We start from the raw sequence: 51,465 nt of genomic DNA, 5'->3' as shown, positions 1-51,465 counted from the left end.
AGTGCGTCTCTTTGCAATTTTTTTTAAAATCGTGTCAACGACTTTGTCGACCAAATATAGCGCAAATGAACGAAAATATAAGTAAAATGAACACAGCTAATGAATTAGAAAAACGACTATAGGTAGTTGTTAACTCTGTTTTGCGCGCAGAGATATCTAAAACGGTAACCGGCCAGCGATCATTTTCAAAATTTAATACCGCTGCTGGTGCTTCGCGACCAAACGCATCGACCAGTCCGGATTTGCCAAGATTGGCCACCCGTACCAGCGGTTTTCCGGATTCTATGGCCCGAAAGCTCGCCTGAGCGAAATGTTGATCGGGTCCAATCGCGCCGCCAAACCAACTATCGATAGAAATGTTGATAAGAAAATCGGCCTCGGAAGAATTTTTTATAACCAGTTGTGGAAATAGCGCTTCATAGCAAATCAGAGGCAGTATCTTTTCACCGTTCGGAAGTTCGATCGGCTGAGCAGGTGTACCAGGGGTGTATCCGGCCGTTGCCATGCGCTGAAGTGCGCCTGGAAGTATACCACTGATAGAATGTCCAAAAGGTATGAAATCAGCCGCAGCAAGCTCGCCAAACGGCACAAGACGCGATTTGTCGTAAATTGCATAGGCTCCACGCAAGCGACTATTCTTCGTCAATACTGCAAGACTATTATACCAATTGGGGGTTTGACCTGCATATCGGTCGATTCTCGGCGTTCCGGTGATCAGTATTCTTTCACCCAAACGGGCTGAAACGGCGTCCAGGGCATTGGGATCCTGGAGCAAAGTGATGGGAACAGCCGCCTCCGGCCAGACGACAATACGGGGTTCATCCGGAAAATCGTCACCCATGGCATCGAGATAGGTGATCAGAATATCGCGGGCAGCTTCCATCTGGGCGGTCGGGTCCTGAGGGTACTTGTCCGTCTGGGGCACGCCGACATCAACCAGGCGCATGGCAACCACATCATCGCCCATGGGGGTGGTCAGACGTGCTGATCCCCAGCCCCAGCTGAGACTGAAAAAGATGGCTGCAGCAAAAATCGGCAGAACGCGTCCTGTGACAAAATTCTCGCGCCGGAAATCAGCCAGTGCGGCGGGCGCAGTGGCCAGAAAGAGTGTGAGAACGGACAGGCCCCATACGCCGACGACGGACGCAAGCTGGGAAATGGCCGAGCCAGGCGCCCAGATCGTACCGGGCAGATTCCACGGAAAGCCGCCAAACAGATGACCTCTCAGCCATTCTGTCAGAGAAAGAGCGACGACCAGCGCAAAAATCCGGGCCGGCTTCCGGCTCCAGACATGCGCGGCGAGAAAACTTGCCAGTCCGAAAAACAGGCCGAGACCGGCTGGCATAAGGATGAGCGGCATCCAGATGAAATAGATGTGCTTTTCCGGCTCGACGAGGAAGGGAGATGCCAGCCAGTGCATGCTGGCCAGTGTGAAGCCCACACCGAAGAACCAGCCGCGTGCAAAAGCGGCTTTGCGCCATTTCTTCTGAATTCGGGCGCCATCGATCAGCCAGACAAGCAGGGTGATGGCGAGCACATAGACAGGCCAGACCTGGAACGGGGCGAAGGCAAAGAGCGTCAGAACCCCGCAAACAAGGGCGAGCATGGAGGCCCGCAACGGTGAAAGGCGGGCGATCGCATTATGAAGAGCGCCGATTGTGAGGCTGTCTGTCTTTGGCAAGAGGCAAATCCGGGTTCAGATCAGAGTGAGAAAAAACTGATATTACCCTGCATCGCCGAAGACGCATTAACTATCAACAGGACAGCGTAAGCGAATGCGTTTTATTCGCCGCGTGTCAGCCTCCAGAATTTCCATATCGACGCCATTTGGATGACGAACGATCTCACCGCGTTGCGGGATTCGGCCGACAATCGCGAAGACGACACCGCCGAGGGTGTCAATTTCGTCTTCATATTCCGGCAGTGACATGTCGAAGCCGGATTCTTCGGTGAAGTCCGGAATCTCGGCGCGTGCATCGACATCCCAGATGCCCCGCCCGCGCGCGGTGATGTAAGGGACTTCCTCGTCGTGTTCGTCTTCAATCTCACCGACAATCTGCTCGACGAGGTCTTCGAGCGAAACGAGACCATCCGTGCCACCATATTCATCGACGACGAGCGCCAGATGCATACGGGTCGACTGCATTTTCAAAAGCAGGTCCGGCAGGCGCATACTCGGCGGAACATAAAGGAGATCCCGGCGCATGCCTGTCAGCGGGCGCTCGACATTGGTTTCTTCGCCATTGGCCTGAGCGGCCAGCACGGTGACGAGGTCCTTGATATGGACAAGACCGACCGGATCATCGAGCGTCTCGCGATAAATCGGCAGACGCGAGTGCGTTGTTTCTGCGAACAGGCGGGTCAGGCCAGGCAGATCGGTTTCCTCATCAATCGCGATAATCTCAGCGCGAGGGATCATCACGTCCTCGACACGCATGCGTTCGAATTCGTTGATCCGCAGCCGGATTTCAGCTGGAGACGGTGTGGCAGTCAGTTCAGAGTTTTCTGAGTCTGACGTCGGGTTGGCGCCTTTGTTGAATGCAGAAGATATTCTCTGGAATAAACTCTGCCCCGATGAGGCGTCGGACGTATCCACCGCTATGAAACCTTTCCTGTATCGCTGCCGAGAAAGTATGGATTGGAAATCCCAAGCTCGGCAAGAATTCTGACTTCAAGACCTTCCATTTCGTCGGCCTCGTCGTCCACTTGGTGATCATAACCCAAAAGATGAAGATATCCGTGAACCAGAAGGTGAGAAAAATGGTCCTTCGGGTCTTTTTTCATCTTTTCCGCGTCGCGGGTCATCACGCCCATGCTGATGGCGATGTCGCCGAGAAAACCTGGTTCGGCAAATTCATCGGACGGGAAGGACAGGACATCTGTCGGTTTGTCCTTGTCCCGCCATTGCCGGTTCAGCTCATGGATTTCGTCATCTCCGGTCAGAAGCAAGTCAATCTGACCGCCCTGCCCTGTCTCGCCGCTGGCGGTTGTCAGCACGTTCGAAACGAATGCATCGAGATCATTCTGCCAGCTTTCCCACGCCGGGTCAGCGATCCGAATATCCGCGATTAGCTCATCCGCCATCGCCAAGGCCATCCTCTCGGGGTGCGTTTTCATGGCGATCATAAGCATCGATGATCCGCGCAACGAGATCGTGGCGAACAACATCGGACCCGGTCAGACGCATTTGAGCGACGCCCGGAACAGAACGCAGAATGTTCAGGGCATGAGCAAGCCCGGATGGCTGCTTTGTCGGCAAGTCGACCTGGCTCGGGTCACCCGTGACGACCATGCGTGAATTCCGGCCAAGGCGGGTCAGCACCATTTTCATCTGGGGAATGCTGGCGTTCTGGGCCTCATCAATGATGACAAAAGCATTCTTCAGGGTCCGGCCACGCATGAAAGCGAGGGGTGCGACTTCGATTTCGCCGCGCAGGCGGCGTCGTTCCAGCTGATCCTGGCCGAAGAGTTCCCGCATGGAATCCCAGATCGGCAGCATATAGGGATCAACCTTCTCTTCCAGATCACCTGGCAGGAAGCCGAGCTTCTCGCCAGCTTCAACAGCAGGGCGCGCAACGATCAGACGTTCGCGCTTGCCGGTCACCAGCTCGGATGCGCCGATGGCAACGGCCAGAAAGGTTTTACCCGTTCCGGCTGGGCCAACGCCGAAAACCAGGCCATTTCGTTCATCGCGCAATGCGCCCAGATATGCATTTTGACCTGCCGTCTGCGCCTGAATCTGCGTTTTCAGGCCTTTGATCGGACCTGCTGCCGGGTGACTGACGGCCAACGCGCGATTGATTGCGCCATCAAATTCCAGATCGCTTGGTTCTGTGCCTGATTGTAGACGGGACATGTAAGCCGACAGCGCAGCTTCTGCGAGAGATACGCCTTGCGCCGCGCCAAACAGCATGATGTTGCCGCCCTGGCTGTCTGCCCGCAGAGCATAATCTTCAAAGCGTTGTTCAAGCCGCTCGAGATTCTTGTGATGTGGACCACAAATCGTATGCAGCAGGTCAGCGTCATTCACCGCAAAAATGCGGCTTACAGGGGATTGTGGGGATTGAGGTCTCAGACTCAAATAACTGTCTCCGGAACATCGGCAAGCTGTCCGCCGACCGAGTTCAGCGTCGCTTTTTCGATGCGTACATTCACGATCTGACCGGTCAGGTCTTCGTCGCATTCAAAGTGGGTCGCTTGTAGATAGGGTGTGCGTCCCGCCATTTGACCCTCATTACGCGCTTTTCCTGTCACAAGAACCGGAAGCACTTTTCCGACCTGGCTCTGATTGAACGCGGTCTGCTGTTCCCGGATGAGCGCCTGCAGGCGTTGAAGCCGTTCGTCTTTCACCTCTTCGGGAACCTGCGCGAACATATCTGCCGCTGGCGTGCCCGGACGTCGGGAATATTTGAAGGAATAAGCCGCGGCATAATCAATCCGTTCCACAATTTTCATTGTGTCTTCGAAATCCGCATCGCTTTCACCTGGAAAACCGACAATGAAATCGGACGTGATCGCGATATCCGGACGAACAGCGCGGATACGATCGATGATATCGATATAGTGCTCGGCTGTGTGGCCGCGGTTCATGGCTTTCAGAATATTGTCCGAACCGGCCTGCACCGGCAGGTGCAGATATGGCATCAGCTTCGGCGTGTCACCAAAGGCTGCAATCAGATCATCATCCATGTCGCGCGGGTGAGACGTGGTGAACCGGATGCGTTCCAGACCATCAATCTTTGCCAGATGACGGATGAGCTGAGCAAGATTCCAGTCGTCACCGCCTTCGAGCACCGGCGCAGGACCGTGAAAGGCATTCACATTCTGTCCAAGCAGATTGATCTCGCGTACGCCCTGACGAATGAGTGATCGGGCTTCGGCAACGATCGCGTCGACCGGGCGAGAGAACTCTGCGCCGCGTGTATAAGGTACGACGCAGAACGAACAGAACTTGTCGCAACCTTCCTGAACAGACAGAAACGCTGTTGGGCCATCTGCCTGACGATCGGATGGCAGGGCATCGAATTTTTCTTCGACTTCAAATTCGGTTTCCAGACGCTCTTTCGCGGCGCGGTGCACGCGCGCGATCATTTCCGGAAGCTTGTGATAGGCCTGCGGGCCCAGAACGAGATCCACAGCGGGCTGGCGACGCATGATTTCTTCGCCTTCGGCCTGAGCGACACATCCGGTCACGCCGATCAGCATTTTCCCGCCGGATGATTGTTTCATGCGCTTGAGCTGACCCAGCTCGGAGAAGACCTTCTCCGTGGCTTTTTCGCGAATGTGGCACGTGTTCAGAAGGACCAGATCCGCATCATCGGGTGCATCAACGCTCGTATAGCCAAGCGGCGCCAGCACATCTTTCATCCGTTCGGAGTCATAGACGTTCATCTGGCAGCCATATGTTTTGATAAATAGGCGTTTCTGGGTCGTATGGGTCATGAGCGGGCTTATGCCTGAAAATCGGAAATTGAGCTAGAGCCGCTGCGCATTGTCGGGGGCAACTGGCTCATATGGTCTTCGCGTCAGCCAAACCGTGATGGCCGACAGCATGAGACGCCCCATATCCTATAAGGAGGGGGTGTCGCGCAACCGATTTTTACAATTGTGAAGAGTCGACGCTGCAGATGGCGTACGGCCAGGACGTTGTGGAAAGGAAAATCAGATCGCTGATTTACTTCTCATCGTCTGCGAGCGGGACGCCATAAAGCTCGAGGCGGTGATCCACCAGCCGGTAACCAAGCTTGCGGGCAATCTCAACCTGTAGGCGCTCAATCTCTTCGTTCACGAATTCGATGACATCACCGGAGCGAACGTCGATCAGATGGTCGTGGTGATCATCGGAAGCTTCTTCAAAGCGTGAGCGTCCGTCGCGAAAATCATGGCGCTCAATAATGCCGGATTCTTCGAAAAGCTTGACCGTGCGATACACGGTTGCGAGCGAAATATTGCGGTCAATGGCGGCGGCCCGGCGGTGCAGTTCCTCTGCATCCGGGTGATCATCGGCATCCGACAACACGCGTGCAATCACGCGGCGTTGCTCGGTCAGACGCAGACCATGTTCCTGGCAAAGTTTTTCAATCCGGCTCATGATGATAACCCTAGCAATTGACTCAGTTTATGGAACGAACCGGCCGAAAGGTCCAGAACCGTTACACGCATAAATTTATCGACATCAGTCGAGCGTCGACGCGCGCTGCATGTTTCCGTGAATAATAGCCAGGGCGCGTGCCGTCCACACCAAAACCAAGAGACTGGTAAAGCGAAATCGCGGCGTCATTGTCAGCAGCGACCTCCAGCAGCATGCGTTGAAAGCCAGCCTGCCTTGCATGGGCCATGGCCTCCATCATCAGAAACCGCGCCATGCCTTGCCCGCGCGCATCGGGATGAACCGCGATGGTTGCCAGCTCCACATCGTCCACAGCAGGCAGCAGGATCAGAAACGCGGACCAGACATCACCGGTCTGTATGCCCAGACAGATCGATGCGTCCTGATCAATCGTCGCCCGGATGGCATCTGCCGACCAGGCTTCTTCAAGGCTCATCGCATGAATATCAGCGATGGCTTCCGCGTCTTCGCGGTTTAGATTACTGACCTGAAACATTGATCTTTTTGGCTGGAATAGCATCCGGCTCGCGGGCATAGACCGGTTTGGCGTTGGGTAGCGTGCCGTTTGGCAGAGCGATGGCGTAGCGGGCAACGGCCTCGGCCCCGGTCGAAACCTCAATCCAGTCTGAAACCATGGTCAGGTGGCTGCGTGTATGGTCGGCTTTTGCGGCCTCGCAGAGGAAAGCAAAAGCCGGGTTTTCTTCTGCGAATGATTGCAGCTGATCAAGGCCGACTTCTTCCGGCACCGGAAAATCATCCATTGCAAAGCCCTGCACCCAGAAGGTTAGGTCCGGAAGGCGTTGTTTTGCCGGGATGACGGCAATTGCGGGCCGGGTGCCGGATTGTGCGGCTAGCGCTTCAAGGCTGGTGACGCCGACGGCCTGCAAGTCATTGGCGAGCGCCAGACCTCTGGCAAAGGCGACGCCGACGCGTATGCCGGTAAAGCTGCCGGGTCCTGTGCAAACGGCGATGCGGTCCAGATCCGTCACAGACATGCCCGCTTCCTTGAGCACCGCCTGCGTGAGGACCGGCAAAGCCTGATCATGGCCGCGTTTCATGGGCTGACTTGCCGCGCCAATGCAGGCGTCGCCGCGCAGAATGGCAACATCGCAGCTTGCGCCGGCTGTATGAATGGCAAGACAGATCATGTGATCAGAGTATCTGACAAGCTGTCTCGAAATCCAGTCTTGGCGAGCGCTCGAACAGGCCGGTTTCGTCACCAAAGCCAAGATTACAGAGGAAATTTGTCGTCCATAACTCGGTTTCCGGTGTGTCGAGGAAAAATTCCTTATCGACACCCGCGCGATCAAAGCCGGACATGGGCCCGCAATCGAGTCCCATCATGCGCGCGGCCATCATGAAGTAGGCGCCTTGCAGCGTTCCATTCCGAAAGGCTGTTTCCGCGCGCAGCATCGGGTCCTTGAACCAGTCTTTTGCGCCGGGATTGTGGGGAAAGAGCTCCGGGATTTTTTCCGGAAAATTGAGATCATGCGCGATGATCACCGTCCAGGGGGCGGCTTTTGTCTTCTCGCGATTGGTTTCCGAAACCAGTGGCAGAAGACGTTCCTTCGCCTCAGCTGAATGAATGAAGACAAATCGCGCCGGGCTCGTATTCGCGCTGGTCGGGCCGAATTTCGCCAGATCATAGGTCTGCCGGATCAGCGTGTCCGGAATGTCCTCGGCGCGCCAGGCATTGTGGGAGCGGGCTTTGCGGAAAATCTGATCCTGAGCGATCTCAGACAGAGGTGGCGCCATGGCCCGCTATCCTTTTTCTTTTCGGCTTCGCGACGCCTAAAGCGCAGCTTCGACGCCTGTAACTTCCGGAACATAGTGGCGGAGCATGTTCTCAATGCCCTGCTTCAGCGTCATCGTTGAGGATGGGCAGCCCGCACAGGCCCCGCGCATATGCAGGGTGACGAGACCCGTTTCGGGATCGAAACGATCAAAAACAATATCGCCGCCGTCCTGCGCAACGGCCGGACGAACGCGTGTTTCGATCAGCTCTTTGATCTCTTCAACGATTTCGGCAGCATCGCCTTCATAGACGATTTCGTCTCCGAGGGACGACGCTCCGGCAGTCATGCCAGCGTCCAGCACCGGCAGACCTGCTGTGTAATGGTCCATGATCGCTGCGAGCGTCATGGGTTTGACGTGTTTCCAGTCCGCATCGCCGGATTTGGTGATGGAAATGAAGTCCGCGCCAAGAAAAACGCGTGCGACGCCGTTCACCTGAAACAGATTGCGTGCCAGCAGCGAGTCGGTTGCCTCGCTCTCGCCGGCATAATCGCGTGTCCCGGCTTCCAGAACCGTCTGGCCCGGAAGAAATTTCAGGGTTTCCGGATTGGGTGTCGCTTCGGTCTGAATAAACATGTGTGTGGCTCCTTGAGTCGTCACATGGCGCGCAAAGGCCGGAAAATCAATGCCTGACCATCTGGCTCGGATATTCCGATCCTGATGTATCAGGCATCCAAAGGACTAGCCGAGTGGTTTGACCGGCACGTCAATGGTTTTGACCACCGGTTCGCCGTCTACGCTGATCACGAGCGTCAGGGACACAAGGTCGCCATCCGCCAATGTGGAATCAACGCCAAAGAGCATGAGGTGATTGCCCATAGGGCGCAGTTCCAGCACGCCATTTGCCGGGATCTCGAACAGATCGGCTTTGCGCATCGCCATCATGCCATTTTCATGAGTGTGCGTATGCAGTTCGGCGGTTTCAGCGGCTGGTGTCGATGCATCAATGAGGAATGCCATCGTATCAGCAGAGGATGTGAGGGTGAAATACGCTGCGGTTTTGTCGCTGCCGGCAAGCGGCATGCGGATATAGGCATCCTCAATCGCGAAGGCGCTGGCCATGTCGCTGTTGGTGGCGCTTGTTTCTGCAGGCGTCGTTGTTGCGGCGCCTGTTGGCGGCGGGCTTTCCCCGCCACATGCTGCGAGCGCCAGAAGCGCCATTCCCGTCATCAGGCTACGATACATGTGTATGCCCTTTCTTCTCTGGTTTGGTGCCTCTGGCAGGCTAACGACTTATCCGGCTTTCCAAAACCCGATAATGTCGCGGACTTCTTCCATGACCGGTTCTGCGATCGCCGTGGCGCGTTCCGCGCCCTTGGCGAGTACCGCGTCAATGTCACCGGGGGCTGCCAGCCACTCATTGTATTTCTGCGTGACGGGCGCGAGGCTTTCCACGACGACTTCCGACAAAGCCGGTTTGAAGACGCCAAAGCCCTGCCCTGCAAATCGCGCAAGCACAGCCTCGCTGGTTTCACCGGACAGCGCCGCATAAATGCCAACAAGATTCTCGGCTTCGGGGCGCGTTTTCAGCTCGTCCAGCGTTTCCGGCAAAGGTTCCGGATCGGTTTTTGCCTTTTTGATCTTGCGCGCCATGGTGTCGGCATCGTCTGTCAGATTGATCCGCGAAAGATCAGACGGGTCAGACTTCGACATTTTCTTCGAACCGTCTTTCAGGCTCATAATGCGTGCGCCCGGTCCCTGAATCAGGGGTTCTGGCTGCGGGAAGAAGCCGGGACGGTCATATTCGCGGTTAAAGCGCTCAGCGATATCGCGAGAGAGTTCCAGATGCTGCTTCTGGTCTTCACCGACAGGCACGTGCGTTGCCTTATAGGCGAGAATGTCTGCCGCCTGGAGCACAGGATAATCGAACAGGCCAACGCTGGCGCGTTCCTTGTCCTTGCCAGCCTTTTCCTTGAACTGCGTCATGCGTTCCAGCCAGCCCATGCGTGCCACACAGTTGAAATACCATGTCAGTTCTGTGTGGGCGCGGACGGAAGACTGCGCAAACACCACGGATTTGTCAGGATCGATTCCGGCGGCCAGAAAGGCGGCGGCGATCTGGCGGGTCTGATTGATCAGAGCGCCCGGTTCCTGAGGCATGGTGATGGCGTGCAGGTCGACCACACTAAACACACAATCATGGCTTTCCTGCAGGGCAACGAACTTGATCAGAGCGCCAAGATAATTGCCAAGGTGCAGGTTTCCTGTTGGCTGAATGCCAGAAAAGACCCGTTCCGGGCCGCTATAGGATGCAGTTTCTTGTGTCATGGCGATCCTCTACTCGACCGCGCGCCGTCGGACTAGTCCCTTAATTTCGCCGAGACGAATTGCCCCGGTCAAAATGGCGGCGACAGCATAGATGGCCATGCCGAGCAAAATGACGAGCATGGTGACAAAAATCCGGCTGTCGATCGTGATGGCGCGGATCGTATCGACATGCTGCAGCAGAAAGAGCAGGGCACCTGCCATAAGGCCGCTCGCAATCAGGCTTCGCAAAAGGCGCGAGAGCAATTTTGCACCCGGACGATACCAGCCTTTTCGGAGCATCCCGCCAAACAGCAGGATGGCATTCACCCAGGCAGCGACACTGGTGGCGATGGCAAGGCCGGGAAAGCCTGGACGACCGACTGAGGACAGCCAGAAGAAGAGCCCGGCGCCGAGCACCGTATTGATCGCCACAGATGTCAGCGCATAGGCCATCGGCGTCTTGGTGTCTTCATGCGCAAAATAGGCTGGCGCAAACACCTTGATCAGCACAAAGGCCGGCACGCCCCAAGCATAATGGAAAAGGGCCAGCGCTGAATACTCGGCATCGATCAGTTCAAAGGCGCCGCGCGCGAAAAAGCCTTCGATCAGGAAGACCGGGGCTGCCAGCAGGGCGGCTGCGGCAGGGAAGGTGAGGGCGAGCGCAAGACCGATCCCTTCATCCATGGTGGCGCGGCTTCGATCTATGTCTGCCGCGCGGGCGGCGCGTGACAAGGCGGGCAAAATGGCGACACCCACCGCAACGCCGACCAGACCCAGCGGCAATTGATAGAGCCGGTCAGCATAATAGAGCCAGGATTTGGCGCCGACTTCAAAACTGGCGAGGGACTGGCTGACAATGATGTTGATCTGGGTGCCGCTCGCCGCGATCGTGCCGGGAATTGCGAGGGCAAAGACGCGCCTGACGCCCGGCGTTATGCGGGGCCAGCCGATGAGAGACAGATTGACCTTCTGACGTCGCACACCCCAGGCAAGCAGCAGCATTTGCAGCAAGCCGGCAATCAGTGTTGCGACGGATGCCGCCTGCGCCGTAACAACCGGTGAGACGCTGACAAATGCCGATGCGATCAGGCAGATATTGAGAAGGGTCGGAGCGGCCGCTGACAGAAGAAATCGACCCGCTGAGTTCAGAACACCCGATAAGAGCGCTGCAATCGACATGCAGGTCAGATACGGCATGGTGATCCGCGTCAGAAGGATGGCGAGTTCGAAGTTTTCCCGGTCATCGGCCTGGCCGCCATGCACAAGCAGCAGGAGCCAGGGCATGGCAAGCTGCGCCAGAATGGTCAGACCAGCGGTGATCGCAAACAGGACACGCATGGCCTCGCTTGCGACTTTGGCCGCCGCTTCTTCGCCTTCGGCCTCCAGCGTCCGTGCATAGGTCGGAACAAAGGCGGAGGCGAATGCCCCCTCGGCGAAGATCCGGCGAAACAGATTGGGAAACATCAGAGCCGTCGCCCAGGCATCGCCAATGGGACCAGCACCAATGCGCGCCGCCAGCAGAACATCGCGAAGGAAGCCCAGTGCCCGGCTGACAAGGGTCAGACTCGATTGCACGAGCGTGTTTCTGATCAGGCTCACCTAGACTTGTCTCCCCCAAGACCCGAAGGCTTAGAAACTTTCCGCAGACCGCGCCTGCGCAAGCACTCTGGCTGGCGTTCTTGGTGCGAGATCGGAATCCCGGCTCAGAATCTCGAGAAGATCCGTCGCGAGGCTTTCGGTCAGGTCGCCATCCGTCAGTTTCGTGCCGTCGTGTGACTGCACGTAAAAAGTGTCATGAATACGTTCGCCATATGCTCCGGCATGGGCCGAATTCAGACGGATGTCGCGTTTTGCAATCGCATTCGCAATATCGAACAGCAGGCCAGGTCGCTCTTTGCCGGTGATCTCCAGAATGGTGTAATCTGCAGAGCCCTGATTGTCGAAAATGATGTCCGGATCGACCACAAACACCGCTTCGCGACCGGCGCGGAACGGTTTTGCGAGTTTGGTCGGCACATGTCCCTTTTCGATGGCGTCTGCGACTTTGGCAGACAGGCGGTCGAGCCGTGATTTTTCACCAAAGGCAAATGCGCGGCCTTCATCATCCTGAAGCACGAAGAGGTCGATAACCCCGCCCGCTTTACCGGTGAAGATCTGCGCGGTTGCGATTGTGGCGCCTTCATCCGTGATGGCGCCAACGATATCGGCAAACAGCTTTTCGCGGTCCTTCGCGGCAATGAAGAGCTCAACGGCACCGGAATCAGGACTGACACGGCAGGTCACGACCATTTCGCCCTGTGCGTCGCGAAGTTCATCGACATGCCAGTCCAGCTGAACGTCTGGCTGAGAGGTCCAGTAAGCTGAATCCATTTGTTGCAGGCGTGGCGGCAGATCGCCCTTGCGTGCGACCAGCGCGTTGCGTGTTTCCGCAGCCCGTTGGTCAAGATCGACGGCGACTTCCTGCTCTTTGACGTGATCGCTTTCCAGCGCAGCGGCTGTCGCCGTGTAAAGCTCTCGCAGCAGCTGGCCCTTCCAGCCATTCCAGACATCTGGCCCGACAGCGCGGATATCGGCAACGGTCAGAATGAGCAACAATTGCAGGCGTTCGAGTGTGCCAACACGTTCAGCAAACTGGGAAATCGTACGCGGATCGGAAATATCGCGCTTTTGTGCGCAGTCAGACATCTCCAGATGGTTGCCGACGAGCCAGGCAATCAGATCTGCTTCGGCTTCATCCAGGCCGAGGCGTCTGGATGCGCGTTTGGCGGTGATTGCGCCTTCGACCTGCTGATCGCCAAGACCCTTGCCGGTGTCGTGAAGCAGCATGGCGAGGTATAGCGCGCGTTTGTGTTTGATTTGCGGGAACAGCTCGCAGCCAAGCGGGAAAATATCGCATTTGTCGCCGCGTTCCATTTCGGCAATCGCTTCGACAGCCTGCAGGGTGTGCTCATCCACGGTGAAGTGATGATACATGTTGAACTGGGTCTGTGAGACGATTTCACCGAATTCCGGCACCATCTGTCCCAGAAGATCGGCTTCATTCATCATGCGCAGAACCGGTCCTGGATCTTTTGTATCCAGCAGCAGATGCAGGAACATCTCGCGGGCTTCCGGGGATTCGCGATGCTTGGACGAGAAATAGCTGCGCGACCGGGTGACCGCAGACAGTGCGTAGGGGTGAATGTCGATCTGGTGCTTTTCGGCCAGAACGAACAGGCGCAGCATTTCGACCGGGTTCAGAAAGAAGAAAGCCTGATCCTCGATTGAAAGACGCCCGGAGACGACCTTGAAGCCCGGCTGATCAATTCTAAGCTCGTTTTTCAGGCCGAAAAAGTCGAGCAGTCCGCCAGCCTTGGACTTTTGCTGATCGGCTTCAAGCTTGGCACAGAGGATGCGGGTCAGGGCACCGACGGCTTTTGTTTCCAGGAAGTATTGCTTCATGAAGCGTTCAACGCCCAGACGTGAGCCTTCGTCTTCAAAGCCCATGCGCTTGGCGATTTCCGGCTGAAGATCGAAGCTGAGCCGTTCTTCCGGGCGTCCAGTCAGATAGTGGATGTGGCAACGCACAGCCCAGAGGAACATGCCAGCCTTGCGGAAAATGCGGGCTTCTTCTTCGGTGAAGACCTCCCGGTGAGACAGAATATCTTCCAGCGTATCGCCGCCATAGGTGTGACGGACCAGCCAGAACAGGGTCTGGAGATCACGCAGACCGCCTTTGCCTTCCTTGACATTCGGCTCCACGACATAGCGGGTGTCGCCCTGTTTTTTATGGCGTTTATCACGCTCGTTCAGCTTGGCTGCGATGAATTGAGAGGCGCGCCCCTGCACCAGATCTGAATGATACCGATCGAACAGGTTTTTCGCGATGCTTTCATCACCGGCCAGATAGCGCGCGTCCAGCAGGGCTGTCTCGGTGTTCAGGTCTTCTTTGGCGAGGCGAATGCATTCGTCCACAGTACGGAAGGCATGGCCGACTTTCAGGCCCATATCCCAGAGCATATAGAGCATGTACTCAATGACGCTCTCCGCCCATGGCGTTTCCTTGTAATTGCGCAGGAAAAGCAGGTCGATATCGGAAGAAGGCGCCAGCACATTGCGGCCATAGCCGCCCACCGCGAGCACGGCGAGACGCTCACCGGATGTGAGATTGCGCTCGCCAAAAACGTAATTCGTCGTGAAATCGAACAGGGTGGAAATGACTTCATTCTGAACCGCAGCGAGCAGGCGCGCGGTATCCAGACCGTCAGCGCCTTCATTCAGGCGCTCCTGTGCAATCATGCGACCTCGGAACAGGGCGCCATGCATCAGATCCATGGCGCGGCTGCGCATCGCCTTCTGGTCCTGCATGTGATCCATCGCGGCAGCCTGCAGCTGAACCCGGAGCTTTCGCGTATCCATGACGGATTCGATGTTCCAGGGTTTCAGCTTCGCACGCTTTGCGGGCTTGGACGTGGGATCTTCGGAGGTCGCAGGAGCTAGATCAGTCATGGCGCATTGATACCGACTTTGTGGTTGAGCGTCACCTCTTCTCTCAAACCAGCCCTTTCAGTTGGTAAATAAGGTCGAGCGCTTCTTTAGGACTTAACTCGTCCGGTTCGATTTCGCTGAGCAGATCCACCGCCGGAGCGCTGGTTGGCTTGTCCGCCTTTTCAGGGGCCGGGCCGGCACCCGCTTCGTCTTCTGAAAAGCTGAAAAGTGGCATGTCGTCGGTGACCGTATGGTCGCTCTTGTCCGCTTCCAGTTCGTCCAGAACCCGTTTTGCGCGCAGGACCGCCGCTTTTGGCAGTCCGGCCAGTCTTGCGACCTGCACACCATAGGATTTATCGGCCGGACCTTCCTGAATTTCATGCAGGAAAATCAGGTCACCTCGCCATTCGCGGGCCTTGAGTGAAAGATTGCCGGCAAAGGGCAAGCGTGCGGCGAGCTGGGTGAGCTCATGATAGTGCGTCGCGAACAGGCCGCGACAGCGGATCACGTCATGCAGATATTCGACGCAGGACCAGGCAATCGCCAGGCCATCATAGGTAGACGTGCCACGACCAACTTCATCGAGAATGACCAGGGCGCGATCACTCGCCTGATTGAGAATGCTCGCGGTTTCCAGCATCTCCACCATGAATGTGGATTTGCCACGCGCCAGATCGTCTGATGCGCCAACGCGGGAAAAGACGCGATCAACAATGCCCAGACTCATCCGGCGGGCCGGTACGAACCAGCCTGACTGAGCAAGAATGACCAGAAGGGCTGTCTGGCGCAGAAAGGTCGATTTACCCGCCATGTTGGGGCCGGTAATGACCTGCAGGCGCGGGTCTTTTCCGCTTTCATCGCCCAGGCTGACATGATTGCTGACAAAACCATGTCCTTCCTTTCGAAGGGCAGCTTCGACCACCGGGTGGCGTCCGGCTTCAACCTCGAGGCGCTTGTCGGCGAAAAGTTCCGGTCGGCAGGCCTCATTGTTGATGGCCCAGTGGGCGCCTGCGCAGGCAACATCAAGGGCAGATATGGCGTGGGTCAGGTCGCGCAGACCTTCGGAATGCTCGAGCACCGCATGGATCAGAGCTTCGAACAGACGAAGTTCCAGCAGTTTGGATTCGCTCGTTGCGCCTTCAATCTCGCGCGCAATCTCGACAAGTTCGTCAGATGTATATCGCGTGGCGTTGGCAAGGCCCTGACGGCGGTGGAAGAGGCTGGCCTGTTCACCTTTCTCCAGGTCGTCAACAAAGCGCGCCGGGATCTCGACATAATAACCGAGCATATTGTTGAATTTGATCTTCAGCTGCGAAATGCCGGTGTCAGCCTGATATCGCTGCTCCATGGCTGCGATGATTTTCTTGCTGTCATCACGGAGTGTGCGCAGGCGGTCGAGCTCCTCGCTGGCACCGCTGCGGATCATCCCGCCGTCATTGGCCAGAAGGGGCGGCTCATCGACCAGCATGCTGCTCAGATGACCCTGCAATGGACCAAGCCCGTTTGAAATTGCCTGATCAATGGCGGCGTGAATATCTGAGACCAGGGCAGCGCCTTGCAGGCCGGGATCGTCCAGTTCCGGCAGAATGGTCTGGCTCACCCCAATGCCGCGGGCAATGGCCTGCAGATCGCGCGGACTGGCACGGTTCAGGCGAAGTCGTGCGCGGGCGCGATCAAGATCCGGCATGGCCGATAAGGCAGACCGGATATCATCGCGCTGATGGTCGAACTCCATCAGTGTCTGAATGGCGTCGAGGCGCATATTAATCCGCGCCACGTCTGTCAGGGGACGGGAAAGCTGCTCATTCAGCAGACGCGCGCCACTGGCCGTGCGGGTGCAGTCGATGGCATCGAGCAGTGATCCTTTGCGGCTTCCTGCCTGGGTGCGCTCGATTTCCAGCGCGTGGCGCGTGGTTTCGTCGACAATCAGATTGCCGGAAAGCGATTCACGACGCGGGAAATCCAGCTCCGGCGGAATTCCGGCCTGTGTCAGCTCGATATAGCTGAGCAAAAGCCCCATCACGCCAAATTCGAGCGACGTGAATTGTCCCAGCCCCTCAACGGATGACAGGTGAAAGGCGCCCTTCAGCGAGTCACGACCGCCCTGTGGGCTAGCCTGGCGTGTCACATGCGGCGTTAGCGGCGCGGACATGGGCTTGAGCTGCGCAAGGATGTCGCTCTCCCCATCTGCGCCCTGCAGATAGACAATCTCTTTCGGCTGAAAGCTTGCGATCAGCGATGACAGGCGCGCAAGGCGATCACTCACAACACTGAAGCGGCCGGTCGAAATATCGGCAAAGGCGAGGGCGATCTCACCGGATGCGGGGTCATGAAGGACCGCCGCCAGCAGGTTTTCAGCGCGCGCGTCGAGCAGGGTATCCTCGGTCAGCGTGCCCGGTGTCACGATCCGGACGACCTCGCGATTGACGATCGCCTTATAGCCTCGCTTCTTCGCTTCTGCCGGTGTTTCGGTCTGTTCGCAGACGGCAACACGGTGTCCAGCCCGGATCAGGCGCGCCAGATAGGGTTCGGCAGAATGGTGCGGCACGCCCGCCATCGGGATCTTTTCACCCTGATGTTGACCGCGATGCGTGAGGGTTATGTCCAGCACATCTGCCGCGTGTATCGCATCTTCGAAAAAAAGCTCGTAGAAGTCGCCCATGCGAAAGAAAAGGAGCGCATCAGGATGTTGCGCCTTGATCTGGAGATATTGCGCCATAAAAGGCGTAGCTGATTTGGCTGATGTGTCAGTCATGTTTTAGTTGACAGGAATAAGATACCGGACAAGGCGTAAGTCGCTTAAAATTTGGTGTTTTGAGTTGTTACACGAACGCTGCCGCTCTACGCTAGTGTGAGTATGCCTGCCGCGTTATAGGGGAACGCTATCCAATGAGTACAGATCGTCCAGCTTTCACCGATGAAGAAGCTTTAGCTTTCCACAAATATCCGACACCGGGAAAGCTCTCCGTCATCGCAACAAAGCCAATGGCCACACAACGCGACCTCTCGCTGGCTTATTCTCCGGGTGTTGCGGTCCCTGTACTCGCCATCGCCGAAGATGAAGACCTTGCTTATGACTACACGTCAAAAGGCAATATGGTCGCTGTGATCTCGAACGGTACGGCGATCCTCGGCCTTGGTGACCTTGGCCCGATGGCGTCCAAGCCGGTCATGGAAGGTAAGTCGGTTCTCTTCAAACGCTTTGCAGACGTCGATTCCATCGACGTTGAGGTGACGACGAAGGAAATCGAAGAGTTCATCACCACGGTGCGCAATATCGGCCCGAGCTTCGGTGGCATCAATCTGGAGGACATCAAGTCTCCGGAATGTTTCATCATTGAAAGCCGCCTGCGCGAAGAACTCGATATTCCGGTTTTCCACGATGACCAGCACGGTACGGCGATCATCGCCGCAGCTGGCCTGCTGAACGCCTGTAAAATCACTGGCCGCAAGATGGAAGACGTGAAGGTCGCCATTTCCGGTGCTGGTGCTGCCGGTCTGTCCTGCGCCGGCCTGATCAATCATCTGGGCGTGAGAAAAGAGAACATTCTGATGTGTGACCGTCAGGGTGTAATCTATGAAGGCCGCGAAGACGGTATGGATCAGTTCAAGTCGGCTTTTGCGGTACCAACAGACAAGCGCACGCTGGCCGATGCGATTGAAGGCGCGGACTGCCTGCTTGGTCTGTCGGTCAAAGGCGCCGTCTCGAAAGAGATGATCAAGTCGATGAATGCGAACCCGATTGTGTTCGTCATGGCGAACCCGGATCCGGAAATCCGTCCGGAAGAAATTCGCGAAGTTCGCGGCGATGCGATCATTGCGACCGGTCGTTCCGACTATCCGAACCAGGTCAACAACGTCCTTGGTTTCCCTTATATTTTCCGCGGTGCACTCGACGTTCGCGCCCGGACAATCAACGAGGAAATGAAAGTTGCTGCGGCGCGTGCGCTCGCAAAACTGGCTCAGGAAGACGTTCCGGATGAGGTTGCGGCTGCCTATCACGGCGCGCGCCCGACCTTTGGTCCGGATTACATCATCCCGGTTCCGTTCGACCCGCGTCTCATCTCTTATGTGCCGCCATTCGTTGCGCAGGCTGCGATGGATACCGGCGTTGCGCGCAAGCCGATTGAAGACATGGAAGGCTATAAGGAAGAGCTGGCACGCCGTCTCGACCCGTCGGCCAGCTTCCTGCAGCGCATTCAGGGCGCGGTTCGCAGCGAAGATCCAAAGCGGATCGTCTTTGCAGAGGGCGAAGAGGCTTCTGTCATTCGCGCTGCCTTCGCATTCCAGTCTCAGGAACTCGGCAAGGCCATCCTCATCGGTCGCGAAGAGCGCGTGAAGCGCACCATGCGTCAGGTGGGTGTGCCGGAAGATTCCCTCGAGATCGTCAATGCGGCTCTGTCAGACCGCAATCCAGACTATTTCGACTATCTCTATGAGCGCCTGAAGCGCAAAGGCTACCTCCAGCGCGACGTTCAGCGTCTGGTGAACAATGACCGGAACGTCTTCGGCTCGTGCATGGTCGCTCTCGGTGATGCAGATGGCATGGTGACCGGTGTGACACGCTCTTACGAATCTGCCCTTTCAGATGTGCGTCTCGTGATTGATGCTGCTGAAGGTGAGCCGGTCATGGGTATGTCGGTTGTCATTTCCAAAGGCCAGACGCTCTTTATTGCCGACACGAACGTGACCGAGTTGCCGGATGCCGGTCAGCTTGCTGATATCGCCGTTGAGGCGGCACAGGCTGCACGCCGTCTTGGTGCAACGCCGCGCGTTGCCTTCCTGTCTTACTCGACATTTGGCAGCCCGCTGGGCGAGCGCGCTGAAAAAGTGCGTGATGCTGTGGCGATGCTGGATGCCCGCGATGATATCGACTTCGAATTTGAAGGTGAAATGCAGGCGGGCGTGGCGCTCAATCCGATGGCGCGTCGCTCTTATCCGTTCATGCGCCTGACAGGCCCGGCAAACGTGCTGGTCATGCCAGCCATTCACGCAGCATCTATCTCAACATCTCTGATGGGTAGCATTGGTGGAGCGACCGTGCTGGGTCCGATGCTGATGGGTCTGAAAGAATCCATCCAGATCTGTTCGCTCGGCGCGACGGTGTCTGACATTGTGAACCTTGCGACCATCGCGGCTTATGATGTGAACCAGCCGGATGCGCACGAAGCCATGAAGGCCAGCTAGGTCAGGTCATCGCAACAAACGAATTGAAAAAGCCCGCCATTGGCGGGCTTTTTTGTGCTTATCAGGTTGAAGAGGGGCGGGCCGGAGGTTGGCTCGCTGGTTCGCTATCGATCAGCGGGTCGGGGGCTTCCTGATCGAATTTCGTTTCGCCTTTTGCAGCCTTCGTTCCGTACCAGATGATGAAGGCAATCAGGAGCGCAGCGGGAATGGCGTAAGAAGCGGAAAGCAGGAACAGGCCGGAATAGCCAATCATGTTCGCAATGCTCCCTGAAAAACCGGCAATGAATTTACAGAAAAATGCGTAGAGCGAACTCAGACACGCATATTGCGTCGCGGCGTTCTTCGGATCCGTCAGATTAGACAGATATGCAATAAAAGCCGTGCCGACAAAGCCGCCGGCAATGTTATCGGCCCCGATTGCAAGAATGAGGTATATGTTCGGCGGTGGTTCGACACCGACAAGCTCACCCCCATTCGCATCTCGAATGGCATCTGCCATATCCGGCGTGCCCAGAAGTGCCAGACCTGCATAGGCTGCTGTGGTGAAGAGGGTTAGCGGTGCGCCGATGAGAAGGGTTCGGATTGTCCCCACCCAGGCGACACACAGGCCGCCTAGAAAGGCGCCTGCGATCAATAGCCAGGGGCCAACGCCGCTCTGAAATCCGCCAACGACCACCTTGGAATATCCGAGGTCAGCATAGAGCGGGCTCGCCATGACCCCCATTGTGAAGTCCGGAAGCCGATAGAGCGCGACCAGCGCAGCAACGGGCAGAATCCAGAGCCCGAGACGCTTGATGAGCTGGCTGAAGGGTTCAATAATCCCGTCTGCGACGGCCTTGTGAAAGGCCTTTGGCTCGCGCTGGATACGCGCGGCATGATGGGGTTCGGAGATAAAGAAGATCACAACAATAGCGGTCAGCGCCATGGCGGCTGCCATGATCCCGAATGACACCGACCATGGATAATATTCGGCGATTGCCAGCCCCACGCCGGAGAACATGATCGCGAACCGGTATCCGAGCTGATAAATCGCGGCCAGATGGCCCTGTTCGGATGTTTCACCAATCTCAATCCGCCAGGCATCAATCGAGATATCGAGCGTCGCGCCTGAATAAGCCAGAATAAAAGCACCAAGGAGTGTCACCCACAGGGCGCTGGTCGGGTCTGACTGACCAATTGTCATCAGACCGATGACTGTGCCCGTAATGGCGACCATCATCCAGGAGCGCCGCTGCCCCATGGCTTTTCCAAGGAAAGGCAGCGTGACGCGGTCGACGACCGGCGACCACAGCCATTTCAGCGTGTACGCGATCGTAATCCAGTACATGAATGTGATGGTGGATTTATCAATGCCAACCTCACGAAGCCAGAAGGACAGCTTCTGAAACACCATCATCAGCGGCAAGCCGGACGCGAACCCAAGCGCCAGCATGGCCAGCATTTTGGGTTTCATATAGGTGCGGATATTGTCGATAAAGGCGCTTTTGGTGGTCGTTCCCGTCATGCCTCAGCTTTCTGCCTGTCTATCCATCGTTCGACGATGCTGCGAAGGGTGTGCGGGTCCAGGGGTTTGGCCGCGACGGCGTTTGCGCCGGCTGCTTTCGCTTCTCGTTCGACATCTGGATTGATTTCGGCAGAAATCGCAATGATGGGAAGACTGTTTTTTTCAGTTGTCAGGGCACGGACGCGGCGCATGGCCTCAAAACCATCCATGACGGGCATGCGCAAATCCATCAGCACAATATCAAAATCTGACAGTTCAATGGCTTCGACCGCTTCGGCGCCCGTAGCCGCCGAAAGACAGGTATAACCGGCTTTTTCAAGGGTTCGGGTTGCCAGCAGCGCATTGACGGCATTGTCATCGGCGATGAGGACGCGGCCATGTCGCGGCGGTTCAATCGCCTCGTCAGCATGTGACATGTCCTGCGTGACGATCTGATTTTTCTGCGCATGCAATTGCTCAAACAGAGAGCTGCGCCGGATGGGACGCATCAGATAGGCCGAAGTGCCAAGCGCTCTGAGCTGTTCAATATGTGCCCGGTCTTCCGGCCGGATCAGGGTGATCACAGGCGCGGCCTCTGAAAGCTTGCGAATTTCGCTCGGCGCGCAGCTCGCATCCACGATCAGCAGGTCCATGCAGGCTGGGTCCGCATCTATGAAGGCGTTATGGCCACCCTGCAAAAGCATGGAGGCGAGCGAAATCTGAAGCGGTGCCGACAGGCCCTGCAGGCCGATTTTCAATCCGGGTGAAACCGATTTGTCCTTGGCTGTCGCGGGCGTTCGCTCCAGCTGCGTTGGAATGCGGATCTCAAAACAGGCGCCATATCCCGGTTCGCTGATGACGCGGATATCACCACTCATGGCGCTCAGCAGTCGGCGAACAATGGTCAGGCCCAGTCCAACGCCGCCATCCTTGCCGCGATGGCTGGTGTCTGTCTGCGAGAAGGCCTTGAACAGTTTCTCCTGATCTGCCGTGCTGAGGCCGGGGCCGGAGTCATAGACCCGGATCAACAGGCCGTCTTCATGCGTCGCCAGATCCAGAAGAACGCCGCCCGTCTCTGTGAACTTGATGGCATTGCCAACCAGGTTGAACAGGATCTGGCGCATGCGGCCATCATCCAGCATGCAAACCTCAGGCAAATCGTCAGCCGCGCGAATACAGAGATCGAGGCCGCGTTCATGAGCGCGGGGGCTGAGCAGTTCTATAACGTCCTGAGACAGTTTGACGAGATTAACCGCGCTGGGTTCCAGTTCGATGCCAGCCGCGTCCATGCGGGCATAGTCGAGCACGTTGTTCAGCAGGTCGAGCAGGCGCGCGCCGCTCTGGCGGATCGCCGTCACATAATCGCTTTGCGCAGCCGTGAGCTCGGTTTCGGCCAGCAGAGACGCCATGCCCAGAATGCCATTCAGCGGCGTTCGGATTTCATGGCTGACAGAGGCGAGAAACCTCTGTTCAATGCCTTTATTCGTTTCTGAAGACTGCGATGCATCTGACATGGTCGCAGAAAAGCAGAATTTCCTCACATCTGCGTTAATATGCGGGCAGATTTACACCCACCGTCGCCGGGTCTCGCCAGCGATAGGTGAGCGCCTCGGCCAGATGGTGGCGCCTGATATCCGGTGACTGGTCCAGATCGGCGATGGTTCGCGAGAGTTTGAGGACGCGGTGATAGGCGCGCGCAGAGAGCGCGAATTGAGTCGCAGCCTGATTGAGCAGCGTACGGCCTTCTGCATCAATTGCGCAGACATCGTCCAGAACATGCGTCGGCAGGTCGGCATTGACCGGTCGGGCGGTCCCGCCAATCTGGTTCAGCCGCTTTGCCTGAATGTCTCTCGCTTTACGGACACGGACGGCGACCTCTTTCGTGCCTTCGCTAGGTGGTGGCAGGGTCAGGTCCATGGCCGTGACGGGCGGTGTCTGGCAGAACAGGTCGATCCGATCAAGGAACGGTCCGGAGAGGCGACCCTGATAATCCTGCAGGCAGCGTGGTTTCTTGCGGCAATTGGCTTCGCTGGGTCCCCCGCCGCACCGGCATGGGTTCATGGCCGCAACCAGCTGGAACCGGGCCGGATAACGAACATGACGATTGGCACGGGAAATGACGGCCTCGCCGGATTCAAGCGGCTGGCGCAGCGCTTCAAGCACCTGATTCTGAAACTCGGGAAGCTCATCAAGGAAGAGGACCCCATGATGTGCCAGAGAGACTTCGCCGGGCCGTGCCTTGGTGCCGCCGCCCACCATCGCTGCCATGGATGCCGAATGGTGCGGGGCGCGATAGGGCCGGTCGCGTGAGAGCTGGCCCTGTTCCAGCATGCCGGCAATCGACTGAATCTGGCTGACTTCGAGCAATTCTTTCGGTGTCAGCGCCGGTAACAGGCCGGGAAGGCGTGTCGCCAGCATGGATTTCCCGGAACCGGGTGGACCGGAGAAAAGCAGATTATGTCCACCGGCGGCCGCGATTTCGAGCGCGCGCTTGGCGCCTTCCTGGCCTTTGACATCACGCAGATCCGGCCCGGTATTGCGCTCGATGACGTCACCGGCTTTTGCAGGTGCAATGACCTGATGGCCAGCCGCATGATTGACGAAGGTCAGCAGGCTGCGAATCGGCAGAACATGTCCGCCGGCCCATGCCGCTTCCGGTCCCGACGTTTCCGGGCATATCAGGGTCAGATCCATGGCTTCAGCCGCCATGGCCGCAGGCAGCGCGCCATAAGTCGGTTCCAGTCGGCCATCGAGCGATAATTCGCCCACGGCGCTCATACCCTGCAGGGCGTCTGCGGCGATCGCACCGATAGAGGCAAGAAGCGCCAGCGCGATGGCGAGATCATAATGGGAGCCTTCCTTGGGAAGGTCGGCAGGCGCGAGATTTACGATGATCCGCTTGGGAGGCAGCGCAAGGCCAATCCCCGAGAAGGCAGCGCGAACCCGTTCGCGGCTCTCGGCGACGGCTTTGTCGGGCAGGCCAACAATCGTGAACTGGGGATTGCCACCGATCAATTGTACCTGAACATCAACCGGCTTTGCTTCAATGCCGTCAAAGGCAAATGTCGTTATTCTCTGCACCATCGAAATACCCCGTTAAATTGAAATTTACACGGGATAGGAAACAAATCAAGAACATTTGGTTGTGCGGGCTAAACCGCTCGCTTCAAGCAAAGAGTATTAATAGGGAAATCCAGTTTCGGATTTCGCTGTGCAGAACGTGTTCAAAAAAATCTGAAGAAATATTCTCACGGAATACGACCTAAGATGCCTGTTATTGAGTTGTTTTGTCGCAGATTTTAACCTGGGTTATCTCAAAACTTTCCAATTCCTGAATACAAATCTCCGAATTCGAATTCCAGCAGAGACCATTCATTCAGCTGCGAAGACTTAAGCTGAATTTTCCGAAGCGAAAAATTAATGAATGGGCTCGGAGGGAGACATGCTCGGAAAGTATAGAAAATGCTTTTCTGTAATAAAGGACCGTCGGGGTGTTAGTGCAGTTGAGTTCGCACTCGTTATTCCAATCCTTCTTTACTTATTTTCAGCGACGATCGGCTACGGTTTACTGTTTATGACGTCGATCAGTGTCCACCAGCTCGGTGCGGATGCTGCACGTGCAACAATCGGTGGTTTAAGTCTTGAAGAGAAGACGGCCCTTGTAAAGGCTCACCTTCTGAACAACGCAACCGACTACATACTTCTTGAACCGGAGAATGTGGTTTTCTCACTGAACTATGATGAGAAGACCCAGGTGACGGTGCTCGATGTGCTCTATCAGCCGGAACACCACCCGCTTGAAATCTTCGAGGGCATACTTCCAATGCCGGAAGATCCGTTCCGTGTCCGACAATCGATTTCGGAGCATGGATGATGTCAAAACTGATTGCGTGTCTGGAAGATCGTTCCGGGGCAACCGTTCCGCTGGTCGCAATTTTCATCACCCTGCTCATGACGCTCATGGCGGTGTCGGCAAATCTGTCGCTCGCTTATATGGATAAGCGCAATTATCAGTCACACCTCGATTTGGCAGCGCTGAGCCTGATGCGTGCGAAAACGGCATCGGTCACAAGCGCTGAAGACGTTCTCGAGCGCAAAGGCATGTCGGTAGAGGACAACATGCTGACGGTTACGACCGGATGGTATGAGGCCGACGCGTCTCTGCCGATTGAGGAGCGTTTCACGCCCCGCGAGGTGAACTGGAATGCTGTTCGTCTGGAAATGGATGTCCCAATTCGCGAGCGTGTGCTTGGGGATATGCTCCAGAATGACAACAGCTTCTCCATTGCCAGTACAGCCGTACATCGCCAGACGGTCGATGTCTGGGCCGGCTCGCGCCTGCTCCGGCTGGAAGGTGGGCTGACCGGGCTCCTGCTTCAGGCTCTGGTCGGATATGATGGCCGCATCACGGTCGCCGATTATGAGAGCCTGGTCGGTGTGGAGCTGGAACTGCTCGGCTTTCTGGAACAGCTCGCCATTTCCGCAGATCTTGATGCCGCAACATATGAGGACGTCCTTGAGAGCGATGTCACCATTGGTCAGCTGGCGGCCGCGATTGATGCGATCACAGGCCGAAAGCTTGCAGGCCTTGGTATCGATCTGCCTCGTGCGACGACCGGGCTGACGGTCCGGCTGATGGATGTAATCTCACTTGGTGAAATTGGCGCGCTCGGTCTCGATGTCCGCCCGAACTCCGGCGATCTGGGCATTTCCGCCGGTGAATTGCTGATGTCTTCGCTTTCCTTCGCAAATGGCGAACGCCAGCTCGACCTGGATGTCTCCGCTCTGTTTGATCTGACACAGGTCTCACTGGATCTGGGAGACAAGGGCGCGTTGATGAGCTGGAATTTCGATCAGGCGAGGGATGAGCCGATGAAAACGTCTCAGCTCCAGCTTCTTGTGAAGCCGCTCGATGAATTGCTCACGGTGCGCCTCGCTCTGGCCGAAGCCGAAACCCGGATCAAGGACGCCAAATGCGATAAGACGCGTAACCCGTCTTATGTTGATATCGGTCTCACAACCTCGGCTGCCGAGCTTGAACTGATGCTCGGCAGGACAAGGCTGCTCAAACTCGATCTGTCCGACGAGAGCGATCAGACGCTCCGCTTTTCAGCGTCTGATATTCGCAATGGGGTTGTGAAAACGGGCGGTTCCGGTTTGTCCGTTGATATCAACCGCGCACCCTTGCTCTATCGCCCGCTGGTCAAACTGGTCGATGACTTGCTCATCGCGCTGGGTCTGAACCTCGGTGAAGTGGATGTACGGGTTGATGATGTAAACTGCTCGCGGCCCTATCTCGTGCGCTAGCCCGCAGCGAGACGTCGGTCGACAGCATCCCAGAACAGGGCAGACGCATCAATTCCGGTGAAGCGTTTGAGCTCCTGGACGCCTGTTGGCGAGGTCACATTGATCTCGGTCAGTTTATCGCCGATCACATCAATGCCGACGAGCACAAGACCGCGCTTTTTGAGCTCTGGTCCGATCTGATTGCAGATCGCGATGTCGGTGTCCGTGAGCTCGACCGGATGGGCGGTTCCGCCGACGTGAAGATTGGACCGTGCCTCACCTTCTTTCGGAACACGATTGATTGCGCCGACCGGTTCACCGTCAATCAGAATGACGCGCTTATCGCCTTTGGAGACATCCGGCAGGAAAGCCTGCGCGATGAAAGGCTCGCGCGAGCGCTCCATGAAGATTTCCAGAAGGGAATTATAGTTGGAATATTGCTCGGTCACCTTGAACACGCCAGCGCCGCCATTGCCGTAAAGCGGCTTCAGGATGATATCACCATGCTTCTGGCGGAAAGCTGCAATCTCTTCGATGTCGCGCGTGATCAGCGTTTCAGGCAGCAGGCCGGGGAAGATGATCGGGAACAGTTTTTCCGGTGAAGAGCGAACCCATTCCGGATCATTCACGACGAGGGTTTCACCCTTCAGGAGCTCCAGTAAATGGGCCGCCGTGATGTAGGACATGTCGAAAGGCGGGTCCTGCCGCATGAGCACCACATCAACGTCACGGCCAAGGTCGAGACGCTCCACAGCGCCATAGACGGCGGGTTGGTCCTTCACGCGTTGAACTTTTGTCGGCTTCGCCTTGGCAATCAGCCGCCCGTCCAGACAGGACAGGTGTTCGGGCTGATATGTCCAGATTTCATGGCCCCGCGCCTGCGCCACCTCTGCCAGAGCAAATGTGGTATCGGCGTCGATATTCACCTGATCCATTGGATCCATCTGAATGGCAATTTTCAGCGGCATGCGGGTCTCCTGAACAAGTCCGATAGACAGTTAGGATCGATCGGGCGTTTGCGCCAGACCAGATCACAAAACTGTTCGTTCAGGAAAACTGGAAGATCCGTCCGCGAGGCAGGCAAATCCCGGCTTCGCTCAGCGTGGAACGTAGGTGCTATCGCCTCTTTCGACGGGCGTTGTGCTCTCTATGGTCTCCGTCGGCGCCGTATTAGTCGCAGTTGTTGGCGGTTGCGTGCGCGTTTCCGGCTCTCTCAGGTGAATGTAAGACACCACTTCCTTGACGCCGCGGACCAGACTTGCGTGCTCGGTTGCGCGATTGAGCTCATACTGAGAGCGTGCAATGCCCATCAGATAGACCGTGCCGTCATAGGTTTCGATATTGATATTCAGGCTTTTGACGGCGCCGTCCGTGAACATGCGGGAGCGGACCTGCGCCGTAATCCATTCATCATTCAGGTTCTGACGCACCCCGCCTTTTTCGCGGATCTGGATTTCATTGGCGACCTCTTCGACAAGCCGCACGGTCCAGGCGGCCTGTTCAGCTTCGATCCGGTCCTGCTGGCTATCAACGCGGCCCGTCAGCAAAACGGTCCGGTTGGCAACTTCGACATCGACTTCTGCGAAACGTTCCGGTCCGGCGGCCATCAGCTTGGTTTTGAGTTCGTTGGACGCATTGGCGTCATCAAGACCCTGACCAATGGTGCGGTCCTGCATGGCAGCCACACCGACGGCGCCTGCAGCGCCCACAGCGGTCGCAACACAGCCGCTCAGCGTACAAAGGGCGGTCGAAAGAAGAAGGGCGCGAACAATCATCGTCGTCTCCAGCGGTTTTTCCTAATTTAGCTGGAGTCTGTTAATCAGCAGTTAGGCGTAATCAGGGCCGCCAATGGTCTTTGAAATGAAATATCCTTAATGGAGCGGTGATCAGGACCAGATCAAAACGCCGGTCGAGGCCATAGGCATCGCGCCTGTCGCGCGCCAGCCAGAGGTCCGCAGCGCGGCCAATTCTGGACCATCCTGCCTGTGTCACAGCATGCAGACCGGCGGTCTGATCGCGCCGCTGCTTGACCTCCACAATCGCGATCACCGACCCTTTCCGGCAGACGAGATCCAGTTCGCCAAGGGGTGTGCGGGCACGCCGTGCGAGGATTTTATAGCCCTTTGCCATCAGATAAACGGCCGCGAGCTGTTCCGCCCACCGCCCGCGTTTTTCGGCTTCGCGGCGGCTATCCCTTGCCATCTTTCGACTGTTTCAGCGTCACCGCCATGGCATAAACCTCGCGTTTCGGACGATTGAAATGCTTCGCAGCTTCATTGGCGGCACCTTTTGCGCCCAGCGCATCCAGGCGCTCCAGAAGAAAGGCTTCAATGTCTTCGGGCTCAGGCTCGCCGCCCGGCACACCCGTCAGCGATGCCAGCAGGACGATTTCGCCTTTCGGCGGGCCGCTTTCCTTGACGAAGGCGATCAGATCGCTCGCTTTCGACATGCGAAAGGTCTCGAACAGTTTGGTGAGCTCGCGTGCCATGACCACATCGATATCGCCATAAACGGCGATGATGTCGGCCAGCGTATCAGCAAGTCGATTGCCGGATTCATAAATGGCGAGCGTTGTTTGCAGGGTTTTGAAATCGCTCAAACGGTTTTGCCGGGCGTGCGATTTGACCGGGAGAAAGCCTGCAAACAGAAAACAGTCGGTTGGCAGACCCGCAGCGCTGAGCGCTGCCGTCAGTGCCGACGGGCCCGGAATGGGGATCACCGGCTCTTCAGCTTCCCGCAGATCGCGCACCAGCTTGAAGCCCGGGTCAGAGATCAGCGGCGTACCGGCGTCACTCACCAGCGCGATTGATTTTCCGGCTCGAATTTCTTCCAGTATTTCAGGTCTTTTGATCGCCCCATTATGGTCATGATAGGTACGCAGACTTGTCTTTATGCCATAGGCATCAAACAGTCGGCGTGTCTGGCGCGTATCCTCGGCATACACCAGATCCACTGATGAAAGTGTGTCCAGGGCGCGTAAAGTTACGTCGCGGAGATTGCCAATCGGGGTTGCCACCACATACAAGCCTGAAGGGAGTTTTTCTTTCCGGATAAGTGAATCGCCGGATTGAGACGCCCTGGCCTGGTCCTTTGCGGAGGAAGCGGTTGCCGTTGGTTCAGAAGAGGTTGATGATGACATTCCTATCAGGTTTACGGAAGTTTCGCCTGGTGCCAAGCATGCTTTTTGCTGGCGTACTGATTACCGCATGCGCAACAGCTCCAACGCGCCCGCCTGCGCCGATCTCCAGCGGCCAGCCGCGCCCGGATGTCACACCGACGCCAGAGCCAACGCCTGAGATTGAACCCACACCGCATACGCCGACCATTCCGGTTCCTGGCGAGACCCAGCGCCCGATGGTGGACCGGTCGAAATATGTGACCCCCCCGCACATGGTTGGCCGCGATGTTCGCCGCATTGCGGTGCTTCTGCCTTTCTCACATTCAAGCTCGAGCGTGCGTGAGCAGGCGTCCGGACTTCTCGCGGCCATCGAAATGGCGATGTTCGATCAGGGCAATGACGACATTCTTCTGCTTCCAAAGGATACAGCGGGCGATGCGCGCAAAGCCGCTCAGGTGACGAAGGAAGTGATCGACGAGGGCGCCGATGTCATTATCGGCCCGCTATTCGCTGAGAGCGTTCGTGCATCTGCATCGATTGCCCGTGAAGATAAAATCCCGCTTCTGGCCTTTTCCAATGACCGCTCGGCGGCCGGTGGCGGTGCCTTTCTGATGAGCTTCCCACCCGAGGAAGAAGTCTCCCGCGTTGTTGATTGGGCTGTGCTCAATGGCGTGAACCGTTTTGCTTTCATCGGGCCGGACAATACCTATTCCCGCCGGGTTGAAACCGCGCTTCGCTTCGAAGCGGCGCGTCGCGGCGGCGCCGTGATTGGTGCAGAATTCTATGATCCGAGCGACAATGCACCGGTCGATGATGCGCGTGCGATTTCAGACCGTATCAAACTGGTTCTGAACCAGGGCGTCAGCAAGGTCGCGGTCATGATCCCGGACCGCGGTGTGCGTCTGCGCGGTGTGGCGCCGCTCCTGCCTTACTATGGTGTGTCTCTGCGCCGCCTGCAGTATATCGGAACCTCGCTCTGGGAAGATCCGGATATCTGGCGCGAGCCGGTTCTCGAAAATGCGGCTTACGCAACGCAGTCTCCGGAAGATACACGCCTCTTCCAGCGCGGCTTCTCCAATGTCTATGGACGCCAGCCAACCAGCCTTTCAAGCCTTGGGTATGACGCCGCAGCGCTTGCCATCGCTTTCCTTGATGATGGTGTCGTGACCGAAGCCGAAATCACCGATTATGATGGCTTCCGCGGTGTGAACGGTCTGTTCCGTTTCCGCTCTGATGGCACAATCGAGCGTGGTCTGGCGGTGATGAGCGTTCAGGCGAGCGGTCCGACGCTTCTCGATGAAGCGGCGACCGACTTCCGTCCAAGCGTCAACTGATTACGGCGATAGCTCGACGGCGATATAGTCGGCGAGCAGCCAGCCCTCCTCTGTCAGAATCAGTCGGCCGTCGCGTTCTATGAGATGGCCGGTCGATATGAAGCGCTGGACCTGATCTTCCGGCAGGTCTTCCCCGTAAAGAGCAGCCAGTTGAGCGCGGTCGACACCACGCTTTGATCGCAAGCCCATAATCAGGCGTTCATTGGCATCGGACGTTGAGGGCAGGGTCTCAGTGTCTTCCCAGCCTGTCTGACCATTCGCGAGCGACGCCATGTAGTCGGCAGGCCGTCTGGCACCTCTGGTCATGGTTCGCCCGCTTTCCAGATTGATACGTCCCTCTGCGCCCGGGCCAATGCCCAGCCATTCTCCGCTCTGCCAATAGGTCAGATTGTGACGCGACCAATGCGCTTCGCTTTTTGCATGGTTGGAGACTTCATAGGCTGGAAGCCCGCGCGCCGCAGTCAGTTTCAGCGTTTCGAGATAGAGATCGGCCTGCGCGTCCTCATCGAGCGGTTCAAACACCATGCGTTCAACCTGCTTCTGAAAGGCGGTTTTCTCCTTGATGGTGAGCTCATACAGCGACAAATGCGGCGCGCCGGTTGCAAGGGCCGTCTCAAGCTCACGCAGCCAGACATCAATCGATTGACCGGGCCGCGCGTAAATCATGTCGATCGAGACGTTATCAAAAACCGAGAGTGCAGCATCCGTCGCGCTCAGAGCCTCGTCGCGCGTATGAGCGCGGCCGAGAAAACGAAGCGCCTCATCATCAAGGGCCTGAATGCCAAGTGAAAGCCGGTTGATGCCCGCAGCTTTCCATTGATGAAGCGCCTCAACTGTCACATCTTCGGGATTGGCCTCCAGCGTCACTTCGATGGGCGAATCAGCCGGCCAGAGCGAATCGATATGGCTCAGAATGACGCCGATTTGCTCGGCAGGTATCAGAGACGGTGTTCCGCCGCCGAAATAAATCGAGGTGACGCGCCGGTCTGCTGTCAGCCTGGCATGTGCGCTCAGATCGGCTGTCAGCGCCCCAAGAAGTGGTGCAGGATCGCGGGATTTTGCGGCATAGACATTGAAGTCGCAATACGGACAGATCTTCCGGCAATAGGGCCAGTGCAGGTAAATACCGAAAAGATCTGCCGGTAACATGGCTTACACCTTGTCTGTTTTCAGAACGGCTTTCAGCTTGTTGAAAGCGTCTGCACGGTGGCTCATGGCATGTTTGCGGTCCGGGTCCATCTCTCCGAATGTGATGGTTTCGCCTTCCGCGACGAAGATCGGGTCATATCCAAAACCGCGATCACCTCTGGGTGGGAATTCCAGATGACCTTTGACGTCACCTTCGAACACTTCCTCATGGCCATCGGGCCAGACAATCGCCAGCGCACAAACGAATCGCGCCGAGTAATCGGTGGCAGATTTTGCTTCCAGCTCGCTGCGAACCTTCTCCATGGCTGCATAAAAGTCGCGCGGTTCGCCCGCCCAACGGGCAGAATAAATCCCCGGTGCGCCATCAAGTGCGGTCACGGCAAGCCCTGAATCGTCTGACAACGCAGGCCGTCCCGTGGCGAGCGCAGCGGCCTTTGCTTTCAGAATGGCATTGCCTGTGAAGCTGTCCTCGGTTTCTTCAGGCTCTTCGAGGTCCAACTCGATGGCAGAGCGAACGACGAACCCCAATGGTTCGAACAAAGCCTTGAGTTCCTTCACTTTTCCCTTGTTGTGGGTGGCTGCCACCAGCTCTCCCGGCTCAAGAAATCGTTGGGTCATTTTCGTCTCCTGCAAAAAAATTATCGATTTTCGATAACTTTTTTCTTGATGTTTTTCGATAAATGCATATTGATAAAAGGCAAGACGGATTAACCCCGAACGGTTCTGAGAAAGCAGAGCCCAGCTCGGGTCCGGGACTTGCAAAATGAAAGGAAGAAAGAGAGAAAGACATGACTATCAATAAATCCAGCCTGACTGACGTTCTTATCAATCTGGTGTATATCGGCGTTCCGCTTATGATTGCTACAGGAATGGCAACGGCTTTTCAGCCACTTAGCATCTAGGTATGTGTTTGAATGTAAGTCTGGCTCGGCTTTTGCAAGTCAGACCCTGGATTAGTAACCGGAGTAAGGATCACCATGCCTGGATTAAGGGCTCTTGGAAAAGGATCAGCCGCTTCAGCACTGAGCGTTCTGATGACGGTTATCACAGTCCTTGGATGGATTGGATTTGTTGGCAGCGCCGTGGTCCTCGCTGCCTTCATCTTTGTTGACCTCACAGGCGGCGAGTTTCAGGCCGCAGGCATTGAGGTTTATGAAAGCGTACCGCTGCCGACATATGTCGTCGCTTTCGCGATTCTGTTTGTCGTGTTTATCGGCTTCATTCTGATGGCCGGACAATTGAAGAAAATTCTCCAGACACTGATCGATGGCGATCCGTTTGTTCCGGAAAATGCTCGCAGATTGAACCGCCTGGCCATGATTGTCGCCGGAATGGAAATTTGCCGCTATGTAATCGGCATCGCTGCAGGTATGTTTGAAGTTAAAACATCTGTAGACTTTTCAGTGAACCTTGCTGCATGGGTCGCTGTTATTACGTTATGGGTTCTAAGTCAGGTGTTTGCCGAAGGGACACGCTTGCGCGAAGAAGAAAAGATGACAATCTGAGCACTGAATGTCGATTCGAGTTACACTAGATCGTGTCCTTTTAGACCGCCGCATGTCGCTGACCGAGCTCAGTGATCGGGTCGGCGTGACGCTGGCGAACCTGTCCATTCTCAAGACGGGGAAGGCGAAGGCTGTTCGCTTTTCGACATTGGAAGCACTTTGCCGCGAGCTTGATTGCCAGCCCGCTGACCTCCTCGCCTATGACACCGAGGACGACGAGGAAGCGAAAACCGCCGCGGAGTAGACGAGCTGATGCTTTTCCGCCAGCTTCGCACCTTCATGTTTCCTGAATATCTAACAGATTTATTGTCTGTGAAAACGGATGCCAATTTTGTTCGTCGAGGATTCGTACCGCGTGATGTCCTGACGGGGTTTGTTCTGGCCCCCATTGGTCCTGAGACCGAAATCAGGCAAACAGAAACTGGCTTTCAAGTCAGAACATTTGCGCCGATGAACAGCTTTCTTTTTCTGACTTTTCTTTCCCTGCTGATGCTAGTTTTAAGTGTACTAGCGAATGCTACGATGATTCCGCTGTTTCTATTGATCTTCACCGCTTATGTGGTGGCGTATCGTCTGGCCGCGCCGATCTATCACGCGAAAACAGTGAAGGCAGCGCAAAGCGGCGAACCGGTAACGTTCGATATGCCAAGCGCGCTGGATGTGTTTCGCACATATTGAGCGGCTTTGAATCAGGTTGTAGCCTCATCCTGTTCAGCTTAGGGCAGATTTCATGGAAAACCTCGTCACTCTCATCACGGGCAAGGCCAAGGCCGTTCGCTTTTCGACATTAGAAGCTCGGTGCCGCGAGCTGGATTGCCAGCCTGCGGATCTGCTCGTCTATGATGAGGATGAAGGGGCGGTTCAGGAAGTGGCCGGGTAATCCCGTCATGCTGGTGCGTCAGAACAGCGAATACTTCATCGCCTTTATCCCCCTCATGCTGTTTATCGTGGCCTGGCGTCTGGCCCGTGCCGTATTTGCTGGGCGTTGGCGCTCTGCGCGTATGCGCCCGGTGTTTGGCAATCGCTATCGCTTTCTCGCCAATCAGAAATACTGGAAATGGGGATTCTTCGCCTGTCTTCTCTGGGCGTTCTGCGCATCCGTCTGGATCTATCTCGCCAGTGAGCAGCTTTAGCCACCCATCCTGACCGCATGAAGAATCCCGTGGACAGATACGCATGCGGCGATTAGGGGGGCGGAATGGAAAACCTCGTCATTCTCACCACGGGCGGCACGCTCGACAAAGATCATGATACATTCACGGAAAGCCTGGTGCTTGGGGCAGAGAATGTCACCAATGTGCCGGAACTTCTGCGAATTGCGCGCACGCATTTTCCGCGCGTGCAGCCCATTATGAGTCTCGACAGCCTCGACATGACCGAAGCGCATCGCGAACAGATTCTCGGTGCCGTGAAAATCGTGCCGGAACAGCATGTCGTGATCACGCATGGCACCGGAACAATGGATCAGACGGCTCGCTTTCTTGATGGCAAAACCGGCGACAAAACTGTGGTTCTGACAGGCGCGCTCCGACCTTTTGCGCTTGGTAAATCCGATGCAGGCTTCAATGTCGGCGGCGCCATCATTGCGGCGCAGACCTTACCGCCGGGCGTCTATGCGGTCATGAATGGCCGCGTCTTCAAGCCAGACGGTGTCAAAAAAGACCCTAAATCTGGCCGGTTTGACCTGTAATCAGGGCAAAGGGTGCCCCCGGTGACGCCGGGGACACGTTTATGTGTCGCTATTCGCCAAGCGCTTTGCGCTGCGCCTCGAACAATTCACCGCAGCCCTTGCTGGCCAGATCCATCATGGCCGCGAATTCGTCTCGTGTAAAACTGCGCTCTTCGCCTGTGCCCTGAATTTCGATGATATTGCCGTCTGACGTCATGACGAAATTGGCATCAACCTCGCCTTCGGAGTCTTCTGGATAGTCGAGGTCAAGAACCGGTGTGTCCTTGTAGACGCCGCAGGAGATTGCAGCCGCCTGCGCTGTCAGCGGGAATGTGCTGATCACACCTTCTTTCACGAGGTATTTGCAGGCAAGTGCCAGCGCAACATAACCGCCCGTAATGGAAGCGGTTCGCGTGCCGCCATCTGCCTGAATGACATCGCAGTCAATCGTGATCTGGTTTTCACCCAGCGCTTTCAGATCGGTTACGGCGCGAAGAGAGCGACCGATCAGGCGCTGAATTTCCTGCGTCCGCCCGGATTGCTTGCCGCGTGCCGCTTCGCGCGAGCCGCGCGTGTGGGTCGCGCGGGGCAACATGCCATATTCGCCAGTGACCCAGCCTTCGCCTTTGCCTTTCATCCAGCCAGGAACTTTCGATTCCCAGCTTGCCGTGCAAAGAACGTGCGTGTTGCCGAACTTGGCAAGGCAGGACCCTTCGGCATAGGCGCTGACGCCGGTTTCGAGGCTGATCGTACGAAGTGCGTCGGGGGCGCGGCCTGATGGGCGCATGAGGTCTCTCCTGTTATGAAATCGGCACACTCCTAATGCGCTCTGCGTTTCAGGTCCATGGTATAGCCCGTTTGACTTGCAATTTGGCGAACAGATCGCAAATCTGAGGGTCTAGAAGCAGGAATCGTTCGGACGTGGCAAACATGACAACGTTACAGACGCTCGATCGTCGATCCAGAGATATCTTTAAAACCATTGTCGAGACCTATCTCGAGACGGGTGAGCCGGTCGGGTCTCGTACGCTTTCAAAGCGCGGTGTGCAGCTCTCGCCAGCCTCTATCCGCAATGTGATGTCTGATCTGGTTGCGCTTGGACTTCTTGATGCGCCACATATCAGTGCGGGACGCCAGCCCAGCCAGGCGGGCCTGCGCTTCTTTATCGACAGCCTTCTTCAGGTGGGTGAGATCACCGATGCGGACAGGGAAGAGATCGATTCCCGTCTTGCCGCAGCCGGTCATGAAATGCGTGATGTCCTGAATGAAGCCTCTGAAGTGCTTTCAGGTCTGACCAATGGCGCGAGCCTGGTCGCCTCGCCGACCAGTGATGATCCGATCCGTCAGGTGGAGTTCATTCCGCTTGGGCCGACCCAGGCACTTTGTATTCTGGTTTCTGATTCCGGTGACGTGCAGAACCGCATTCTGGATCTTGCCGGAAATGTCGGACCAACCTCCCTCATTGAGGCGAGCAATTATCTCACCGCGCGCATGCGGGGGCGCCGACTTGCCGAGGCGCGCGCTGAAATCGAGGCAGAACTCCGGGCCAAACGGGCCCAGCTCGATGCGGCTGCGCAAAGTCTTATTCAGCTCGGCGTCGTCGAATGGTCGGGTGAGGACCCGGAAAGAGGACGCTCACTGATTGTTCGCGGGCGCTCGCGCCTGCTCGAAAATGCGAGTGCCCAGGAAGATTTACAGCGTATCGGACATCTGTTTGATGAGCTGGAGCGCAAGAAAAGCATGCTGGGTGTGCTGGATTCGACCCGTGATGCGACCGGTGCGCGTATTTTTATCGGCTCAGAGAACCCTCTTTTCTCACTTTCGGGTTCCAGCCTGATCGTCTCTTCCTATATGAACAGCGATCGAAAAGTTGTGGGCGCGCTCGGCGTAATCGGACCAACGAGTTTGAATTATGCTCGCGTGATACCCATGGTGGACTATACAGCCAAAGTCGTTGGCCAGCTTCTGGACGGCCGACAGAAACGGGATGGTTAAGGAATGAGTGAAGCGAACGACACATCGCGCCCTGAAGACGATACAGTCGAAATGAGTGACGCTGCGGCTGACATGGCCGAAGCGATGGAAGCGGCTGCTGACGAAATGGACGCAAAAGCCAAAGAAGAAGAGCTTTCGCTTGAAGAACGGTTTCAGATGCTCGCAGCTGAGAATGCGGACCTGAAAGACAAATTTGTTCGCGCGCATGCGGAGATGGACAATCTGCGCAAGCGTGCAGACCGTCAGGTCGCAGATGCCCGCGTCTATGCCATTGAGAAGTTCGCAGGCGATCTTCTGCCGGTTTCCGACAATTTCGCTCGCGCGCTCGACGCCTTGCCGGAAGAAGAACGCAGCGGTTTGTCTGATGCGGGCAAGAACCTGCTGGTCGGCGTTGAGGCGATCCAGAAAGAGCTTCATTCCGCGCTCGCGCGTCATGGCGTAACGGCGATTGATGCCGCGCCGGGTTCTGATTTTGATCCGAACATGCATCAGGCGGTCAGCCAGATGCCGTCTGAGCATCCTTCCGGCAAGGTTGCGGCAACATTCCAGTCGGGCTGGAAGATCGGAAACCGTACGCTGCGCGCGGCGATGGTGGCCGTCAGCACCGGTCCTGCAAACTAAGTCGCCGGACTATACTTTCGAAAAGCCGCTTCAGTACATCGCCGAAGCGGCTTTTTTGCTGGAAGTTTTGCGCTGCTGCGCCCAGCTCAAGGGCATTGAGAGAAATTGGCAGGCGCCAGACATTCGCGTTGGCGACGATCTCCCTCTGCCGCACAATTCAGGCGCCCCTGCGCGACCGCAACATCTTCATTCGGGTCAGCGGGTGGATATGACGCCGAACATGCGTTGAGCCATTCTGAGAATTCCTGCTGACAGCGCTGAATGCATTGTTCGCGCGTTTCGTCATCGCCAAGCCCAAGATAGTCAAATGTCTGGCGCGCATTGTAAGCGTTCAGTTGGCCCAACTGGTTATAGACGTCGAAAACATCAGGCAGGCTGCCATTGACGGACTGGCAGTTCAGACCGAAGCATACAGTGTCCTGCGCTCCAGCCGAAGGCAGCAAGCTGCCGACCAGAATGGCCAGTGCCAAAGGTCGCGATCTGTACATTTCCGCCTCTAGAACCGCTATTAGTGAATAAACTTCTATCATACGTAGATATTTGATATCGGTAAAGCTTACGGAGCCTTCCATCAGGAACACGGCCGCTTTTTCCGGCTTGAAAGCAGATTAAGCCACCCGGAATTCTCCTTGCGCGAAATTCTGCCCGTTCTTGCCTCAGAGCCTTGCGTATCTGGCATTTTTTCTCTCAACCTCTGGCTATGCTCCGGTTTCTGTCTCAGTCTCGGGGTTGATCTGACCGGGGCATCTGCATGGACATTCTCACAATCATTCCACCCGTGGCGGCAATCCTCGTGGCGATTGTCTGGCGCAATGTTTACGCCGCGCTTCTGGTCGCGCTGTTTCTGTCCGAAACGCTGATTGCGAGCTTCAATCCGGGCCTCGGCCTGATCGGTGTGATCGACCGGAATATCGGTGTTTTTCAAAGCGCATATAACACTCAGATCCTTGTCTTCTGCCTGCTGATCGGCGCGCTGATTGCCTATATGCGCGAGTCTGGCGGCGTTGCGGCAACCGCGCAAAAGCTGATCAGATCCGGCATTGCCGGAAGCCGGCGCAAAGCCGAGCTCGCTGTCGCCGGCACCGGCACGCTGATCTTCATCGAGACAAATGTCAGCCTGCTCTCGTCGGGTGTTCTGGGCAGACCGCTTTATGATTCTCATGGCCTGTCGCGCGAGCGCCTCGCTTACATGATTGACTCAACAAGTGCGCCTGTCAGCGTTCTGATCCTGCTCAACGGCTGGGGCGCTTATGCGCTCAGCCTAGTTTCGGATTATAATTTTGATCAGCCGCTTGATGTGGTGCTCGGGTCTATTCCCTGGAATTTCTATGCCATTCTCACGCTGATCGGCGTCTATATGACGGCCATTGTTGGCCGGGTTTTCGGGCCGATGCGCACCGCCGACGAGAAAGTCGACAACAGCGTGATGGAGACAGGTCCGGCCCCGACCAAGTCACGATATATGTGGCTGCCGGTGCTTGTCATGGTCGTCGGAGCGCTCGGCTTCATGGCCTGGACGGGCAATGGCAATATAACCGATGGTGATGGCGCGCGCTCCATTCTTTGGGCGATCTGTCTGGCGATCCTCGTGTGCGGCGCCATGCTGTTCTTTGACAAGGTGTTCAAGGCAAGTGAGCTGCAGGATAAGGCGTTTTCCGGGATCGGAGAAATGGTGCCCATGGTGACGGTGCTCCTGTTGTCGATCGCTTTGGGCAGCTCTCTGAAAGCACTCGGCACGGGTGAAGTGATTGCCTCCATGGCAGCAGGCTCTTTGCCTGCCTTTCTGGTTCCGGCCATTCTGTTTCTGGCCGCTGGCATTACCAGCTTCATGACCGGCACGAGCTGGGGCACATATGGCATTCTCATCCCGATCGCGATGCCGCTGGCGCAGGCGCTTGGCATTCCACCGGCGCTCGCCCTCGCCGCGGTGCTTGGCGGCGGGGTTTTTGGTGACCACTGCTCGCCGATTTCAGACACTTCTCTGATCGCCAGCGTGGCGTCCGGATGTGAGCACCTCTCGCATGTGCGGACTCAATTGCCCTATGCGCTGGTTACCGCTGCTATTGCCTTTGCGCTCTATGTCGGTGCGGGTCTGATCGCCAGCTGAGCCGCGATTATTTCCACATTATGGAAAGACCCCCTTTCCATAGGGCCTCTTTTTCGCGGAATTGGAAATGCGCATCTATGGCTCAACGTTAGAGCAAAGTGAGCAAAACGATGAGTGCATCACGCTGGCCAACCTATTTCATTCCGCATGGCGGCGGTCCCTGTTTCTTCATGGACACGCCTCCAGGCATGCCGAAAGACATGTGGGACAATATGGCCGACTTTCTGAAAGGGATTGATAGCGATCTCGGTCGCCGCCCGCGTGCCGTGATCGTGATTTCCGCCCATTGGCAGACACGCGTCCCGACGGTTCATACCAATCCGAAACCGGACCTCCTTTTCGATTATTACGGCTTTCCGGACCACACCTATCAGCTGACCTATCCGGTGGCAGGCGTGCCGGAACTCGCAAAAGAGATCCAGACCCATCTGAAAGCAGGCGGTTTTGAGACAGCGGAAGAGAGCCAGCGCGGTCTCGACCATGGTGTCTTCATTCCCTTCAAGCTGATCTATCCGGAGGCAGATGTGCCGATGGTTCAGCTCTCCATGCTGTCTTCGAACGACCCGGATGAGCATTACAAGCTCGGACAGGCGCTCAAACCCCTGCGCGATGATGGCGTGCTGATTGTCGGATCGGGCCTCAGCTATCACAATTTGCGGGCCTTCTTCTCGCCCATGGACAAGCCGGAAGCCAAGGCGTTTGATGACTGGCTGACGGATTCGGTGATGTCGACGGAAAAGCGCCATGAGCGGCTCAATCAGTGGCGTTCTGCGCCTGGCGCCATCCAGTCGCATCCGACACCGGAACATTTATTGCCGCTGATGGTGGCCGCAGGCGCGGCCGATGGTGAACCGGCCACGCACGCCTATTCAGGTGATGTTCTGGGCAAGGCCGTTTCCGGTTATCGGTTTGGCTGAGGTCTGTGCCAGCCCGAAGCGGATCTTAAGACCCGCTGAAGGCTGGCTCTCTGGCCGAGAGGTCGGGCGCTTCGCGCTTTTCCTCAGGCTTTGAGCTGCGAAACCGCTCCCATAAGCGTTCGTGAAATGTGTAGGCGACTGTCTGAACCACCGGCTCAATCAGGCCGATGGCGAGCGCAGCATGCCAGTTTCGCGTCAATGCGAACGCGACCGCAATGGCGACGGTCAGGTGCATGGCACCATATGTCAGGGTCTTCAGCATGGTCATCTCCAGTCCGCTCCACCAGAAGCAATGCATGGAAGATGATATTGTTGCGAATAATTCGCAAATTGAAACTTCATATAGCTGATATAGACAGATTATTGAGACGCTGGATCCGCGCGGCCCATATCTGCGCATGACTGCGGTGCCGGGCAAAGCGGCGATGTTTCGGATGCGCGTTTGCCGCCGCAGAGGCATGCTCTGCCGCGTGTTTCAGGGCTCAATGTTTTTCGCGTTAAGGCGGGGGATTATCGACCGCAGAAATGAGCGAGGCCCGGACCCGGCGGGTCGGGCGGCGGCCATGGGTCCATCAGGTGCAGATCTGCCCCCAGGAATGCCGGGACTGGGCGGTTTGTTTTGCCAGGACGAAATGCCTTTGCGCGGCGTGTTTCCGGACAAAGATAGCACCAGGCACAGAGGATGATGCGGGCAAGATCGCTTGCGAGGGTCTCGGCCCGTTCGAAGGTTTCGATGGTCGTTTCAAGGCGTGCGAGCAGGTCTGATCCTGTGCTTGCAGACGCGCCTCGTGACCTCGGGTCTGCTGCGCCTTCCGCATTTTTGTTTGCTCTCGCGAACGTTTCGTCCGCATAGAGCGCGCTCAGGGCTGCTTTCTCGTGACGCCGCGAACTCCGTTCTGGGGGGCCCTTAGCGCGCTTTTTTTGCGTGCTCGCAGACGCTCCTCGTGACCTCGGGTCTGCTGCGCCTTCGCTTTGCTCGTGACCCCACGAACTCCGTTCTGTGCCGCCCTTAGGGCCAAGAGAGTAATTAGATATGTCGCGCATGGCACGTGCGGCGAGCACGAAGCCCGCGCGCTCCAGCTGCTCGGACGCCAGCAATCGGATGAAAGCGTGAACCATCGCATCCGTTGCGAAAACCATACTCGCGATGTCGGTGGGGATATGGCTCTGGCCTGACGCCTCAAAGCGCACAAGCCAGGCATAAAGCCGGGCCAGATTCAGGCCGATCAGCTGAGCAAGGCTCAGAGAGGCGTAAGCATTGGCAGATGCGGGCGCTTGGGTCATGCACCAAGTTTAGGCCCGGCCAGGGTAGGGTGGGATTAGTTTGGTTCAGGCCGTTCGATTCTGGCTTCGACGCGGGGATGGTTTGATTGATGCACTTCGTCCCTCAGTGCATCCTACGGCGGCTAGAGCGCCTTGCGCATTGTGATGTTGATCCGGCCGCCCTGTTTGAGGAGGGATGAGGTGGCGGGATAGATCCTGTCTATGCCGTGATAGGCGAGGCGGTCTTCGCCTGCGAGCAACATGATATCACCGGAGCGGAGCCTGAAGCTCTGGGTTTTGCCGCGACGGGTCGTCCCGCCAAGCCGGAAGAGGGCATCATCCCCAAGGGAAATCGAGAGGACAGGGCAGGAAAAGTCCTGCTCATCGCGGTCCTGATGCAGGCCCATCCGCGCTGATGGGTCGTAAAAATTGATCAGGCAGGCGTCCGGACGCGCATGGGGCTGCGCCACCAGCTCGGTCCATATTGTCAGGAGGCTGTCTGGAATATCGGGCCAGGGCGTTCCGGTGACCGGATGGCGGGGTTGATAGCGATACCCGGTCTGGTCACTGACCCAGCCGACCTCGCCCGCATTGCTCATCCGCACGGAAAGCGGCTTGCCGCTACCCGGCATGGTGGGGCGATAAAGAGGCGCCAGGGCGACCAGATCGCGAATGTCATCACGCAGGGATTCCTGGGCCGCGCGGTTCAGATACCCGCTGAAAAGCTGTGCGCCGTTCGGCCGAATCTCCAAGTTTGCGTCTCCTCGAAATAAAAAATAGCATGAAAAACCGAGTCCTACACTCGGCTAATACGTCAGTATTTCCAGCAATCTGGCGATGATCAGGGGTGAATCACCGCCTGACTGCGTTTTCCAGACACGAGATTGTGATTGAATCCAATTTGTTCCCTTGAGCCTTCGATTTTGTTTCCCATATCTCGCTCGAACGGTGAGGAGTTCCGCTCCTCGCAAAACATTCCGCAGAAGAGCCATCGAGCTGGGGTGCTGCATAGCAGGCCGATAAAACGGCCGGTGGCGGCTAAAAAGAGGATTGAGAAGTAATGGGTAAGATTATCGGTATTGACCTTGGTACCACCAACTCCTGCGTTGCCGTCATGGACGGTAAGGACGCCAAGGTAATTGAAAACGCAGAAGGTGCACGCACCACGCCATCCGTGGTTGCTTTCGCAGAGAATGGTGAACGGCTGATCGGCATGCCTGCACGGCGCCAGGCGGTGACTAACCCTGAGCAGACCTTCTTCGCGATCAAACGTCTGATCGGTCGCACATATGGCGATCCGACAGTGGAAAAAGACAAAGGCCTCGTCCCGTTTGAAATCGTCAAAGGCAATAACGGCGATGCATGGGTCAAAGGCCGCGACAAGGATTACTCACCACAAGAGATCTCTTCTTTCATTCTGACCAAGATGAAAGAGACCGCTGAGGCGTATCTCGGTGAGAAAGTCGAACAGGCCGTTATCACGGTTCCGGCTTACTTTAACGACGCTCAGCGTCAGGCAACCAAGGACGCGGGTAAAATCGCTGGCCTTGAAGTGCTGCGCATCATCAACGAGCCGACAGCGGCTGCGCTCGCTTATGGCCTCGACAAGGCTGATGAGAGCAAGACGATTGCTGTTTATGACCTTGGCGGCGGTACATTCGACGTCTCGATCCTCGAGATTGGCGACGGCGTTTTCGAAGTTCTGTCGACGAATGGTGACACTTTCCTCGGTGGTGAAGACTTCGACATTCGCATTGTCGACTACCTCGCTGAAGAGTTCAAAAAAGATAATGGCATCGACCTGAAAGCCGACAAAATGGCCCTTCAGCGTCTGAAAGACGAAGCTGAGAAAGCGAAGAAAGAACTGTCTTCTGCGTCTCAGTATGAAGTGAACCTGCCATTCATCACGGCTGACGCAACGGGTCCGAAGCACCTGAACATCAAACTGTCCCGTGCGAAGTTCGAGAGCCTGGTTGAAGACCTCGTGAAACGTACGATCGAGCCTTGCAAAAAAGCTCTGTCTGACGCGGGCAAGTCTGCTGGCGAAATCGACGATGTGGTTCTGGTCGGTGGTATGACCCGCATGCCAGCGGTTCAGGAAGCCGTGAAGAAATTCTTCGGCCGTGACCCGCACAAGGGTGTGAACCCGGACGAAGTGGTTGCTCTGGGTGCTGCGATCCAGGCCGGCGTTCTGCAAGGCGACGTGAAAGACGTTGTTCTGCTCGACGTAACGCCTCTGTCGCTCGGTATCGAAACACTGGGCGGTGTCTTCACACGCCTCATCGACCGTAACACGACGATCCCGACCAAGAAGTCTCAGGTCTTCTCGACGGCTGACGATAACCAGCCTGCCGTGACGATCCGTGTCTTCCAGGGTGAGCGCGAAATGGCCGCTGACAACAAGATGCTTGGTCAGTTCAACCTTGAAGGTATTCCACCTGCACCACGTGGCATGCCGCAGATCGAAGTCACATTCGACATCGACGCCAACGGCATCGTGAATGTGTCTGCGAAAGACAAGGCGACCAACAAAGAGCAGAAGATCACCATTCAGGCGAATGGCGGCCTGTCTGACGACGAGATCAACAACATGATGAAAGACGCTGAAGCGAATGCGGATGCGGACAAGAAACGTCGTGAACTCGTTGAAGCGAAAAACAACGCGGAAGCCATGGTCCACTCAACCGAGAAGCAGCTCGATGAGCATGGCGACAAGGTTGATGCATCGGTCAAAGGCGACATTGAAAGCGCAATGGCTGACCTGAAGACAGCGGCTGAAGGCGAAGATCTGGAAGACATCCAGGCCAAAACCCAGGCGCTGATGCAAGCCAGCATGAAGCTTGGCGAGGCGATCTATGCATCTGCTCAGGCTGAAGGCGAATCCGCTGCGGCGGCTGATGCTGCGAAGGAAGAGGGCGATGACGACATCATCGACGCTGACTTCGAAGACGTTGGCGACGACAAGAAGTCTGCTTAATCGTCTGAACCGAGCGTAAGGGAGAGTCGCATATGGCAGGAAATCGCTGGATCAGATCAACGCTGATAAGCATGCTTGCCACCACGTCTCTCCTGGCTCCGGCTCTGGCGCAGGACGCCAAATCTGTCGCTGACAATGCTGCATTATGTCATGTGGCTCTGTCTCTGAAAGCAGGCGAGGGGACACTCGCGCCTGCTGACTCGGTTCGATACCGCCGGGTTGCCGACTGGTTCTCCTCACGGGGCATAGCGGACGACAGCGACGAATTTCAGGCGCAGAAAGCCGTGTATATGGCCGGCTTCAAAGCCTCCATAAAACGCGGTGAAGCGGATTTTCCGCGCGCTGTGAATGGCTGTCTTTCTTATTACGACTCTCAAAACGTCGAATGATCTCTCCGATCGGCGAGATATTCCGCGGGACTGACTAATGGCAAAACTCTGTTTCTACGAGGTGCTCGGCGTCTCTCGCGATGCCGATAGCAAACAAATCAAGAGCGCTTATCGCAAGCTCGCGATGAAGTATCACCCGGACCGCAATCCGGATGATCCTGGCGCTGAAGCCAAGTTCAAGGAAGCTGGCGAGGCTTACGCGATCCTGTCTGATCAGGAAAAACGCGCAGCCTATGACCGTTATGGCCATGCTGCCTTTGAACAGGGTGGCGGCGGCGCAGGCGGTGGCAATCCGTTTGGCGCGGGCGTCGATCCCGGCGACATCTTTGGCGATATCTTCTCAGAATTCTTCGGTGGCGCACGCGGGGGTGGCCAGGCACGTCGTCAGGCGCGCGGCGCAGATCTGCGCTATGATCTGGAAATCTCGCTGGAAGAGGCATTCAACGGCAAGGAGATGGAAATCCAGCTCCCTGGCGCTGAAACCTGCGATCACTGCGATGGGTCGGGTGCGGAGCCGGGCTCCAGCCCGGAACAATGTCCGAGCTGTCATGGCCGCGGCCGCGTCCGCGTTCAGCAGGGTTTCTTCACCATGGAACGCTCCTGCCCGAAATGTGCAGGCCGCGGTGAGGTGATCAAGGATCCATGCCGCCAGTGTGCGGGACGTGGATCGGTCCAGAAAGAGCGCACGCTATCGCTCAACATTCCGGCCGGCATTGAGAGCGGACAGCAGATCCGCCTGTCTGGTCAGGGTGATCCGGGTGGTCCGGGCGCTGTGCATGGCGATCTTTATATCTTCGTGGAAATCCGCGAGCATGAATTGTTCGAGCGTGATGGCCCGAACCTTTATTGCCGCACACCGGTTCCGATGACCAAGGCGGCACTGGGCGGCGAGATCGAAATTCCGACCGTAGATGGCGGGCGTTCACGCATCACCATTCCGGAAGGCGCACAAACCGGACGACGGATGCGCCTGCGCGGCAAAGGCATGACGACCCTGCGCGGCGGTGCACGCGGCGATCTGTTCGTTGAGCTGTTCGTGGAAACGCCTCGCAATCTGTCCGACCGGCAGAAAAAACTGCTTCAGGAATTCTGTGACGAATCCAGTGAAGACTGTAACCCGGAAAGCAATGGCTTTCTCGGCAAGGTCAAGAAGTTCTGGGAAGATCTCACCGACGCAGACGAGGCGCGTTAAGCAGGCTTATTCGAAAGATTTGGAACTTTCGTGAGGCCCGTGCTTTGAGAGTGGAGCAGGGGTCTGGTAGAAAGGCCCCGCCGTTCAAAACGCAGGGGCCTTTTTTTCATGAAATCCATCAGCCTTCTTTCCGCCAGTTTTCTCGCACTCATGATCGCAGGCTGTTCTCAGGAACCTGCCCCGGCGCCTGAGCCGGAGCCAACGCCTGAGGTGACAGAAACGGCTGAACCGACACCGACGCCGGAGCCGACCGAAACCATGGCGGCCAGCACCGATGAGGTCGTGACCTTTGCGATCGGTGAGCTCGAAGCGATTGCGCTCGTTGATGGTGGTTTCACCATGCCGGTCGCGGATTCGCCTTTCAATCAGCAACCTGTCGAAGACGTGTCCGCTGCGCTTGAGAGCGCAGGCCTGGAAAGCGAAACGCTGAGCCTTTCCCTGCACCCAATGGTGCTGAAGACGCCTGAAGCGACGATCCTGTTCGATGCAGGCACGGGCGGTCCACCGGCTGGCAACCTGATGACCTCGATGGACGCGGCAGGCGTCGCGCCAGCCGACATTTCAATGATCCTGATTTCGCACTCGCATTTCGACCATGTGGGCGGCCTCGTTAAGGACGGCGCGCTCGCATTCCCGAATGCCAGCATTCTCATGTCGGAATCAGAATGGGCGTTCATGCAGGAAAATGAAGAGCAGGCGGGCATTGTCAGCGTGATCGAGCCGGTTGTTGAAACCTTCACGCCAGGCGAAGAGATCGTTCCGGGCATGGTGACGGCCGTTGAGGTTGCGGGCCACACGCCAGGTCACTCGGCCTTCCGCATTGCGTCTGGTGAAGAGACGCTGCTCTATGTGGGCGATTCCGTGCACCATTTCGTCATTTCGGTGGGTCATCCGGGCTGGAAGATCAATTTTGACACCGATGAGCCAACAGCACGCGCCAGCCGTGAAGCGCTGCTTGCTGAACTCGCAGAGAGCGGTGAACAGATCTATGCCTATCACTTCCCGTTTCCGGGCGTCGGGCATATCGAAACATCTGATGACGCCTTCGTTTACATCGAGGACTAGACCGATCTGGCGAGATCTGATCGCGCCATTTCCGCCTTCCGGATTCGCCTGAAATTAAGGTTCTGAACCTAGTTTCCGATCAGGAAATCAGGAGTGGGACCATGTCTGAAGCCGTTATCGAAGACCAGAAAGCCAGCAAGCTGGCGCTTTATCGTGGCCTGATTGCGCTCGCATGGTCCGACCATGAGCTTCATCCGGACGAAAAAGAAACGCTCCACCACATCATCAATACCCATCAGGGTTTGCGTGATGCTGATCGGTCTGATCTGAACAATCAGGTCGACCACCCGGTGTCGCTGGATGCCATCTGGGCAGACATTTCCAATCCGCATGACCGCGCACGCCTGATTGATATGGCCAACACCATTTTTCAGCAGGATGGCACCGTTTGTGACAATGAGCGCGACCTGATCGAGACCTTTCAGGCACGCCATCTTGCCAGCATTGATGCTGACCGGATCGCGTCCGATCTGAAAGCCTTTACAGCTGAAGAACAGGCGCAGCGGGAAAAGGATCGCGAGATGTATCGCGAATGGGCGCGGCAATATTCTCTGGTCGAGCGCGTGAAAGCGATTTTCCGGCGCGGTTAGCGCGGCGCGAGTTCGATACCGGCGGCCAGGGCCGCTTTCTGGACCCAGGCGTCCACTTCCTCGCGACTGACCCGTTCGATCTGCTCGGTTTCCGGATAGTCCAGAAGTTCGCGGTAAAAGGCGCTGCCTTCTGGCAGATACGTGCCGCGCAGGTCCTCATTTCCGGTTTCGAAGCGCGTCAGATATGCGTGCACTTCTGCGCGCGTTGGCAGGCGTCCCAGCCCTTTGGGCAGAATGGCCCTCAGCTTTGCGCGTAGCTCTGGCAGATGATCCTGAAAATCGGCCTGATTGTTATGTAGGTCGTTAAAGCTGCGCAGGATTTCCTGGCTATGGGCGGACAGGGATGTGTTCTCCCGTTCCGGGAAGGTCAGACCGTCGGTGTCGAGCCCGAGATGGTCTGCGATGACCTCAACAACATCGGTATTGTCTTCAAAGGCATAAACGCTGAGGGCTTCGCGTCCAAATGCGGCGCGCCAGTTTTCCAGACAGGCAAAGTAATCAATGCCGACGGGGCCGCCATCTATGTTTGCGAGCGGGGAGCGGAGGGTGAGACCATCATTGCGAAGCCGCGTTGTGTATCCGCTAATGGCCTGACGGTCCTGTCGGCGCACGAAACACACAATGGAGATCTCATCGCAGAAGGTGGTGAGCAGTTTTCTCAGGCGCACAATCCCAGCCGGGGGCACATGGAGCAGGCCCTCAAAGGAAAACAGCCAATGCGCTTCGGGTTCTGAGGCAAACGCCTTGCGAAGACTGGCATCGATAGACTGGCGCAGCGCGCCATCCGTTGAGAAGTTTTTTCCTGTCCGATTGCTGAATATGTCGCGAAAGCCCGGCATGCCGGCATAAGCCATCAGCGCCAGGTCATAGGTGCTGACTTTGGTGACGTCCGTTGTTTCAAACCCTTGTTCCGACAAGCGCGTCCGGTTCGAATGCAAAAACCGCTGAATGCTCTTTGAGCCGCATTTTTCATACCCGATATGGAGCGTGATCTTCCGGACCCGGGTCCTTGATTTCGATCCAAACAGGTTGAAAATCATGATGTCACTCTCACACTGCGCGCAAAGACTGTTGCGCTTTGTCGGTCATGGCCAGACCGAGACTCAAATCCGGATTGACGTTTTGTAGAACGCCGTCTCTATAGAGTCATGACCGAAAAATCACCTACGCGAATTGTTGTTGCTGGCGCGGCTGGCCGCATGGGTCAGGCGTTAAGCGGACTGGCCCTGTCTGATCCGGATCTTGAGCTGTTCGGCGCGACCGAGGCCCCTGTTTTCCCCGGCATTGGTAAGGATATCGGAGAGATTCTGGGCGAGCGTGATACCGGCGTTCAGCTGACAACCGATCTGGAAGCAGCGGCGCAGGGCGCCCATGCCTATGTGGATTTTACCCGGCCTCAGGCGACCTTGTCGGCTTTGTCTGCGCTCAAGGGCACAGGCGTGAAAGCCGTGGTGATTGGTACAACAGGCTTCACGCAGGATGAGTTACTCGCCCTTCAGGAATGGTCGCAGCATTACGCGATCGTCTTTTCGGGGAATTTTTCGCTTGGGGTGAACATGCTGGCCGAACTCGTTCGCCGCGCGGCGAAGTCACTCGGTCCGGAATGGGATATTGAAGTGCTGGAGACACACCACAGGCACAAGGTGGATGCGCCTTCCGGGACGGCGCTTCTGCTGGGTGAGGCGGCTGCTGACGGGTGCGGTGCGCCGCTCGATGACTTGCGTCTGCCGCCTTATGATGGCGTCACCGGCGAGCGACCTGAAGGCAAGATCGGATTTTCCGTGCGTCGTTCCGGCGGCGTGATCGGTGAGCACGAGGTCAGCTTCGGCGCGATGGAAGAAGTGCTCAGCCTTTCGCATACGGCGCTTGATCGCCGGGTGTTTGCGCGCGGCGCCATGAAAGCGGCGCAGTGGGCTGTCGGCAAACCGGCAGGCTGGTATTCCATGAAGCATGTCCTCGGCCTGTGAGCGAGCTCTGCTTTCAACCGGCCTGGCGACAAATGGAAGCCCTGGAAGCGGGCCGCATCACATCTCTTGAATTGCTGGATGCCCATATTCGTCGCTTCAAGAGCGTCAACAGGCATCTGAACGCCATTATCAAGACCGATATTGAGCGCGCCCGCGAACGCGCGAATGCGCTCGACGGCAAGCGGGCCGATGGCAATGTGCTGGGTCCGTTGCACGGCCTGCCTATGACCATCAAGGATACGCTCGACGTTGATAACATGCCGGCAAGCGCCGGGGCGCCGCAATATGCAAGCCGCTCCAGACCCGTGCCGGATGCAGATGTTGTCAGGCGATTGAAAGCGGCTGGGGCCGTTATCTGGGGCAAGACGAATGTGCCTTATCTCGCCAGTGACTGGCAAAGCGGTAACAAGCTCTCCGGGGCGACCAACAACCCGTATGATCTGACGCGCACGCCGGGCGGGTCATCAGGCGGCGCCGCTGCATCGCTCGCTTCCGGCATGACGCCTCTGGAAGTGGGTTCGGATATTGGCGGGTCGCTGCGCATCCCGGCTCATTTCACCGGGGTGTGTTCGCTGAAACCGACCTATGGCGTCATCTCGCAATATGGCCATATCCCGCCCGCGCCGGAATATCGCGGCGAGGTCGATCTGAATGTTGTTGGCCCGATGGCGCGGACCGTCCGGGACCTGAAACTGCTGCGTTCGGTTATTCAGCATGGCGCGACGCAGGGTGGTCGCCCCAATCTTCACCTGCATGGTGTCCGACTTGCGGTCTGGCCAGAGAATGAAGGCTGGCCGCTCGACCGGGAGATTACCGATATCCTGCGGGTCGCCAGCCATGAGCTCGATTCCATTGGCGCAGACATGACTATGGCCATGCCGGATCTCGATCCGGATGAGCTGATCGATGTGTATCTGTCCCTGCTGATCCCGGTCACGGCCATGGAAGCCTCGAATCTGGAAATGATGGGCATTCGAACCATCCGGCCGGTGCTGAAGCTGTTGCAGTCCTTCTCGAAGAACCCGTTCACGGCG

General features: G+C 56.9%; 51 protein-coding genes (1 of these 51 only partly in view). 21 read left to right on the top strand and 30 right to left on the bottom strand.

The features are described from left to right. Positions 1-34: 34 nt before the first annotated feature. From lnt to mutS, 15 genes are all read right to left on the bottom strand, one after another. Complete coding sequence (lnt, locus tag ACFQDM_RS08000) at positions 35-1,681, bottom strand: apolipoprotein N-acyltransferase (RefSeq protein WP_377377767.1); 1,647 nt, start codon at positions 1,679-1,681, stop codon at positions 35-37. A gap of 66 nt (positions 1,682-1,747) precedes the next feature. Then, on the bottom strand, positions 1,748-2,437 hold the full coding sequence (locus ACFQDM_RS07995) for a hemolysin family protein (RefSeq protein WP_377377764.1): 690 nt from the start codon (positions 2,435-2,437) through the stop codon (positions 1,748-1,750). Positions 2,438-2,598: 161 nt separating this feature from the next. After that, positions 2,599-3,084, bottom strand: a complete 486-nt coding sequence (gene ybeY, locus ACFQDM_RS07990; protein WP_377377761.1) for an rRNA maturation RNase YbeY — start codon at positions 3,082-3,084, stop codon at positions 2,599-2,601. Beyond that, entirely contained in the window at positions 3,074-4,075 is a 1,002-nt protein-coding gene (locus ACFQDM_RS07985) for a PhoH family protein (protein WP_377378376.1), read from the bottom strand. Before ACFQDM_RS07985 ends, ybeY begins: the two co-directional genes overlap by 11 nt. 2 nt (positions 4,076-4,077) lie before the next feature. Next, a complete protein-coding gene (gene miaB, locus ACFQDM_RS07980) occupies positions 4,078-5,442 on the bottom strand; it encodes a tRNA (N6-isopentenyl adenosine(37)-C2)-methylthiotransferase MiaB (RefSeq protein WP_377377758.1) in 1,365 nt (454 codons plus the stop codon). 232 nt (positions 5,443-5,674) lie between these two features. Next, positions 5,675-6,091, bottom strand: a complete 417-nt coding sequence (locus ACFQDM_RS07975; protein WP_377377755.1) for a Fur family transcriptional regulator — start codon at positions 6,089-6,091, stop codon at positions 5,675-5,677. A gap of 61 nt (positions 6,092-6,152) precedes the next feature. Beyond that, positions 6,153-6,605, bottom strand: coding sequence for a GNAT family N-acetyltransferase (locus ACFQDM_RS07970; RefSeq protein ID WP_377377753.1), 453 nt, complete (start codon positions 6,603-6,605; stop codon positions 6,153-6,155). Next, positions 6,589-7,257 (bottom strand): tRNA (adenosine(37)-N6)-threonylcarbamoyltransferase complex dimerization subunit type 1 TsaB, encoded by a 669-nt coding sequence (gene tsaB / locus ACFQDM_RS07965; RefSeq protein ID WP_377377750.1) that lies wholly within the window; start codon positions 7,255-7,257, stop codon positions 6,589-6,591. Before tsaB ends, ACFQDM_RS07970 begins: the two co-directional genes overlap by 17 nt. A 4-nt stretch (positions 7,258-7,261) precedes the next feature. Further along, entirely contained in the window at positions 7,262-7,864 is a 603-nt protein-coding gene (locus tag ACFQDM_RS07960; RefSeq protein WP_377377747.1) for a malonic semialdehyde reductase, read from the bottom strand. A gap of 36 nt (positions 7,865-7,900) precedes the next feature. Beyond that, complete coding sequence (locus ACFQDM_RS07955; RefSeq protein WP_377377744.1) at positions 7,901-8,479, bottom strand: NifU family protein; 579 nt, start codon at positions 8,477-8,479, stop codon at positions 7,901-7,903. 105 nt (positions 8,480-8,584) lie between these two features. Next, complete coding sequence (locus ACFQDM_RS07950) at positions 8,585-9,088, bottom strand: copper chaperone PCu(A)C (RefSeq protein ID WP_377377741.1); 504 nt, start codon at positions 9,086-9,088, stop codon at positions 8,585-8,587. Positions 9,089-9,136: 48 nt separating this feature from the next. Then, a complete protein-coding gene (gene trpS / locus ACFQDM_RS07945; protein WP_377377738.1) occupies positions 9,137-10,171 on the bottom strand; it encodes a tryptophan--tRNA ligase in 1,035 nt (344 codons plus the stop codon). A gap of 9 nt (positions 10,172-10,180) precedes the next feature. After that, the gene (murJ, locus tag ACFQDM_RS07940) at positions 10,181-11,749 is read right to left on the bottom strand and encodes a murein biosynthesis integral membrane protein MurJ (protein WP_377377736.1); all 1,569 of its coding nucleotides are present in this window, start codon (positions 11,747-11,749) and stop codon (positions 10,181-10,183) included. 30 nt (positions 11,750-11,779) lie between these two features. Beyond that, the gene (locus ACFQDM_RS07935) at positions 11,780-14,638 is read right to left on the bottom strand and encodes a [protein-PII] uridylyltransferase (protein ID WP_377377733.1); all 2,859 of its coding nucleotides are present in this window, start codon (positions 14,636-14,638) and stop codon (positions 11,780-11,782) included. Positions 14,639-14,681: 43 nt separating this feature from the next. Further along, on the bottom strand, positions 14,682-17,372 hold the full coding sequence (gene mutS, locus ACFQDM_RS07930) for a DNA mismatch repair protein MutS (RefSeq protein WP_377377730.1): 2,691 nt from the start codon (positions 17,370-17,372) through the stop codon (positions 14,682-14,684). Positions 17,373-17,506: 134 nt separating this feature from the next. Here mutS and ACFQDM_RS07925 point away from each other — a divergent pair, with 134 nt between their 5' ends. Beyond that, positions 17,507-19,804, top strand: coding sequence for an NADP-dependent malic enzyme (locus ACFQDM_RS07925; protein ID WP_377377728.1), 2,298 nt, complete (start codon positions 17,507-17,509; stop codon positions 19,802-19,804). A 61-nt stretch (positions 19,805-19,865) separates the two neighbouring features. Here ACFQDM_RS07925 and ACFQDM_RS07920 read toward each other — a convergent pair whose 3' ends face one another. The 3 genes from ACFQDM_RS07920 to ACFQDM_RS07910 are packed head-to-tail and all read right to left on the bottom strand — an operon-like array spanning position 19,866 to position 24,371. Then, positions 19,866-21,308 (bottom strand): AmpG family muropeptide MFS transporter, encoded by a 1,443-nt coding sequence (locus ACFQDM_RS07920; RefSeq protein WP_377377727.1) that lies wholly within the window; start codon positions 21,306-21,308, stop codon positions 19,866-19,868. Next, the gene (locus ACFQDM_RS07915; RefSeq protein WP_377377724.1) at positions 21,305-22,801 is read right to left on the bottom strand and encodes a response regulator; all 1,497 of its coding nucleotides are present in this window, start codon (positions 22,799-22,801) and stop codon (positions 21,305-21,307) included. The genes ACFQDM_RS07920 and ACFQDM_RS07915 overlap by 4 nt, the downstream gene beginning before the upstream one ends. 34 nt (positions 22,802-22,835) lie before the next feature. Then, positions 22,836-24,371, bottom strand: coding sequence for a YifB family Mg chelatase-like AAA ATPase (locus ACFQDM_RS07910; protein WP_377377722.1), 1,536 nt, complete (start codon positions 24,369-24,371; stop codon positions 22,836-22,838). A 340-nt stretch (positions 24,372-24,711) separates the two neighbouring features. Between ACFQDM_RS07910 and ACFQDM_RS07905 the strand changes: the two genes are divergently transcribed. Both ACFQDM_RS07905 and ACFQDM_RS07900 read left to right on the top strand, forming a co-directional pair. Next, positions 24,712-25,161 (top strand): TadE/TadG family type IV pilus assembly protein, encoded by a 450-nt coding sequence (locus tag ACFQDM_RS07905; protein WP_377377720.1) that lies wholly within the window; start codon positions 24,712-24,714, stop codon positions 25,159-25,161. After that, positions 25,161-26,594: a pilus assembly protein TadG-related protein gene (locus tag ACFQDM_RS07900; protein ID WP_377377718.1), complete on the top strand. Its 1,434-nt coding sequence runs from the start codon at positions 25,161-25,163 to the stop codon at positions 26,592-26,594. Before ACFQDM_RS07905 ends, ACFQDM_RS07900 begins: the two co-directional genes overlap by 1 nt. Here ACFQDM_RS07900 and gshB read toward each other — a convergent pair. The 4 genes from gshB to rsmI form a co-directional block, all read right to left on the bottom strand. Continuing rightward, positions 26,591-27,541 (bottom strand): glutathione synthase, encoded by a 951-nt coding sequence (gene gshB / locus ACFQDM_RS07895; protein WP_377377715.1) that lies wholly within the window; start codon positions 27,539-27,541, stop codon positions 26,591-26,593. The genes ACFQDM_RS07900 and gshB overlap by 4 nt on opposite strands. 129 nt (positions 27,542-27,670) lie before the next feature. Beyond that, positions 27,671-28,348, bottom strand: a complete 678-nt coding sequence (locus tag ACFQDM_RS07890) for a BON domain-containing protein (RefSeq protein WP_377377713.1) — start codon at positions 28,346-28,348, stop codon at positions 27,671-27,673. A 61-nt stretch (positions 28,349-28,409) separates the two neighbouring features. Beyond that, a complete protein-coding gene (locus ACFQDM_RS07885) occupies positions 28,410-28,775 on the bottom strand; it encodes a YraN family protein (protein WP_377377712.1) in 366 nt (121 codons plus the stop codon). Beyond that, positions 28,762-29,712 carry a 16S rRNA (cytidine(1402)-2'-O)-methyltransferase gene (rsmI, locus tag ACFQDM_RS07880; protein WP_377377711.1) on the bottom strand — a complete coding sequence of 317 codons (951 nt, stop codon included), beginning with the start codon at positions 29,710-29,712 and terminating at the stop codon, positions 28,762-28,764. The genes ACFQDM_RS07885 and rsmI overlap by 14 nt, the downstream gene beginning before the upstream one ends. A gap of 38 nt (positions 29,713-29,750) precedes the next feature. Between rsmI and ACFQDM_RS07875 the strand changes: the two genes are divergently transcribed. After that, complete coding sequence (locus tag ACFQDM_RS07875; protein ID WP_377377708.1) at positions 29,751-31,025, top strand: penicillin-binding protein activator; 1,275 nt, start codon at positions 29,751-29,753, stop codon at positions 31,023-31,025. On the opposite strand, the gene hemW is transcribed toward ACFQDM_RS07875, so the two are convergent. Then, positions 31,026-32,174 carry a radical SAM family heme chaperone HemW gene (gene hemW, locus ACFQDM_RS07870; RefSeq protein WP_377377706.1) on the bottom strand — a complete coding sequence of 383 codons (1,149 nt, stop codon included), beginning with the start codon at positions 32,172-32,174 and terminating at the stop codon, positions 31,026-31,028. A 3-nt stretch (positions 32,175-32,177) separates the two neighbouring features. After that, positions 32,178-32,792, bottom strand: a complete 615-nt coding sequence (gene rdgB / locus ACFQDM_RS07865) for an RdgB/HAM1 family non-canonical purine NTP pyrophosphatase (protein ID WP_377377703.1) — start codon at positions 32,790-32,792, stop codon at positions 32,178-32,180. A gap of 416 nt (positions 32,793-33,208) precedes the next feature. On the opposite strand from rdgB, the gene ACFQDM_RS07860 reads away from it, so the two are divergent. The 6 genes from ACFQDM_RS07860 (at position 33,209) to ACFQDM_RS07835 (ending at position 35,369) form a co-directional block, all read left to right on the top strand. Next, a complete protein-coding gene (locus ACFQDM_RS07860) occupies positions 33,209-33,679 on the top strand; it encodes a DUF2975 domain-containing protein (protein ID WP_377377700.1) in 471 nt (156 codons plus the stop codon). Positions 33,680-33,686: 7 nt separating this feature from the next. Next, a complete protein-coding gene (locus ACFQDM_RS07855) occupies positions 33,687-33,923 on the top strand; it encodes a helix-turn-helix domain-containing protein (RefSeq protein WP_377377698.1) in 237 nt (78 codons plus the stop codon). Positions 33,924-33,931: 8 nt separating this feature from the next. Further along, positions 33,932-34,357, top strand: a complete 426-nt coding sequence (locus tag ACFQDM_RS07850) for a hypothetical protein (protein ID WP_377377695.1) — start codon at positions 33,932-33,934, stop codon at positions 34,355-34,357. A 52-nt stretch (positions 34,358-34,409) separates the two neighbouring features. Continuing rightward, positions 34,410-34,559 (top strand): helix-turn-helix domain-containing protein, encoded by a 150-nt coding sequence (locus ACFQDM_RS07845; protein WP_377377693.1) that lies wholly within the window; start codon positions 34,410-34,412, stop codon positions 34,557-34,559. Then, positions 34,519-34,812 (top strand): hypothetical protein, encoded by a 294-nt coding sequence (locus tag ACFQDM_RS07840; protein ID WP_377377692.1) that lies wholly within the window; start codon positions 34,519-34,521, stop codon positions 34,810-34,812. Before ACFQDM_RS07845 ends, ACFQDM_RS07840 begins: the two co-directional genes overlap by 41 nt. Positions 34,813-34,877: 65 nt before the next feature. Continuing rightward, complete coding sequence (locus ACFQDM_RS07835; RefSeq protein WP_377377690.1) at positions 34,878-35,369, top strand: asparaginase domain-containing protein; 492 nt, start codon at positions 34,878-34,880, stop codon at positions 35,367-35,369. A 49-nt stretch (positions 35,370-35,418) separates the two neighbouring features. Here ACFQDM_RS07835 and rph read toward each other — a convergent pair whose 3' ends face one another. After that, entirely contained in the window at positions 35,419-36,135 is a 717-nt protein-coding gene (gene rph, locus ACFQDM_RS07830; RefSeq protein ID WP_377377688.1) for a ribonuclease PH, read from the bottom strand. 143 nt (positions 36,136-36,278) lie between these two features. On the opposite strand from rph, the gene hrcA reads away from it, so the two are divergent. Then, complete coding sequence (gene hrcA / locus ACFQDM_RS07825; protein ID WP_377377685.1) at positions 36,279-37,343, top strand: heat-inducible transcriptional repressor HrcA; 1,065 nt, start codon at positions 36,279-36,281, stop codon at positions 37,341-37,343. A gap of 3 nt (positions 37,344-37,346) precedes the next feature. Next, complete coding sequence (locus ACFQDM_RS07820) at positions 37,347-37,964, top strand: nucleotide exchange factor GrpE (RefSeq protein WP_377377682.1); 618 nt, start codon at positions 37,347-37,349, stop codon at positions 37,962-37,964. Between the two features lie 86 nt (positions 37,965-38,050). On the opposite strand, the gene ACFQDM_RS07815 is transcribed toward ACFQDM_RS07820, so the two are convergent. After that, positions 38,051-38,452 carry a hypothetical protein gene (locus ACFQDM_RS07815; RefSeq protein WP_377377680.1) on the bottom strand — a complete coding sequence of 134 codons (402 nt, stop codon included), beginning with the start codon at positions 38,450-38,452 and terminating at the stop codon, positions 38,051-38,053. Between the two features lie 263 nt (positions 38,453-38,715). On the opposite strand from ACFQDM_RS07815, the gene ACFQDM_RS07810 reads away from it, so the two are divergent. Further along, positions 38,716-40,071 (top strand): Na+/H+ antiporter NhaC family protein, encoded by a 1,356-nt coding sequence (locus tag ACFQDM_RS07810; protein WP_377377678.1) that lies wholly within the window; start codon positions 38,716-38,718, stop codon positions 40,069-40,071. 98 nt (positions 40,072-40,169) lie between these two features. Beyond that, the gene (locus ACFQDM_RS07805) at positions 40,170-40,988 is read left to right on the top strand and encodes a DODA-type extradiol aromatic ring-opening family dioxygenase (protein WP_377377675.1); all 819 of its coding nucleotides are present in this window, start codon (positions 40,170-40,172) and stop codon (positions 40,986-40,988) included. 25 nt (positions 40,989-41,013) lie between these two features. On the opposite strand, the gene ACFQDM_RS07800 is transcribed toward ACFQDM_RS07805, so the two are convergent. The 3 genes from ACFQDM_RS07800 to ACFQDM_RS07790 form a co-directional block, all read right to left on the bottom strand. Beyond that, positions 41,014-41,250 carry a DUF2061 domain-containing protein gene (locus tag ACFQDM_RS07800; RefSeq protein ID WP_377377673.1) on the bottom strand — a complete coding sequence of 79 codons (237 nt, stop codon included), beginning with the start codon at positions 41,248-41,250 and terminating at the stop codon, positions 41,014-41,016. A 248-nt stretch (positions 41,251-41,498) separates the two neighbouring features. Continuing rightward, on the bottom strand, positions 41,499-42,272 hold the full coding sequence (locus ACFQDM_RS07795; RefSeq protein WP_377377670.1) for a hypothetical protein: 774 nt from the start codon (positions 42,270-42,272) through the stop codon (positions 41,499-41,501). 122 nt (positions 42,273-42,394) lie between these two features. After that, positions 42,395-43,003, bottom strand: a complete 609-nt coding sequence (locus ACFQDM_RS07790; RefSeq protein ID WP_377377668.1) for an alpha-ketoglutarate-dependent dioxygenase AlkB — start codon at positions 43,001-43,003, stop codon at positions 42,395-42,397. A 308-nt stretch (positions 43,004-43,311) separates the two neighbouring features. On the opposite strand from ACFQDM_RS07790, the gene dnaK reads away from it, so the two are divergent. The 5 genes from dnaK (at position 43,312) to ACFQDM_RS07765 (ending at position 48,464) form a co-directional block, all read left to right on the top strand. Beyond that, positions 43,312-45,228, top strand: coding sequence for a molecular chaperone DnaK (dnaK, locus tag ACFQDM_RS07785; RefSeq protein WP_377377665.1), 1,917 nt, complete (start codon positions 43,312-43,314; stop codon positions 45,226-45,228). A gap of 32 nt (positions 45,229-45,260) precedes the next feature. Then, positions 45,261-45,617: a hypothetical protein gene (locus tag ACFQDM_RS07780; RefSeq protein ID WP_377377663.1), complete on the top strand. Its 357-nt coding sequence runs from the start codon at positions 45,261-45,263 to the stop codon at positions 45,615-45,617. Between the two features lie 37 nt (positions 45,618-45,654). Continuing rightward, on the top strand, positions 45,655-46,809 hold the full coding sequence (gene dnaJ, locus ACFQDM_RS07775; protein WP_377377660.1) for a molecular chaperone DnaJ: 1,155 nt from the start codon (positions 45,655-45,657) through the stop codon (positions 46,807-46,809). Positions 46,810-46,917: 108 nt separating this feature from the next. Continuing rightward, entirely contained in the window at positions 46,918-47,874 is a 957-nt protein-coding gene (locus ACFQDM_RS07770; RefSeq protein ID WP_377377658.1) for an MBL fold metallo-hydrolase, read from the top strand. Between the two features lie 101 nt (positions 47,875-47,975). Further along, on the top strand, positions 47,976-48,464 hold the full coding sequence (locus ACFQDM_RS07765) for a tellurite resistance TerB family protein (protein ID WP_377377655.1): 489 nt from the start codon (positions 47,976-47,978) through the stop codon (positions 48,462-48,464). Here ACFQDM_RS07765 and ACFQDM_RS07760 read toward each other — a convergent pair. Next, a complete protein-coding gene (locus ACFQDM_RS07760; protein ID WP_377377652.1) occupies positions 48,461-49,504 on the bottom strand; it encodes a hypothetical protein in 1,044 nt (347 codons plus the stop codon). The genes ACFQDM_RS07765 and ACFQDM_RS07760 overlap by 4 nt on opposite strands. Before the next feature lie 108 nt (positions 49,505-49,612). Between ACFQDM_RS07760 and dapB the strand changes: the two genes are divergently transcribed. Together dapB and ACFQDM_RS07750 are read left to right on the top strand one after the other, a co-directional pair. Further along, the gene (gene dapB, locus ACFQDM_RS07755) at positions 49,613-50,431 is read left to right on the top strand and encodes a 4-hydroxy-tetrahydrodipicolinate reductase (RefSeq protein WP_377377650.1); all 819 of its coding nucleotides are present in this window, start codon (positions 49,613-49,615) and stop codon (positions 50,429-50,431) included. Between the two features lie 32 nt (positions 50,432-50,463). Next, positions 50,464-51,465 carry the 5' portion of an amidase family protein gene (locus tag ACFQDM_RS07750; RefSeq protein WP_377377647.1) on the top strand. 420 nt of this gene lie beyond the right edge of the window, so 1,002 of the gene's 1,422 nt are visible here — the first part of the coding sequence; the start codon lies at positions 50,464-50,466; its stop codon lies off the right edge, out of view.

Source organism: Ponticaulis profundi, from assembly GCF_042659465.1.
Taxonomy (GTDB): Bacteria; Pseudomonadota; Alphaproteobacteria; order Caulobacterales; family Hyphomonadaceae; genus Ponticaulis; species Ponticaulis profundi.
Note: the sequence above shows the minus strand (reverse complement) of the source record. Positions and strands in the feature narration are given on the sequence as shown.

Coding starts and splice junctions, on each gene's coding strand:
- ACFQDM_RS07795 (WP_377377670.1), bottom strand. CDS start 42,272: ATGACCCAAGCGCCCGCATCTGCCAATGCTTACGCCTCTCTGAGCCTT.
- ACFQDM_RS07780 (WP_377377663.1), top strand. CDS start 45,261: ATGGCAGGAAATCGCTGGATCAGATCAACGCTGATAAGCATGCTTGCC.
- ACFQDM_RS07820 (WP_377377682.1), top strand. CDS start 37,347: ATGAGTGAAGCGAACGACACATCGCGCCCTGAAGACGATACAGTCGAA.
- ACFQDM_RS07850 (WP_377377695.1), top strand. CDS start 33,932: ATGCTTTTCCGCCAGCTTCGCACCTTCATGTTTCCTGAATATCTAACA.
- hemW (WP_377377706.1), bottom strand. CDS start 32,174: ATGTTACCGGCAGATCTTTTCGGTATTTACCTGCACTGGCCCTATTGC.
- ACFQDM_RS07955 (WP_377377744.1), bottom strand. CDS start 8,479: ATGTTTATTCAGACCGAAGCGACACCCAATCCGGAAACCCTGAAATTT.
- mutS (WP_377377730.1), bottom strand. CDS start 17,372: ATGACTGACACATCAGCCAAATCAGCTACGCCTTTTATGGCGCAATAT.
- ACFQDM_RS07840 (WP_377377692.1), top strand. CDS start 34,519: ATGATGAGGATGAAGGGGCGGTTCAGGAAGTGGCCGGGTAATCCCGTC.
- dnaJ (WP_377377660.1), top strand. CDS start 45,655: ATGGCAAAACTCTGTTTCTACGAGGTGCTCGGCGTCTCTCGCGATGCC.
- rdgB (WP_377377703.1), bottom strand. CDS start 32,792: ATGACCCAACGATTTCTTGAGCCGGGAGAGCTGGTGGCAGCCACCCAC.
- ACFQDM_RS07835 (WP_377377690.1), top strand. CDS start 34,878: ATGGAAAACCTCGTCATTCTCACCACGGGCGGCACGCTCGACAAAGAT.
- ACFQDM_RS07905 (WP_377377720.1), top strand. CDS start 24,712: ATGGGCTCGGAGGGAGACATGCTCGGAAAGTATAGAAAATGCTTTTCT.
- ACFQDM_RS07970 (WP_377377753.1), bottom strand. CDS start 6,605: ATGTTTCAGGTCAGTAATCTAAACCGCGAAGACGCGGAAGCCATCGCT.
- ybeY (WP_377377761.1), bottom strand. CDS start 3,084: ATGGCGGATGAGCTAATCGCGGATATTCGGATCGCTGACCCGGCGTGG.
- ACFQDM_RS07815 (WP_377377680.1), bottom strand. CDS start 38,452: ATGTACAGATCGCGACCTTTGGCACTGGCCATTCTGGTCGGCAGCTTG.
- ACFQDM_RS07960 (WP_377377747.1), bottom strand. CDS start 7,864: ATGGCGCCACCTCTGTCTGAGATCGCTCAGGATCAGATTTTCCGCAAA.
- ACFQDM_RS07765 (WP_377377655.1), top strand. CDS start 47,976: ATGTCTGAAGCCGTTATCGAAGACCAGAAAGCCAGCAAGCTGGCGCTT.
- ACFQDM_RS07890 (WP_377377713.1), bottom strand. CDS start 28,348: ATGATTGTTCGCGCCCTTCTTCTTTCGACCGCCCTTTGTACGCTGAGC.
- dnaK (WP_377377665.1), top strand. CDS start 43,312: ATGGGTAAGATTATCGGTATTGACCTTGGTACCACCAACTCCTGCGTT.
- ACFQDM_RS07910 (WP_377377722.1), bottom strand. CDS start 24,371: ATGGTGCAGAGAATAACGACATTTGCCTTTGACGGCATTGAAGCAAAG.
- ACFQDM_RS07810 (WP_377377678.1), top strand. CDS start 38,716: ATGGACATTCTCACAATCATTCCACCCGTGGCGGCAATCCTCGTGGCG.
- hrcA (WP_377377685.1), top strand. CDS start 36,279: ATGACAACGTTACAGACGCTCGATCGTCGATCCAGAGATATCTTTAAA.
- ACFQDM_RS07855 (WP_377377698.1), top strand. CDS start 33,687: ATGTCGATTCGAGTTACACTAGATCGTGTCCTTTTAGACCGCCGCATG.
- ACFQDM_RS07950 (WP_377377741.1), bottom strand. CDS start 9,088: ATGTATCGTAGCCTGATGACGGGAATGGCGCTTCTGGCGCTCGCAGCA.
- ACFQDM_RS07925 (WP_377377728.1), top strand. CDS start 17,507: ATGAGTACAGATCGTCCAGCTTTCACCGATGAAGAAGCTTTAGCTTTC.
- ACFQDM_RS07915 (WP_377377724.1), bottom strand. CDS start 22,801: ATGTCAGATGCATCGCAGTCTTCAGAAACGAATAAAGGCATTGAACAG.
- ACFQDM_RS07770 (WP_377377658.1), top strand. CDS start 46,918: ATGAAATCCATCAGCCTTCTTTCCGCCAGTTTTCTCGCACTCATGATC.
- ACFQDM_RS07845 (WP_377377693.1), top strand. CDS start 34,410: ATGGAAAACCTCGTCACTCTCATCACGGGCAAGGCCAAGGCCGTTCGC.
- gshB (WP_377377715.1), bottom strand. CDS start 27,541: ATGCCGCTGAAAATTGCCATTCAGATGGATCCAATGGATCAGGTGAAT.
- ACFQDM_RS07975 (WP_377377755.1), bottom strand. CDS start 6,091: ATGAGCCGGATTGAAAAACTTTGCCAGGAACATGGTCTGCGTCTGACC.
- rph (WP_377377688.1), bottom strand. CDS start 36,135: ATGCGCCCATCAGGCCGCGCCCCCGACGCACTTCGTACGATCAGCCTC.
- ACFQDM_RS07800 (WP_377377673.1), bottom strand. CDS start 41,250: ATGCTGAAGACCCTGACATATGGTGCCATGCACCTGACCGTCGCCATT.
- ACFQDM_RS07920 (WP_377377727.1), bottom strand. CDS start 21,308: ATGACGGGAACGACCACCAAAAGCGCCTTTATCGACAATATCCGCACC.
- tsaB (WP_377377750.1), bottom strand. CDS start 7,257: ATGATCTGTCTTGCCATTCATACAGCCGGCGCAAGCTGCGATGTTGCC.
- dapB (WP_377377650.1), top strand. CDS start 49,613: ATGACCGAAAAATCACCTACGCGAATTGTTGTTGCTGGCGCGGCTGGC.
- miaB (WP_377377758.1), bottom strand. CDS start 5,442: ATGACCCATACGACCCAGAAACGCCTATTTATCAAAACATATGGCTGC.
- ACFQDM_RS07885 (WP_377377712.1), bottom strand. CDS start 28,775: ATGGCAAGGGATAGCCGCCGCGAAGCCGAAAAACGCGGGCGGTGGGCG.
- ACFQDM_RS07860 (WP_377377700.1), top strand. CDS start 33,209: ATGACGGTTATCACAGTCCTTGGATGGATTGGATTTGTTGGCAGCGCC.
- ACFQDM_RS07900 (WP_377377718.1), top strand. CDS start 25,161: ATGTCAAAACTGATTGCGTGTCTGGAAGATCGTTCCGGGGCAACCGTT.
- rsmI (WP_377377711.1), bottom strand. CDS start 29,712: ATGTCATCATCAACCTCTTCTGAACCAACGGCAACCGCTTCCTCCGCA.
- ACFQDM_RS07935 (WP_377377733.1), bottom strand. CDS start 14,638: ATGACTGATCTAGCTCCTGCGACCTCCGAAGATCCCACGTCCAAGCCC.
- ACFQDM_RS07995 (WP_377377764.1), bottom strand. CDS start 2,437: ATGCGTGTCGAGGACGTGATGATCCCTCGCGCTGAGATTATCGCGATT.
- ACFQDM_RS07875 (WP_377377708.1), top strand. CDS start 29,751: ATGCTTTTTGCTGGCGTACTGATTACCGCATGCGCAACAGCTCCAACG.
- trpS (WP_377377738.1), bottom strand. CDS start 10,171: ATGACACAAGAAACTGCATCCTATAGCGGCCCGGAACGGGTCTTTTCT.
- ACFQDM_RS07760 (WP_377377652.1), bottom strand. CDS start 49,504: ATGATTTTCAACCTGTTTGGATCGAAATCAAGGACCCGGGTCCGGAAG.